Below are 53685 nucleotides of genomic sequence, written 5' to 3' on the forward strand. Positions count from 1 at the left end.
TCCCCATCGATTCAATAATATTACTTGGAATAAGCCCCAAGAAGATTTGATTTAAACTTTTAATTTCTCTAATACTTCTTTCTCCCTCGCTCATACCCATTCCACTTCCAAGATCAAAATACACCCCCAAGCTTACGGCAAAAATACATGCAATTGCAGTAGTGAAAAGTAACCAAAAAGAAGAACGCATAAACATAGAGGAAAATCGCACATCAGTTTTAAGACTTAAAATCACATATAAAATTCCCACAAAAACAATTGGAACGACCAATAACTTAAGAAAACTCACAAAAATTGTGGCAAAGAATTCAAACCACACATAGCTTTCATAAAGCCATCTAAGATTGATATTTTCTTTAAAACTATCTACATTTCCTTGAGGAAAACCCGCACAAACCTGCATTAAAAAGCCAAAAATAACCCCCAAAAGTAAGCCCAAAAACATCCTTTGAGAAAAACTAAGCTTCTCCCTTAAGCTGTATAAAACCCCAAATACACCAAAAAGTAGCCCCAATACAAGAGGAGTTTTCCATGATGAAATCAGAAAAAAATTTTGTAAAAAAACTTCCATACCCATTCTCCTTAAAAGTCTTAAATATCACAAGGTGCGTATTCTATCTTATCTTTTTGCAATAAATCCTCGATTTAGTCCGCTTAGATCTTTATAGAATTCTATTTCTTTGAAATCCTTTAACTCTTGGGCAATACTTTCTTTTTGATCCCAACCCATTTCACAAGCAAGGTAGGGAATGCGATATCTACTTGCCAAATGTATAATTTTTTTTAAAATCTCATCTCCCCTCTCTCCTGCAAATAAGGCTTCTTTTGGTTCATAGGCAACATTTTTGGGTAAGATATAATCATTTGCAATATAGGGAGGATTTGACACCCAAAGATCAAAATGTTCTGCATCAAAAAAAGTCTTTTCTTGCAAAACATCTCCATAATACAAATTAATCCTATTTGACAAAGATGGATTAAACTTGGAAAATGAATGAATATTTTTTTGTGTTAATTTTAAAGCAAGGGGATTAATATCACTTGCCGTAATTATAACTGAAGGATTGAGCAAAGCCAAAGAAATAGAAATAATCCCACTTCCTACACCAAGCTCAAAAATATTTTTTATCCTCTCTTTTTTAATCAGTTCATCACATTTCTCTACTAAAATTTCTGTTTCGGGTCTTGGGATTAATACTCCATGAGAAATCTCAAATTCCCAATCATAAAAGCTTACTTTTTGAGTAATATATTCAATAGGTTCGTGATTATTGGCTCGTAAAATGAGCTGATGAAATCTCTCAAATTCACTAGGGGTTAAAACACGCTCTGAGTGCATGTGCAAATCAATTCTTTGAACTCCTAAAATATAACAAAGTAGAATTTCGCCCTCTAATTGTGGGCGATGTGTTTGAAGCACGCTAAAAGCATACTTCAAAGCTTCTTTAATGCTATAGCTCATAGCCGAGCGCTTTTAAACGTTGCAATAAAGGCGGATGGGTATAATAAAAAAAGATATAAGCAGGGTGAGAACTGGGAAAGGCTTTATTTTCATTTACAAGCCTAATCAATGCTTCTGCAAGAGCTTGTTTTGAAGCAAGATTTGAGCCAAACTCATCAGCTCGATACTCTGCCCTGCGTGAAAAAAATCCAATTACGGGTAAAAACCAAAACGATACCACAGGTGCAAATAAAATCAGCAAAATTAAAAGATTTCCTGCATTTTTCTTAATTTCTAATTCATTAAAAAAGCTTTGGGGTAGCTGACCAATAGCAAAAAAGATAGCAAACATAAAAAATGCACTAATAAATAAGTTCACAAGCAAATCTTTATATTTGAAATGTCCAAGTTCGTGACCCAAAATTGCAATTAATCCATCTGAACTAATCTTATCAAGCAATGTATCAAAAAGTACTACACGCTTATTTTTTCCAAATCCTCCAAAATAAGCATTGAGACGTCCATCGCGCTTACTGGCATCCATAATAAAAATTCCACTGCTTTTAAATCCAACACTTACAAGCAACCCCTCAATCCGTGCTTGCAGATTCTCATCATTAAGTGGAGTAAAGGTGTTAAACAAAGGAGCAATCCAAGTTGGATATAAAAAATTCACTAAAACAATGGCAGCAAAAGAAAGTAAAGCTGCATAAAACCACCATAAATGAAAGAAATAAATTGTATATACAAGCAAATATAAAATTCCACCTCCAAGGACAATTGTCATCACCAATCCTTTCAGCAAATCACCAAAGAAAGTTTTTTTACTCTGTTTGCTAAAACCATATTTTTTATCCAAAACCATCTCAATGTAATACTTAAAAGGAATTGAGAGAACTTGAGAAATTAAAATAAAAGCAAGCACCATCAAAACGCAATTAAGATTTTTTCCTCTGGGTAAATGATAATTCTCAATAAAATCATTAACAAAATGTAGGCCATACATAATCCAAAATATAAAAAGTGCGGTGTTGAAAAGATGCTGAATGATAGAAATTTTAATCTTTTGCAAAGCATATTTACCCGCTTGAATATAGTCTGATTTGGACAAAATTACAGGTTTGAGCCTTAAAGATAAAGCAATATGCTGATACTGTAAAAAATCAATTACAATACTGGGGATTGTAAAAATACATATATAAATTATAATTAGAGTGATCTGCATGTATTTCCCAAAAAAATTAAGATTTAAATCCTTATCCTAATCTTTGTTTGTTTCTTTTTGATAAATAAACAAGCAAATAAAGAACTGGGGTATCTAAAAGTGAAGTACAAATAAAAATCATATAGCTCGAGAGGATAATTTTTGTAATCACATTAATTTCTAAAACCCCATAAAAAGCTCCAAAACTAAAAAAAACCGTATTTAAAAGCTGAGAAAATAAGGTAGAAGCATTATTTCTTAGCCATAAAAATTTCTTTTTACTCCCCCATATTTTAGTACTTAGCCTCCACCACCAATGATATAGCCATACATCCACATAAGAAGCAATTGCAAAAACAATTAAAGAAACAATGATGATACGAGGAGTTTGAGAAAAAATGTGGGATAAATAAGTATGCATTAATGAATCTTGGAGTGTGTATAAAAGCCACATTTGTGAACTAATAAGAAAAATAATACTTCCAAAAATTGTGAGTCTAATGGATTGTTGGGCAAGTTCTTTTCCTCTTATCTCACTGAGTGCATCCGTAATAAGAAAAGTTGAAGCAAAAAGGATATTTCCTAGGGTTTGCTCTAAACCAAAGGCTTTAATAAGCAAAGTTACTTCTATATTTGCAAGCACTGTGGCTAAAAGCATAAAAAGCAAAAGTCCTCTAACTTTAAAAAATATATAAGCTATAACTATCCCACCATAAATCAATACAACACTTAAACATAATAGAAATTCATTACTCACTCCTACACTCCTACACCAAAATCTGTGTTTTCTATCAAAATATCAATCCGTGCATTGTCTTTAATTTGAGGATAAATATTTTTTAGGAAAATCTCAATAACCTCTTGATCGGCTTTCATTTTTGAGTTATCACACATAACATTAAGGCAGATTCGCTCAAAATATTTCAATCCAAGCTCAATATCTTTTTTGATCATTTCCTCATTTTGAGAGCTTACTCCTATAAGAAAGTTTGCCTCATCAAAACCTTTTGCAATCTCTTGAGGTTCTTTAACTTTTATCCCCTTTTTAAATATCTCTTCTCTCAAAACATAATCAAAACTCTCTAATCCTAATTTAATTTTAACCTCAAAGCTCTCAAAAAATTTTTTAAGTGAGGCAATTTTATGCCTATAAAGATAGTGACATTCAAAAATAAGAGTATGAATTTTTTTTTCTTTTGCAATCTGAAGAATTTTTTTCATACTTTTCAAATCAATTTCATCAAAGCTTCCTGAATTAATCACTTCAAGAACACCAAAAATTCCACTCACTTGATTCAAAACCTCGGCATTAAGTTTAAAACTATTATTTCCTACATCAAGATAGTAATCACAAAAACTGCATTGCTTATATTTGCATCCACTGCCCTGAAGTAAGACAATTTCACGCTTATTTTTTTCTTTAATTAATGCATAACGCCTCATAATATTCTCTTTAATTTTAAATTTAATTGTAAGGCATAAGGGAGGATAAAAGGGGAAGAAAAAAAGAGGGAAGGAAGGGAATTAACCCTTTCTCTTCTCAGTAATTTCTTTTGCAATATTTGAAGGAACTTCACCATAGTGATCGAATTCCATTGTATATGTTCCACGACCTTGGGTTGCAGATCTAAGATCAGTGGAGTATCCAAACATCTCAGCAAGTGGAACAAATGCATTAACAATCTTAAGACCCATACGATCATCCATTGAATTGATTTGTCCTCTTCTTCTATTAAGGTCTCCAATCACATCTCCCATATATTCTTCAGGAACTTCAACCTCAACCTTCATCATTGGCTCAAGAAGAACGGGGTTTGCTTTTCTACAAGCATCTTTAAACGCCATAGAACCAGCAATTTTAAATGCCATCTCAGAGCTATCTACATCGTGATAGCTTCCATCAAAAAGTGTTACCTTAAAGTCCACAACTGGATAACCTGCAAGCACACCATTTTGCATTGCCTCCTGAATCCCTTTATCTACTGCAGGAATATATTCTTTTGGAATTACACCCCCTGAGATATCATTCACAAATTCGTATCCACTTCCAGCCTCTTTTGGCTCAAGCTTAATAAACACATGGCCATACTGTCCTCTACCACCAGATTGTTTAGCATACTTACACTCTTGCTCAACAGCACTTCTAATTGTTTCACGGAATGCAACTTGTGGCTGACCGATCTCTGCCTCAACTTTAAATTCACGCTTGAGACGATCAACAATAATCTCAAGATGAAGTTCTCCCATACCACCAATTAAAGTTTGACCTGTTTCTTCTTGTGTGCTCACTCTAAAGCTTGGATCCTCTTCGGCAAGTTTGCCAAGAGCAACAGCCATTTTCTCTTGATCAGCCTTTGTCTTAGGCTCAACTGCAATATGAATAACAGGCTCTGGAAACTCCATTCTTTCTAAAATTACAGGATCTTTTTCAGAGCAAAGTGTATCACCTGTAAGAGTGTCTTTTAGACCCACAAATGCACAAATCTCACCAGCATAAACATCTTTAATATCTTCACGCTTATTTGAGTGCATCTTAAGAAGTCTTCCCACTCTCTCTTTTTTGCCTTTTGTAGAATTAAGAACATAGCTTCCTGATTCAAGCATTCCTCGGTATACACGAACAAAAGTAAGCTGTCCAACAAAGGGATCTGTCATAATCTTAAATGCAAGGCCTGCAAATTCACCACTATCACCTGATTTTACACTCACCTCTTCTTCAGTCTTAGGATCAATTCCTTTAATATCTGCAACCTCTGTTGGAGCAGGTAAAAAGTCAATGACTGCATCAAGCAAAGTTTGAACACCTTTATTTTTAAAAGATGATCCACAAAGCATAGGAATAAGACTCATGCTCAAACATCCTGCCTTAATTCCTTTTTTAATCTCTTCAATGCTGAGTTCCTCACCTCCAAGATATTTCTCCATCAAAGCCTCATCTTGCTCAGCAGCAGCTTCTACAAGTTTCTCTCTATACTCATTTGCTTTCTCTAACAAATCAGCAGGAATTTCTTCAATATCATATTTTGCCCCCATTGTTTCATCATTCCAAACAATTGCTTTCATTTGAATAAGGTCAATGACACCCTTAAAACTATCCTCTGCTCCAATTGGAATATTAATAGGCACTGGATTAGCTTTAAGTCTTGCCTTAATTTGCTCTTCTACATTATAGAAATTTGCACCAATTCTATCCATTTTATTAACAAAAACCATTCTTGGTACGCCATATTTATTTGCCTGTCTCCAAACTGTTTCACTTTGAGGTTGAACTCCTCCAACAGAACAAAATACCGCAACAGCACCATCAAGAACTCTCATTGAACGCTCAACTTCAATAGTAAAATCAACATGCCCTGGAGTGTCAATGAGATTGATTTGATAATCTTTCCAAAAACAAGTTGTTGCAGCAGAAGTAATTGTAATCCCTCTTTCTTTCTCTTGCTCCATCCAATCCATTGTTGCAGCACCGTCATGGACCTCACCAATCTTATGGCTTACTCCTGTGTAAAAAAGGATTCTCTCAGATGTTGTTGTTTTACCAGCATCAATATGAGCAGCAATTCCAATATTTCTGATTCGATTTAATGGGGTTTTTCTAGCCATTTTAATTCCTTAATAAGTGATTTGTAGTTTATGATGTTTGAACTTCCAAAAAAAGGAAGTTTAGAGTTTTTACCAGCGATAGTGTGCAAATGCTTTATTAGCTTCTGCCATTTTATGCACATCTTCTCTTTTCTTAAAAGCTGCTCCACGATCATTTGCAGCATCAATAAGTTCATTAGCCAACCGATCAATCATTGTTCTCTCATTTCTTTTTCTTGTAGCTTCAAGAATCCAACGAATTGAAAGTGATTGCTGTCTTGCAGGACGAACTTCTACTGGCACTTGATAAGTTGCCCCACCCACTCGTCGACTTCTTACTTCTACTAAGGGTTTAACCTTTTCTAATGCCTTCTCAAAAGTTTCGATCCCCTTTTCCCCACTTTTTTCTTCAATTTTATTAAATGCTGCATAAATAATTTTCTCTGCAACACTTTTCTTTCCATCGTACATCATCTTATTGATAAATTTTGTCACAACTTTATTGTTATATACTGGATCTCCTAAAACTTCTCTAACAGGAGCTTTTCTTCTTCTCATTATCTAACCTTCCTTCTTACTTTTTGTCGTTAGCCTTGGCTTTTTTAGCACCATACTTACTTCTTGAAACACTTCGCTTTGCAACACCTGCAGTATCAAGAGCACCACGGATGATATGATACTTAACACCAGGTAAGTCTTTCACTCTTCCCCCTCTTACAAGCACAATTGAATGCTCCTGAAGATTATGTCCCTCACCTGGAATATAACTGATAACTTCCACTTTGCTTGTTAGCTTGACTTTTGCAACTTTTCTCAAAGCTGAGTTTGGCTTCTTAGGTGTTGTTGTATAAACACGAGTACAAACTCCCCTTCTTTGAGGACACTCCATCAATGCTGGGGACTTGGTCTTCTTAATGACTTTTTTTCTCTCTTTTCTAATCAATTGATTGATTGTAGGCACTTTTTCTCCCTTGTATTTTTATTTTTAAAATGAAAAAAATGTTGTGATTTTACAACATTTTTTCTTTGTTTTATCTTATATGAGGCATTTTCCTCATATAAATTTATCCAATCTGGATTTTAAACTTCTTATCTTTATAAAGCCCTGTTCCAACAGGAATCATTCTTCCTAAAACAACATTCTCTTTGAGATCTTCTAAATGATCTGTTTTTGCAGCAATTGATGCTTCTGTAAGAACTTTTGTTGTTTCTTGGAATGATGCGGCAGAAATAATACTATCGCTTCCAACAGCTGCTCTTGTAATCCCTAATAAAATAGGCTCAGCAATAGCTGGGGCACCACCAAGTCTTTGAATTTTTTCATTTTCTTCTTTAAAATGACGCTTAGAAATCAAATCACCTTCAATAAACTTAGTATCACCGCTATCAATAATTTTAACTTGTCTGAGCATTTGAGAAACAATAATCTCAATATGCTTATCTGCAATACTTACTCCTTGTCGGCGATAAACTTGCTGGACTTCACTAATAATATATTTATGAAGTTCTTTCTCACCACTAATTCTTAAAATATCATGACTACTTACAACTCCATCTGTCATTGCTTCACCTGCATGAATAAATTCATTTTGGTGAACCAAAATTCTTTTGTTTTTATCGACCAAATACTCACACACTCTTCCATCCTCAGAAGTTACGATGAGCTTTTCTTTTCCTCTTACAGGCTTACCAAATGTCACAATACCATCAAGTTCAGAAAGAATTGCCATATCTTTTGGCTTCCTTGCTTCAAAGAGTTCAGATACTCGTGGAAGACCTCCGGTGATATCTCTTGACTTTGCAAGAGCTTTTGGAGTTTTTGCAATAATATCTGCCACATTAACATGACTTTCATCTTCAACCATAATTGAAGTCTTAGACTCAAGGTGATAAGTAATCTTACTCCCATCTTTGCACTCAATAACAAGTGCTGGTTTATAACTTCCTGAGAAATATTCATTCACAACAAGTGATGTTTGTCCTGTACTCTCATCAATTTGTTCAGCTACAGTAATTCCAGGGATAATATCTTCATAACAGATCTTACCGGCAATTTCTGCAATCACTGGTGTTGTATAAGGATCCCAATTTGCAACAATAAGCTGATCTTGTTTATTTGGCTGAGCAATCATCACATTAAGTGCAACTTCTTGATCATCTCCTACAAGAATCTTGGAATCTTTTGCAATGTAATATCTAAATGCCTCTCGATCATTCTCATCAATTACAACTGCAAAAAGCCCATCATTTTTTACTACCGTTCCCTCTTTAACATCTGTTGCACGTTTCAGTGCATCTACCTCAAGAGTAAAATATCTAACTATTCCACTTGCTTGAGAAACAATATTTTGGGGCAATGGCATCTTGTCTTCAATCACAAGCTCACTTCCATAAGGGATTCGGTTTGGTACACTCCAACCATCTTTGATAATATCAACAATACTCTCACCTGCCCTTACATTGACTCCACCCTCATAAGGCAGATAAATTTTACCCTCAATTTTTCCACTGATTCCAGCAAGCTCATTGGCTTTAACTACATCATCTTTTCTTAAGCTAAATTTTACTTCTTCTTTCTTAGAAGCAACGCTTACAAGGATTTCATTATGAGCACTCTCAATGCTAACTTTACCATCAAAAGGTGCCCTAATCTTTGGTTCAACCACCAAAATTGAAGCATTTCTTCTGTTGGAGATAATGCTCTTTCCTTCTTTGTTTTTAAAAGTTTTAATATTGTAATAACGGATAAATCCTTCTTTATTTGCAACAATTTGTCTCTCTTCCGCACTTCTTGAAGCTGTTCCTCCTACGTGGAATGTTCTAAGTGTAAGCTGTGTTCCAGGCTCACCAATAGATTGAGCTGCAAGAACACCCACGGCCTCACCTGGTTTAACCATTTTTCCTTCACCAAGATTAAGACCATAACATTTTGCACAAATACCTTTTTGAGCCTTACAGGTTACAGGAGTTCTAATCACAACTGATTTCAATCCTGCTTCTTTAATTTTTTGAGCCATTTCCTCATCGATCATTGTCCCTTCACTCACAAGCACCTCATTTGTAATTGGGTCAATCACATCTCTTGCAAGCACACGCCCAAAGATTCTCTCCTCAAGTGGCTCAATCATTTCACTTCCCACATTAATATCTGTAATTTCAACACCTTCGTGAGTTCCGCAATCCTCCATGACAACTTTAACATTCTGAGAAACATCAATGAGTTTTCTTGTCAAATATCCTGCATTTGCAGTCTTAAGTGCTGTATCCGCTAGACCCTTTCTTGCACCGTGAGTTGATGTAAAGTATTCAAGAACATTTAGACCTTCTTTGAAGTTTGAAACAATTGGTGTTTCAATAATTGTTCCATCTGGCTTTGCCATCAAGCCTCGCATTGCTGAAAGCTGACGAATTTGAGCAGCACTTCCCCTAGCTCCAGAGTCTGCCATCATATAAATGGAGTTAAATCCATCTTTATCATTTTCTACAAGCTTCATCATCTCTTTGCTCATAGAATTATTTGTTTCTGTCCAGATATCAATAATCTTGTTATATCGCTCCTGTTCAGTTAAAAGACCTGATTCAAATTGTGCTTGAATTTCTTTTACTTTTGCTTTTGCAACCTCAATGACTTTTTGCTTATTGGCTGGAACAATAATATCTGCAGCAGAAATCGATACACCTGCCTTCGTTGCATATTTAAATCCTAAATCTTTAAGATTGTCTAAGAAACTCGCAGAAATTCCAATTCCACCTTCTTTATATACATAATCAATCAATATTCCAATATCTTTTTTCTTCATCACCTTATTCCATAAATATGTTGGAACAAAATCAGGTAACACAGAGCGTAAAATCATTCTACCTGCTGTGGTTTGAATAATTTTTTGCTCATAAGAGACACGAATTTTTGCATTAATATCAAGCTCACCCATTTCAATTGCAGTAACGATCTCATCAATCCCACCAAAGAGTTTATACTCGCCCTTTACGCCATCTCTTCCCAATGAAAGATAATAAAGACCTAAAACCATGTCTTGACTAGGCACTGCAACAGCTTTACCGCTTGCAGGAAGCAAGATATTCATTGAGCTAAGCATCAAGATCTTGCACTCAGTAATTGCTTCTTGAGAAAGTGGCACATGAACAGCCATCTGATCTCCATCAAAGTCAGCATTAAATGCAGAACATACAAGAGGATGAAGCTGAATTGCCTTTCCATCAATAAGTTTTGGATGAAAGGCTTGAATAGACTGTTTATGAAGTGTTGGAGCACGGTTGAGTAACACTGGATAACCCTCAACAACTTCTTGCAAGCACTCCCAAACTTCATTGCTTTTTTGCTCAATAATTTTCTTGGCTTGTTTAAGCGTTGTTGCATAACCTTTCTCTTCTAACTTTGAGAGCAAATGTGGCTTAAAGAGCTCAAGTGCCATATTTTTTGGTAATCCACACTGATCCATTCTGAGGTTTGGCCCCACAACAATGACACTTCTTCCTGAGAAATCCACACGTTTTCCAAGAAGATTTTGTCTAAATCGCCCTTGTTTTCCTTTAATAATTTCTGAGAGTGATTTGAGCGGTCGTTTATTGGCACCCTTAACTGCATTAGCATTTCTACCATTATCAAAAAGAGCATCAACAGCTTCTTGAAGCATTCTCTTTTCATTTCTGATAATAATCTCTGGTGCATCAAGCTCTAATAATCTCTTAAGTCTTTGATTTCTATTGATCACTTTTCTATAAAGATCATTCACATCGCTCACTGCAAATTTTCCACCATCAAGTGCAACAAGAGGTCTAAGATCTGGCGGAAGCACAGGAAGAATAGTAAGCATCATCCACTCAGGACGATTTCCTGAAGCTACGAAACTCTCAACCACCTTAAGTCTTTTAATAATTGTTTTCTTCTTGGCTTCAGAATTTGTGCTTTTCACCTCTTCTTTAAGAGAAGTTAGAAGTGCTACAAGATCTAGGCCTTCAAGTAGATCTTTTACAGCTTCACCACCCATTTGAGCAACAAACCCTGTCATCTCAAAACGTTGGTTAATGCTTTGGAACTGCTCTTCATTCAGAACATCATATTTCATTACAGGCTTAGTTTTTTCATTATCATAATATGCTTCACCAGCTTCTTTAACAATATATGCCTCATAATAAAGCACACGCTCAAGATCTTTAACCTTAACACCTAATAATGTCCCTATTCGGCTTGGCAATGAGCTTACATACCAAATGTGTGCGACTGGTGCAACAAGCTCAATATGCCCCATTCTAGAGCGTCTTACCTTTGCACTTGTCACCTCAACACCACATTTTTCACATACAATACCCTTATATCTCATTTTTTTATACTTTCCACACAAGCACTCATAATCTCTTACAGGTCCAAAGATCTTGGTACAAAAAAGTCCATCTCTCTCGGGCTTAAGTGTTCTGTAATTAATAGTTTCTGGCTTTTTAACCTCACCATGACTCCAAGAAAGAATCTTCTCTGGACTGGCTAGATTAAGTTGGAATGCATTAAAATCTTTAGGGCGATCCTCTTCTTTAATCACCAATGGCTTTGGATTACCCTCCTCATCTTGCTCATCGCCATAAACACTCACATCAAGACCCAAAGATTGAAGTTCTTTTGAGAGAACATAGAAAGTTTCTGGAATCTCAGACTCTCCAACAGCCTCACCTCTTGTAATTGCCTTATAAGCCTTAACTCTTCCCTCTGTATCATCAGACTTAATTGTAAGCATTTCTTTAAGAGTATGAGCTGCACCATAAGCCTCAAGTGCCCATACTTCCATCTCTCCAAATCTTTGACCTCCAAAGAGTGCCTTTCCACCCACAGGTTGCTGAGTTACAAGTGAATAAGGCCCTGTACTTCTTGCATGAACCTTCTCATCAACAAGATGATGAAGTTTGAGCATATACATATAACCTACATTAACACGCTCTTTAATCTTCTCCCCTGTTTTTCCATCATAAAGCTCACATTTTCCATCAAGATTAATCTTTGCCATATCAAAAAGTTGATTGAATTTCTCTTGCTCAATTCCTTCAAAGACTGGAATCGCAAACTTTACCCCCTTGCTCCAATCTTTTGCATAAGCAAGCAATTGCTCATCACTGAGTGAAAGGGCCCATTTTTTACCTTCTGCATTCTTAGGAGTAACTAGGTCAATAATTTCAATCATCTTCTCTCTGATTTCTGCAAGCCAATTCTGAGTGTGATTTTGCATCATTTCATTAATTTGAAGACCAAGATTTTTTCCAACTAATCCTAGATGCACTTCAAGAATTTGTCCAATATTCATACGACTAGGAACCCCCAAAGGATTAAGAACAATATCAACAGCTTCACCATCAATCGTATAAGGCATATCTACACTTGGGACAATATTTGAAACAATACCCTTATTTCCATGGCGTCCAGCCATCTTGTCTCCGACCTTAAGCTTTCGTTTTGTTGCAATATAGATTTTTACAAGCTTAACTACACCACTTGGCAAAATATCATCTTTTTCAAGAATTGCAAGTTTCTCTTCATGTTCCTCTCCTAATGTTTTCTTTTGCTCAAGGAAGTTATTTTTAATCTGCTCATACTGTGCTTGAATATTTGCAGAGTAGCTCTTAATTAAAGTATTGAGCGCAAAACGATTGATATTTGCAATTTCCTCTTTTGCAATTACATCACCCTTTTTGTACTCTTTACCATTGATGGAAGCAGCACTAGAGAGTTTTTCTTTTGAAAGAATTGTTGTAATGCGAAGCATCTCCTCTTTATTGAGCATTGTTAATCTATCATGATGATCAATATCAAGAACAGATTTTTCTTGCTCATAAGCACTGATAGCTCTTGCGTCTTTCTCATAGCCTTTTTTAGTAAAAATCTTTACATCAACAACTGTTCCCTCAAGTGAAGGTGGGCAATAAAGAGACTTATTCACAACATGCCCAGCTTTCTCACCAAAAATTGCCCTAAGCAATCTCTCCTCAGGTGTTGGTTTAACTTCCCCTTTTGGAGAAACTTTTCCAACCAAAATCATCCCCGAGCTTACATAAGTTCCAATCTTTACCACACCACTGCTATCAAGATGAGCAATCTCTTCTTCTCTTACTCCAGGAATATCTGCAGTAATCTCCTCTGCACCATGTTTAAGTTCTCTAGCCTCAATTTCTTTCTCATAAATATGAATTGAAGTGAAAGCATCATCTTTAATGAGTTTCTCATTAACAACAATCGCATCTTCAAAATTATATCCATTCCAAGGCATAAAGGCTACACGAACATTTTGCCCAAGAGCAAGCTCTCCTTTATCCATACTTGGACCATCAGCAATCACTTGGCCCACTTCTACTTTATCCCCAACATTTACAATAGGGCGTTGAGAGAAACAAGTATTTTGATTGGTTCTAAGATTCTTCAGCAATGCATAGTGATCAATAAAGGCACCATTTTCATCTTCACCCAAAACATAAATATTTCTTGCATCAATTTTCTCAACTATACCTGCACGAGTAGCCTTAATTGCTTCCCAAGAATCCCTAGCAATAACTTTCTCAATCCCTGTTCCTACCATTGGAGCATCAGGTTTAAGAAGTGGTACAGCCTGTCGTTGCATATTTGAACCCATCAAGGCCCTATTTGCATCATCATGTTCTAAGAAAGGAATGAGTGATGCGGCAACACCTACAAGCATTCTTGGGCTAAGATCGATAAGATCAACCTTACCCTTTTCACAAAGAATAATCTCTCCATCCTGTCTTACTTCAATCAAGTCCTCAACAATATTGCCTTTCTCATCAACTTTTGTACTTGCAGGGGCAATGATTAATCCTTCTTCTTGAGTGGCTGTTAAGTATACAATTTCATCACTGACTACTCCATTATTGACTTTCTTATAAGGTGCTTCAATAAAGCCAAGCTTATTGACACGAGTAAATGTTGAAAGAGTATTAATCAAACCAATATTTTGACCCTCTGGAGTTTCAATTGGACAAATTCTTCCATAATGGGTTGGGTGAACATCTCTTGCTTCAAATCCAACACGCTCTTTCACAAGTCCCCCCTCTCCAAGAGCAGAAAGTCTCCTTTTATGTGTAACCTCTGAAAGCGGATTAGTTTGATCCATAAACTGTGAGAGTTGCCCCCCTGTAAAGAACTCCATAATTGTACTTGTGATCATTTTGGAGTTAATCAGATCATGAGGCATAATGGTGTCAAATTGGCCACTCATTGTTGTCAGCTTATCACGAATAGCTTTTTGCATTTTTACAAGCCCTACATGAAGCTCATTTGCCAAAAGTTCTCCAATGGCTCTAATTCTTCTATTGCCTAAGTGATCCCTATCATCAATGCGTCCTTGACCATTTCTAACTTTAATCAAATATTTTACACTCTCAAAAATATCTTCATGTGTAAGAACAGTTACATAATCTGGGACATTAAGTCCTAATTTATGATTCATCTTCATTCTCCCCACACGTGTAAGATCATATCTCTCGGGATCAAAGAAGAGCTGACGAACAAAAGCTTTTGCAACCTCTTTTGTTACAGGTTCACCAGGTCGCATAACTTTATAGATCCTAATTGCTGCAAGATCATTTTCATCTTCAATTTTCTCTGTTTGTTTAAGAAGCTTGAGAGATTCTGCATCTGCAAAGAAAGAATTAATAATTGATCGATCAGAACCATTTGCTAAATCATTTGCAATTTGGAATTCTTTGATATTGAGTTCTTGTATTTTTTTAAGTTTGACTTCATCAAGAGTAGTCAGTACATCAAATACAACTTCTCCACTTTGAGTATCAATAATAGGTTCTGCCAAACAACGATTAAGCAAAATCTCTGTTGGATATTCAATCCACTCCAATCCCTCATCTTGAAGCTGTTTTGCTTTTTTTGCACTCAAGCGCTTATTGGCTTGTAAAAGAACTTTGCCATTTTCATCTTTAAGATCGAATTCTAAACGTCCATCAAAATTCTCAGGCTTAAATCTTGTAAGGTATTTATCACCCTTTTGTTTAATTGTTAAATAGGAATAGAACATTTTGAGAATATCTTGTTTACTGTATCCCATCGCACGAAAAACAATAGTAACGGGAACTTTTCTTCGCTTATTAATTCGAGCAAAAAGAATGTCTTTTGCATCATGCTCAAAATAAAGCCAAGAACCACGATCAGGAATAATTTGCCCTGTATAAATAAGTTTATTTGAAGCAGTATTAGACTCTTCTTCTTTAAAGATCACACCAGGACTTCTGTACAATTGATTGACTACAACCCTCTCAACACCATTAATGATAAAAGATGTTCGATCGGTCATTAAAGGAATCTCACGAATATGGATACTTTGCTCCTTAATATCCTTTACTCCAATTTTCTCTCCTGTTTTTTCATCTTTATCCCAAAGTACAAGGCGTACTTTAATCTTGAGTGGAATAGAGTAGGTAATTCCTCTTACCATCGCTTCTGTTGCGGTGTATTTGGGTTTACCAAATTCACAACCTATATACTCTAAAGTTACACGATTTTGTGCATCTTGGATAGGAAAAATAGAACGAAAGACTTTTTCAATTCCACTATCACTTGAACCATCAGTTGAAAGAAAGGAATCGTAGCTGTCTCGTTGGAGAAGAAGCAAATTAGGAACATCTAAATTTTGTGGATTTTTAGTGAAATCGACGCGAAGTCTGCTTTTTAAATCGTTTTTCATTGGCATTATTTGTCCTCAAATGTTGATTTCAAAGAGTAAAGCACTCTAAATAAAGTCCCTCTAAGAACCTTACTTAGAGACTTATTTTTATAAATACAAAATGCCCCTAGAGTTTTCTAGGAGCATTTTTTAGATTATTTTAAACAAGAATTACTTGATTTCTACTTTAGCACCAGCTTCTTCAAGTTTTTTCTTCATTGCCTCAGCATCATCTTTGCTAGCACCTTCTTTAATTGTATAAGGTGTTTGCTCTACTGCTTCTTTTGCTTCCTTAAGTCCAAGACCTGTAAGTTCTCTTACAGCCTTAATTGCATTAATCTTATTAGCGCCACCATCAACAAGCACAACATTAAACTCAGTTTTCTCTTCAGCTCCACCAGCAGCTCCACCAGCCACAGCACCAGCACCAGCTACGACTGTAGGTGCAGCAGATACACCAAATTTCTCTTCAAATTCTTTTACAAGCTCAGAAAGCTCTAGAACTGAAAGATTACTGATATACTCTAATACATCTTCTTTTGTAATTGCCATTTTAAACTCCTTATTTTATTGTTCTTCTTTTTGTTTTCTAAGATTATCAAGCCCAGTAACAAAGTATCGAGCAGGTGCAGTCCATACAGACAACAACATACCAATAAGCTCTTCTTTACTTGGAAGCTTAGAAATTGCTTCAATGTGTTTTACATCGACAAGTTCTTTATCAAAGTATCCAAATTTGGGTGCGAATTGATCTTTATGATCTGATGCGAATTTGCAAACAACCTTTGATAATGCAATTTGATCATCACCCCAAATAAAGATATTTGTATCTTTAAGCTGATTTTCTGGAAGTTGTGCATCATCTAAAGCAATCTTTGCAAGTTTATTTTTAATGACTTGAACTTTAATTCCCAAAGCTCTTGAATTATTTCTAAGATTTTCAAGCTGCTTTGTCTTAATGCCCTTGTAATCACAAACAATAATTGCACAAGATTGAGTAAATTCTGACTTCAAAAACTCAACAATTTCAACTTTCTCTTGTTTGGTCATCTTCTTCTCCTTTCAGACTTAAACATATATTGGAAAAATTAAGCCAAAAAAGCTCCAATAGTCTTAGTCTAAGATAAATGGAAGAAAGGATTACTTTACTTCCAATAACTCTTGTGAATCAATTTTTACTGCAGGACTCATTGTCAGAGACAATGTACTATTTTTTATATACTTTCCTTTTGCACTTGCAGGTTTTAATCGATTAACTGCACGAACAAATTCTAACATATTCTCTTTAATCTTATCTGTTTCAAAGCTTGCCTTACCAATAGGGGCATGAATATTTCCTTTTTTATCAACACGGAAATTAACTTGCCCGCTCTTTGCATTTAAAACAGCTTTTTGAATATCCATTGTAACAGTGCCTGTTTTTGGATTTGGCATCAAACCTTTTGGGCCAAGAATTCTTCCCACTTTTCCGACCAAAGCCATCATATCAGGTGTTGCAATGACCATATCAAAATTTGTATTTCCATTCTTAATCTCTTCGGCCAAATCTTCATCGCCTACAATATCTGCTCCAGCACTTCTAGCCTCATCAGCTTTAATTCCTTTTGCAAATACAGCAACTCTTACAGTTCTTCCTGTTCCATGAGGCAAGACAACAGCACCACGTATCATTTGATCAGCATGTCGTGGATCAACACCAAGTCTTAATGCAATTTCAACTGTCTCGTCAAATTTTGTTGATGCAAGAGTTTTAAGAGTTGCTACACCACTTTCTACATCATAAACTTTAGTTGCATCTACCTTTGTACAAAGGTTTTGCAATCTTTTTGATACTTTTTTTGCCATAGCTATCTACTCCTTAATCCACGATCTCAACGCCCATACTTCGAGCACTTCCAGCAACAATTTTCTTTGCTGCTTCAATGTCCTTTGTATTGAGGTCTTCCATTTTTGTCTTAGCAATTTCTTCAAGTTGAGCATGACTTAATTTACCCACTTTATTTTTCAAAGGATTATCTGATCCCTTCTGAAGCTTGATTGCTTTTTTAATCAAATCAGTCACTGGTGGCTTCTTTGTAATAAAACTAAAACTCTTGTCTTGATAAACTGTAATAATTACGGGAATATTAAAATCTCCCATATCCTTAGTTTTCTCATTAAAAGCTTTACAAAATTCCATAATATTCACACCTCTTTGACCCAAAGCTGGACCAACAGGTGGAGATGGATTTGCCTTTCCTGCAGGAATTTGAAGTTTTAATTCACCGACAACTTTTTTTGCCATATCTTTCTCCTCTGTAAAATTTAAATAATTTTCTCAACTTGGGAATACAAAATTTCTACAGGCGTATTTCTCCCAAAAATTGACACATTGAGTTTGAGTTTTTCATGCTCCATATCATATTCCTCAACAATCCCTGTGAAGTTTGCAAATGGTCCTTCAACAATGCGTACAACTTCACCTGTATCAAAGAATATTTTTGGCTTAGGTGCTGCCCTATTTTCAACCTTCTCTAGAATATTCTTAATATCAGATTCTGTTAGAGGCGTAGGTTTTTTACTCTCACCAATAAAGCGTCCGACTCGAGGCAAAGACTGAATCATGTGCCACAATTTCGTGTCAAGGTCCACCTTGATAAAAACATATCCAGGATAAAGACTTCGCTCAACTACTCTTTTTTTACTATTCTTCATTTCAATAATATCTTCCGTTGGAACAACAATCTCTTGCAATCTTGATTGCATATTGCTTTCACGGAAAAGATTCTGAATTGCTCTCTTTACAGATTGCTCACTTCCCGAGTAAGTTTGTATAGCATACCAATCCAAACTACACCTCTCTTAAGTAAAATTCTACAAAATGCTCGCCACAGAGTTTGATAAAACAAAATCTACTAAAGCCAAAAATAGTGTTACAACGCTAACAACAATAACTACAGCAATAAAAGCCATTTTAAGCTGTTGCTTTGTAGGAAAAATAACTTTCCATAACTCTTCTTTAACACTATGATAGTAATTAATAATTTTCTTTATCATCTTTTAGCATCTCATTTTAAAATTGGCAGGCCAGGAGGGACTCGAACCCCCAACATTCGGTTTTGGAGACCGACGCTCTACCATTGGAGCTACTGACCTATATATTTTGGGCAAAAGCCCAAGAGATTTAGCTTTTAAGCTTTACCTCTTTGTGAAGCGTATGTTTGTTTAGCCTTGGGCAAAACTTCATGAGCTCCAGCTTTTCAGTGTTAGTTTTAGCATTCTTTGTAGTGCTATAGTTAATATCACCACACTCTGAGCATTTTAGACCTATTTTTACTTTCATAATAAATCCATTTATTCAATGATTTTTGTTACAACACCTGCACCCACTGTTCTACCACCTTCACGGATTGCAAAACGTGTTCCCTCTTCAAGAGCGATTGGGCTAATGAGTTCAACAGTAATTTTTACATTATCTCCAGGCATAACCATCTCTGTTCCTTCTGGCAATGTAATTGCACCTGTCACATCTGTTGTTCTAACATAAAATTGTGGTCTATAATTATTAAAGAATGGTGTATGTCTTCCACCCTCATCCTTTGAAAGAACATAGATTTCACCTTCAAATTTCTTATGAGGTGTAATTGAGCCAGGCTTACAAAGAACCATACCTCTTTCAACTTCTTCTTTTTTAGTTCCTCTAAGCAATACTCCTACATTATCGCCAGCCTCACCCTTATCAAGTTCTTTTCGGAACATTTCAACACCTGTAACAGTTGTTTTTTGAGTGTCTCTAATTCCAACGATCTCAACCTCATCACCAACTTTTACAACACCTCTTTCAATTCTTCCTGTAACAACAGTTCCTCTTCCAGCAATTGAGAACACATCTTCAACTGGCATCAAGAAAGTTTTTTCTGTATCTCTCTCAGGAGTAGGAATATAAGCATCAACTTCAGCCATTAATTTAAGGATTTTCTCTCCCCACTCGCCAACATTTCCAGCTTTAGCTTCTTCAAGAGCCTTAAGAGCAGAACCTGCAACAATAGGAGTATCATCTCCTGGGAAATCATAACTGCTAAGCAATTCTCTTACTTCCATTTCAACAAGCTCAAGCAATTCAGCATCATCAACCATATCTTGCTTATTAAGGAATACAACAATATAAGGAACGCCTACTTGTCTTGAAAGAAGGATGTGCTCTCTAGTTTGTGGCATAGGACCATCTGCAGCAGAAACAACAAGAATTGCTCCATCCATTTGAGCAGCACCAGTAATCATATTTTTAACATAGTCAGCATGCCCTGGACAGTCAACGTGAGCATAGTGTCTATTTTCTGTTTCATACTCAATGTGAGAAGTTGCAATTGTAATTCCTCTCTCTTTTTCTTCTGGTGCATTATCGATATTGTCATAATCCTTCATTTCTGCCAAACCTTTTGTTGCCAAAACAGCAGAAATTGCTGCACTCAAAGTTGTTTTACCATGGTCAACGTGACCGATTGTCCCCACATTTACATGTGGTTTAGTCTTTACAAATTTTTCTTTAGCCATAATCACTCCTAAGCTTATTAAGATTTAATGCCTTGAGATTATAACAAAAAATCACTTTCTTGCTAATTCAAAAGCATCTAACACTCACTGGAGCCCATAAGCGGATTTGAACCGCCGACCTCTTCCTTACCAAGGAAGTGCTCTGCCCCTGAGCTATATGGGCAAACTCCAAAGACAATGATAAATATAATGGGATAATTTTCCAAATAAAGAAGATTGGCTCCCAGATATGGAGCGGGAAACGGGGCTCGAACCCGCGACCCTCAGCTTGGAAGGCTGATGCTCTAGCCAACTGAGCTATTCCCGCATCTCTCAAACACTAGCTAATCGACTACCACCTTGGCTAGAAAGTGGTGGTGAGACGTGGATTCGAACCACGGAAGACAAAGTCAGCAGATTTACAGTCTGCCCTCGTTGGCCACTTGAGTATCTCACCAAATATAGCTTATTACCGGTCAAACACCAAAAACTGGAGCTGGTTAAGGGACTTGAACCCCCGACCTGCTGCTTACAAGGCAGCTGCTCTACCAACTGAGCTAAACCAGCACATCAAAAAAATCGTATTGTATAGACTTTCTAACTAGAAGTCAAGAGTAAGAGATTATTTTTTCTTCAAATTTTTACAATTTATCTCTTTTTTACTAAAAATTCGACTATTTCGCATATGTTCTTGATCAAGTTCATAGATATAAAATCCTGCTTTTTTTGCATTATCTCTTACTGTACTACTTTGAGAGTATGTAGTCACCACCCCATATTCATTAAGCTTTGCATAAAGCAAGGTAAAAAACTCTTCACTCCATAATTCTGGATTTTTTGAAAATGAAAAAGCATCTTGATAAACAATATCAAAAAATTGATCCTCAAAATTTTTAAGATATTGCCGTGCATCTCCTATAAAACACTCTAAACTCCAACGATCTTTTTGATATCTCCTTTTTTCATTGATTGCTTTTAAAATCTCTACAAGCCCAATTCCATCTAAAGTGTGAATTTCTTTTGGATAGGAAAAATGCAACAAGTCTTTAAGCAATAGGGCATCTTTTTCAGGGGAATAAATTTCCAATGTTTGAGAATACTTTCTAAAAATAAAATGTCTAAGAGTAAAAAAACTATTATAGCCTAGTCCAAAACATATATCTAAAACTCGAATTTTTTCTGTAAAGTTGGCATATTCAAAAGCAGGAAAAATATGCTTAAATAATGTTTCCTTGATTGCACCATCTCTAAGACTATGATAGGTTTCTTGATAGTTTGTATTAAAAAGTGTATAACTTCCATCAGAACTTAACTCAATACTCAATACCCCTCTCCCTAAGCTTATCTCTAATGTAGCGCATTTGAATATTCTTATCAAAACACCACTTAGGTGCTAATAGTGTGTCATGATGTGCTCCTGAACTAATACGCTGCAATACCACATCATCTGGAATGAGTTCAATAGAATTTAAAATTAAATCTGCATAAGCCTCTAGAGTAATGGGCGTGTATTCTCCCTTTTTATACATTTTTGCAAGCTGAGTGCCCTCGACCACATAAAGAGGGTGAAGCTTTAGTCCGTCCACCCCCCATTGTAATACTTTGCACAAACTCTCTAAGATCATTTTTTTACTCTCATTTGGAAGTCCATAGATGAGATGTGCACAAACTTTAATCCCTCTTTTTCTTGTTTCCTCAAAAATTCTAGAGGCATTGCTCATATCCTCCCCACGATTAATTAACTTAAGAGTTTGAGGAAAAACTGATTGCACTCCATACTCAAGCCATATCTCAAAACCTTTTTTAACATAACCTTCAAGTAAATCCAAAATTTCACTATTGACACTATCTACTCTTGTGCCAATACTCATTCCTACAACATTGGGTAAGGAAAAGGCTTCATCATAGAGGGCTTGGAGAGTGGAAAGTGGTGCATAAGTATTGGTATAAGATTGAAAATAGATCATATATTTTCCTATAGAAAATTTTTCTTTATGAAAATCTGTATGCCAAAAAAACTGCTCCTTAAGTTGCAAAATCTGTCTTTGCAAAATAGGATTTTGCTCAAGTGAGAAGTTCATTTTCACACTCTTTGTCTGGGGCGTGAGTTTTATTATGCTTGGAGAAAAGCTTTCATTACAACAATAAATACACCCTCCTCTTGCAACTTTTCCATCAATATTAGGGCAAGTAAAGCCCTCAAGCGTAATAGGTATCTTTCTTACACGCTCTCCAAATGTCTTTTTAAAATATCTCCCCAGTGTTAAAAGCTCCCTCACTCAAACCCCTCATTATCTCCAAAACAATTTTGTATATACTTTCCATCAAAACAGGCTTGACAATAATTCCCTCCACCCAAACTTCGCGCTAATCCTTCTAGACTTAAAAAATGCAAAGAATCAGATTGAATATATTTTCGTACTTCCTCTAAAGAATGTGTTGCACAAATGAGCTCCTGCTTACTTGGTGTATCCACGCCATAAAAACAAGGGGAAATCGTAGGTGGAGAAGAGATCAGTAAATGCACTTCTTTAGCACCTGCATTTTTTAAGATCTTTACAATCTGACGACTTGTAGTTCCTCTTACTATAGAGTCGTCAAGCACAATCACTCTCTTTCCTTCAATAATTTCTCTAATGGGGTTAAGCTTAAGTTTAACTTTAAGTTCACGAATACTTTGCTCAGATTCAATAAAAGTTCTTCCTACATAATGATTTCTAATAATTCCTAGCTCAAAAGCAATTCCACTCTCTAGGGCGTATCCTAAAGCTGATGGAACTCCACTATCAGGAACTGGCACAACAATGTCTGCATCAATTTTGCACTCTCTTGCAAGTTCTCTACCCATTGCTTTGCGAATAGAATAAACATTTTTTCCAAAAACCTGACTGTCAGGACGTGCAAAATAGACATATTCAAAAATGCATTTAAAATCTTTGGGTGCAAAAAGCTGAGTAGAGGTCATTTTACCATTCTCAAAAACAATCATCTCTCCTGCTTGAATATCTCTTACATACTCTGCCCCAAGCAAATCAAATGCACAAGTTTCACTTGCAACAATATACCCCTCCCCCTTTTCTCCTTGAATCTTCCCAAGACTCAAAGGTCTTAGACCGTAGCGATCTCTTAATACAATCATCTTGTTTGATAAAACAAAAATCAAACAATATGCACCTTTAATCTGTTCTGCACTGTATTTAATACATTCCTCAAAACTCTCTTTCTTACTCTTTGCAATCAAATGTAAAATCACTTCTGTATCCAAAAAGCTTTGAAAAATTGATCCTTCTTTGGTGAGTTCTTCTCTAAGACGAGCGGCATTGGTAAGATTACCATTATGCACAACTGCAACCTCTCCTAATGCACAACGTGCATACAAAGGTTGGGCATCAGAACTAGATTGTCTGCCTGCAGTGGCATAACGATTATGTCCAATGGCAATCTGTCCTTTAAGATTGCCTAAAATATTTTCATCAAACACCTCGGAGACTAAACCTTGAGATTTATGCGTAAGGATTGTCTCTCCATCAAATACACTCATTCCACTAGCTTCTTGCCCTCGATGCTGCATTGCAAATAAAGCATAATATGCAAGCCAACCTGCATTTTCTACACCATAAACTCCAACAACTGCACATTCTTCATTCCAATGCTTCAAATAACTTCCTTCTAAAATTTCAAAACATCTTGCATGCTATAAAGTCCATTGTTTTGAGCAATAACCCATTTTATTGCTCTAATAGCTCCTTTAGCAAAGGTATCACGACTTGTGGCATTATGAGTAAGCTCTAGATATTCTCCATTGCAGTAAAACCCTACAGTATGCTTCCCTACAATATCTCCACCTCTAAAACTCATTACACCAATCTCTTCTTTCTTACGCTCACCAATATTACCATCTCTTCCACTCACTCTTACATGATCTAAATTCAAATCCCTAGCCTTTGCACAGAATTCTGCCAAGGTCATTGCAGTTCCACTTGGAGAATCTTTTTTTCGATGATGATGAAATTCGCTAATTTCAATATCTGCATCTGGAAGTTTTTGTGCTACTAAAAAAGCAAGTTCATTAAGAAGAGCAATTCCTTGACTTGTATTTGTTGCATAAACAACTGCAGCAAGCTTACTTACTTCAAGAAGAAGTTTTTTTTCTTGTTGCAATCCTGTTGTTCCAATGACTGCAGGCTTAGGAAAATGTAAAAGTGCTTGAAGCAAATGGAGCGTTCCTGTAGGATTACTAAAATCAATTACGCAATCACAAGAAGATAAAAATTCCTTCCAATCATTTGTGGATAAAATTTCTTCAGATACGCTAACAGGAGTTTGATGGGTAAAGATACAAGAGAGGCAAAGATCGTTCTCTTGTAAAAGATGTTTGGCAATGAGTTGGCCCATCCTGCCAGTGTAGCCAACTAGCCCAACCTTCAACATCAATGGCCCTCTAAATATGAAAGCACACTTAAGGCTGCTGTTGCTCCATCACCTGCAGCACAAACAACTTGGCGAGCAGCTTGAATTCTTAAATCTCCAGCAACAAAAAGCCCCTTAATATTTGTTTTCATCGACAAGTCTACTTTAACACTTCCCCATTCATCACACTCACAAAGCATACTCCCATCTTCTTGCTTCAACACTGAATTATTAACCTCATAGCCTACGAAGATGAAAATCCCCATAACATTAAGCCGTCTAATCTCTCCATTTTGTTTAATATCCACAAAACTTACACCCATTGCATCACCACCAATTTCCTCAACAATCGCAGAAGTAATAAATTCAATTTTTTCATTCTCTCTAGCATGTGCAATTGTACTTGGTGCTGCTCTAAACTCTTCACGACGATGCACTAAATAAACTTTTGAACAAATCCTTGAAAGATAGATTGCTTCTTCAAGTGCTGTATCTCCACCACCCAAAACAACAACCTCTTTATTTTTATAAAAAAATCCATCACAAGTTGCACAAGTGCTTACACCTTTTCCCCAAAACTCATTTTCTCCTTTTACACCACTGCGCTTTGGTTTTCCACCTGTACAAACAATAACACTTTTTGCCTCTTCTATCTTTCCATCAGCTTGGATAATCTCAAAAATATCACCTTTTTTACTTACACGCTTAACCTCACTCATTGCATGCTTAAGTCCAAAACGAAAACATTGCTCTTGCCAAGGTTGCATAAAGTCCATTCCACTTACAATTTGAGCAACACCTGGATAATTCTCTATCTCACTGCTTCCTGTAATTTGCCCCCCAGGCATTCCCATTTCAAATAAAGTAACATTTTTTAAACCACCTCTTGTTGCATACAATCCTGCACTTAGACCTGCTGGACCTCCACCAATAATTGCTAAATCTAACATTTTATCTCCTTTAATAAAAATTATTATTTATCCTATACAAATAAGATAAACTGAGTGTATCATTTGAGGCTAAAAGCCTCATAATTTTTATAGAAGAGCATTAAGTTTATCTTTGAGAGCTTGTTCAGAAGTCGCACCCACCATTTGATCTACAACCTGACCATCTTTAAAAAAAAGCATTGTAGGAATACTTCGGATTCCAAACTGACTTGAAAGTTCTTCTTGTTCATCAGTGTTAACCTTACAAATCTTTGCCTTACCCTCATACTCTTCTGCAAGTTTATCAATAACAGGTGAAAGCATTCGACAAGGACCACACCAAGGTGCCCAAAAATCTACTAATGCTACACCACTTTGAGTGTGTTCTGTAAAATTTTCTTTTGTTAGTTCAATGTAATGACCCATAATTTACTCCTTATAGTAATTTTAAAATCAAGAGGATTATACAATAGAAAAATATTATAGGGGGTAATCAAACAAAAGAAAAATTTTATTATTTAAGGTATCTTTTCTTAATTATCATAAGTGTTATAAAAAGTGAAAGAAAAATCCCTCCTATATATGTATAAAGAAAAAATAGATCAAAGTGAATAAGAAATAAAAGTAAAATTAAAACTATAATATAAGAGAAGACTCTCTTTGCAGAACAGCTAATTCCCATTCCTGCTGTAATCTTTTCAGAAAACTTATCCTCGATTTCTTTACCCTTAAGATAATTTTGCATTGTCAAAAAAAGAAAAAAGAAAATTAATGAAAAAGAAAAGAAACCTACCAAAAAACTTAATAGACCCTTAAATTTAAAAAATAAAAAAGAAAGCAAAAAACAAAAAAAAGATATGAAAAAAATCAACCAAGGAAAATTAATCTTGCTCAATCTCTTTATACTCCCGATATTTTGGATCATTTTGTAGTTCATCCATCTCTTTTTGCTGTTTTCTGTAGGCTAAATACAGATTGTAACAAGCCCCTCCTATCCCCCAAAATACTCCAAGCCATAGAATCCAGTTCCAACCTGTAAGACGTTTTAGCCACATCCCAATACCCACCCCAAGTAAAATTGCAATAATAATGGAAAATCCTAAAGATAGTCCACTTACAGCACTCACAACTCTGCCATATTTTGGTTCTCGTGTAACTCCTTTGAGATATATTTTCTCATCCTTAGATTCCATTGACAATCTCCTCTAAACTCTGCGCACATGCTTTAATAGCACTATCAATTTGTTCTTCATTCATACTTGCACAAATAAATCCACTCTCATAAGCTGAGGGTGCTAAATATATTCCTTTTTCAAGCATTTTTGTATGGAATTTTACAAAAAGTTCTCCATTACTTTTTTTGGCATCATCAAAATTTTTTACTTCATTTTCATTAAAGAAAAAGCCAAACATACTCCCCCTAACTTGTGTTTGCATTGCTATTCCTCTTTGAGAAGCTTCTTTTTTAAATCCATTCATCAAACGTTCTGCCAACATTTGCAATCTCTCATAAAGCTTTGCATTACTTTTAAGTTTACACACCGCCATCAATCCTGCACTCACTGCAATAGGATTTCCACTTAAAGTCCCTGCTTGATAAACCTTTCCTACAGGAGAAAGAAGTTTCATAATCTCATCCTTCCCTCCAAAACAGGCCAAAGGCATACCCCCACCAATAACTTTTCCAAAAGTAACCATATCAGGAATAACGTCATAGAAGCTTTGGGCGCCTTTAAGTGAAGCTCTAAATCCGCTCATCACTTCATCAAAAATAAGCACCGCTCCAAACTCATCACAAAGAGTCCTTAGGGTTGAAATAAACTCTCTACTTGCAGGAACTAATCCCATATTTCCAGCAATTGGCTCAATAATCACACAACCAATATCACCCTTTTGAAAATACTCTCTTAGTCCCCTGATTTCATTATAAGTAGCAACTAAAGTATGTTTGCTTAAGGCTTGAGGTACGCCAGGAGAACTAGGAGAACCAAAGGTTGCACAACCGCTTCCCGCACTCACAAGTAAACTATCGCTATGTCCATGATAACATCCATCAAATTTAAGAATATTGTCCTTTTGACTATAGGCACGAGCTAAGCGGATTGCACTCATTGTTGCCTCTGTACCACTGCTGACCATCCGAACTTTTTCAACCCCATCATAAAGAGAAATAATCTCTTTAGCCAAAGTTGTCTCAAGCTCTGTAGGAGCTCCAAAACTCATTCCATTTTTTACACTCTCAATCACAGCCTCTACGATATCCCTATCACAATGTCCCCAAATCAGTGGCCCCCAGCTTTGAACAAAATCTAAATATGCATTACCATCTACATCATAAATATAACTTCCTTCACCTCTTGCAATAAACCTTGGAATCCCTCCTACACTTCCAAAAGCTCTTACGGGAGAATTAACCCCTCCAACAATAACCTGCTTTGCTTCATTAAAATCATTGATACTGTGCAAAATTTCCATTTTTACTCCTTATTTAATCTGTCTAAACACTTTATTTTCTAAAAGATAAATTTTAGTGCAACTCTTAGCCACTTCTTCATCATGTGTAGCCAAAACCATCCCTGATCCATTATGTTGCAAAAACTCCAAAATCATTTTCATTATATTCATTGCTGTATGTTTATCTAAATTCCCCGTAGGTTCATCTGCAAAAATCATTTTGGGCTTCTTGCACAAAATTCTTGCAATAGACACTCTTTGCTGCTGTCCTCCGCTAAGCTCTCCAACCTGTTGCTTGAGTATATGAGAAATTCCCATTCTTTCTAACAGCTCATAGTCTATTGGTTCTGAAGCAAGAAAGGAAGCAATTTGCAAATTCTCCCTGGCACTAAAACCACGAAAAAGATAATGGGCTTGAAAAATAATTCCCACTCCATAGCGTCGTAAAGCTAGAAGTTCATTAGAATTTAAAGAGTAAATATCTTGTTTATCTAAAAGATTAATTTTTCCTAAATTTGGAGGAAGAAGAGTGGAGAGGTGATTAAGGATTGTAGATTTTCCACTCCCACTTACACCCAAAATTGCAATAGATTCACCCTTATTGCAAATTAAATCCACTCCCTCATAAAGCAAGGTTTCAAAGCTATGAGATAGACCTATGGCTTTTAGAAGTTGCATTTTATTTAAAGTTGTGCCGCAACTTCTTTTGCAAAATCTACGACTTCTTTCTCAATCCCCTCACCTAATTCAAATCTCACATATTCTGTGATCTCAATTTCATCATTGAGCTCTTTGCTCTTAGCTTGAAGTACTTGAGCAATGGTCTTTTTGTCATCCATAACATAGAATTGACCTAAAAGTGTCATTCTTTGATCAATAAGTGTATTATCAGCAATAAATCTTTCCATTTGACCTGGAATAATCTTATCCCAAATTGCCTCAGGCTTTCCTTGTGCCTTAAGTTCAGCTCTTAGATTTTCTTCAGCCTGTTTAAGCACCGCCTCTGTAAGTTCAATTTCAGAAACATAGCTTGGAATCTTATGCAATGGCTTTCCAAGTCTTTTGAGCTCCTCATTTTCTTTTTCAAGTTCAGCTATAAGGGCAATTTTTTCTTTTGCAATAAATTCACTACTGATTTGCTTATAGCTAAGATATTGGGGTTTCATTGCAGCTGCATGCATACAAAGATTTCTTGCAAACTCAGCTAGAGCAGATGCGTTTTTAGCCTCTTTATAAGCAATTTTAATGATTACACCCACACGTCCATTAGAATGAACGTAACCATTAACTACACTTTGAGCATCAGCATTTACATTGGCAATCCTTCTTACAACAATGTTCTCGCCAATCTTTGCAATCTGTCCCTTGAGATAATCATCAAAACTACAACCTTCTATGCTCACTTTTGTTAAATCTTGCACATTTGTAATTTTGTTTTGCTCAACAAGATTTGTTGATTTTTCAACCAAGGCTACAAACCCATCATTTTTTGCAACAAAATCAGTTTCACTATTGATTTCAAGCATAACTGCATTTTTAAAATCTGGTGTAACTTTTACAGAAATTACACCCTCAGCTGCAACACGATCTGCTTTTTTAGCAGCTTTGCTCAGACCTTTTTCTCTTAAATATTCAACAGCCTTTTGAATATCTCCTGCCACTTCGACAAGAGCTTTTTTACAGTCCATCATCCCTGCATCAGTCATCTCACGAAGTTTTTTTACAAGTTGAGCATTAATTTCCATTACTCATCTCCCTTCATTTCTTTCTCAAGCTCAGCACTCAACTCATCAAGCACTTCTTTTTTCTCTTCTTCACTTGCTGGAGCTGCTTCATTTAAAGCCTGCTCACCCTCACCTCCTGCCATTGCACGACCCTCAGTAATTGCCTCGGCCATTTCTTTGCAGAAAAGTTGAATTGAGCGAATTGCATCATCATTTCCTGGAATAGGATAATCAACCATATCAGGATCACAATTTGTATCAATAGGAGCCACAACAGGAATTCCTAGTCTTCTTGCTTCAGCTACTGCAATTTTTTCTTTTGCAGAATCAATCACAAAAATCATATCAGGCACTTTTTTCATATGGCGCACACCGCCAAGATACTTATCAAGCTTTTCTTTTTTTCTCATAAGCATTAATTTTTCTTTTTTTGTAAGCAAGTCAATTTGTCCACTTGTTTCCATTTCTTCAATCACTTCTAACTTTCTGACTGATCTCTTGATTGTGCTAAAATTTGTAAGCATTCCTCCCAACCAACGATAATTCACATAAGGAACATTTACACTTTCTGCATATTGTTTAAGAGTTGCACTTGCTTGCTTTTTTGTCCCAACAAACATAATAGTTTTTCCCTCTGCAGCAGCATCTCTGACAATATTGTATGTATATCTGAAGTATCGAATTGTTTTTTGCAAATCGATGATATGAATATTCTTTCTTACACCAAAGATAAATCTTTTCATCTTTGGATTCCATCTTCTTGTTTGATGTCCAAAATGAACACCGCATTCTAGTAGGTCCTTCATTGTAACCATAGGGGCTTCTCCTAAAAATAAATTGAGTTTATTCCTCCACGCTCCTTAGCCATATTGGCAACTCATCGAAGAATTAGCGTGTGCGTATTGCTTTGGCAAACCAAAAAGGAAGCTATGATTTTAGCGAAATTTCCAAATGTTTTATCTACGTTTTTTTATTCCTTAAATACTTTAATTTCTTAGAAAAAATGCAAAAAAGTACTAGTTTTATTGACCTAAAAATCCTAGAATTCAAAAATTTATTTCTTTATGCAAACAAGGAAAGTCATGAAAATTTTAATCGCTGGTGGAGGATACGGCGGATTAAAAACTGCCATAACACTCCAAAAACGTAATCCAAATGCACAAATCACTCTTATTTCCAAACATGATTATCACTATCAAACAACATTACTCCATAAAATTGCCGTAGGGACACTGAGTGAAAGAAAAGCAAAAATTTATTATCGCCAACTTCTTACAAAAGTTTGTTTTATTAAAGATAAAGTGATGGAGTTATGCCCAGAGCAAAATAAGGTAGTTGGAAAACTTGGGGAATACTCTTATGATATTTTAGTTATCGCGCTTGGTTTTAAGCCCGATGATTTTGGAATTAAAGGTGTTAAAGAACACGCTTACAAACTCTCTTCACTTAATGCTTCATTACGATTGTGTAAGCATATTGAGAGAAAATTTAAAGATTATCATATTACAAAAGATAAGAATGATCTCTCTTTTATCGTATGTGGAAGCGGATTAACAGGAGTTGAATTTAGTGCTGAGCTTGCAAGTGACATCCCGCGATTATGTCAAATTTATGGAATTAGTCCTGCTGATATCAAAATCTCTTGTATCGGACGCTCTGAGAATGTTTTACCTGTTTTTCCTCAAAGTCTAAAAGAAAAAACAGAGCAGAAGCTTCATGCACTGGGCGTAACACTCTATAATCAAACGAGTGTTTTAGAATGCTATGCTGATGGGGTTTTGGTCTCTCATAATGAGAAAGAAGAGAAACTCTATGGAAATACAATCCTTTGGAGTGCTGGAGTAAAGGGGAACGATAGTATTGAATTCTACTCTAAGGTTCAAAGCCAAAAAGGGAGATTAAAAGTTGATGCTCAGCTTAGAAGCGAGGATTATGAGAATATTTATGTAGTTGGAGATTGTGCAATTTATGCACAAAAAGAAGTCATTTATGTTCCCACCGCTCAACTTGCTACACAAATGGGAGAATATGTAGGAAATCTTTTAGCAGATATGCTAGAAGGAAAAAAAGAACATAAGGACTTCAGATTTATTAATCGTGGTTCAGTGTGTTCCATCGGTCATCTTGATGGTGTGGGTGTTGTATTTGGTAGAAAAATTAGTGGAGAATTGAGTGCTTTTGTTAAAAATAGCATTGAAAATCGTTGGCTTTTTGGAATTGGTGGATTAAAAATGGTCCTTAAAAAAGGACAATTTCGCTATCGTAGTAGTGATTAAAAACAAAGGAGCAAAAATGAAAGTTGCCTTATTGATGAGCGGAGGAGTAGATAGCTCATATTGTGCTTATTTACTTAAGTCAATGGGATATGAAGTTGTAGGAATTTATCTTAAGCTCCATGATAAAGAAGAAAAACATCAAGCTTTTATTCAAAACTGCCACAAAGTTTCTTCAAATCTCGGCTTTGAGTTTCATATCATTGAAGCAAAAGAAGAATTTAGAGCACTTGTATATAATGAATTTATCGCTGCATATCAAAGAGGGGAAACTCCCAATCCCTGTGCCTTATGTAATCCTCTTATGAAATTTGGTCTAGCCTTGCAAAAAGCTATGGATATGGGTTGTGAAAAAATTGCAACAGGGCATTATGCAAGAATAGGCAATATCAATGGTGTTAAGAGAATTAGAGAGGCACTTGATCCCAGTAAAGATCAAAGCTACTTTCTTTATGCTATCTCTCAAGAAGCTATAGATCGTCTAATTTTTCCACTTGGAGACTATCTTAAGGTTAACGTTAAGAAAGAAGCATTTGAGGCAATGCCTTGGCTTGGATCTTTAGAAACTTACAAAGAATCTCAAGAGATTTGTTTTGTAGAAACTGATTATATCGATATTCTCAAAAAAACACTTGAGGTTGATCGTGTAGGAATTGTAAGAAACTCTGCAGGTGAGGCCGTAGGAGAGCATAAAGGTTATATGCAGTATACTATTGGAAAAAGAAAAGGTTTTAGTGTTAAAGGGGCATTAGAGCCTCATTACGTCCTCTCTATTCATCCTGAGAAAAATGAAATTATTGTAGGAAAAAAAGAAGAACTTTCAACATCTCAGGTTTTTGCAATCAATAAAAGCTTGCCCAGTAATTTTATTAATGGAGAGTATGAGGTTAAGATTCGATACAGAAGCTCTAAAAGTCGTGCTTTTGTTTCACTCGACAAGGAAGGCAATCTTATAGCAAAATTACTTGATCCTGTATATGGGGTGGCCAAGGGACAAGCCCTTGTGCTTTATCAAGATGATTGTGTGCTAGGTGGTGGAGTGATTGTAGGTGCAGAAAAATAATCTAATACAATTTTTTTCTCTCCTAAAGGAATAAATTCCCCAATAATTGCACTTTTTGTATATCCCAAAAATCTTAATGATTCTACAAGGCGTGGAGCCTGATCTTTGGGAAGTGCAAAGAGCAGACCACCAGAGGTTTGCGCATCAAAAAGAGTGATACTTTCTTTTTCTTGGAGTTTATTATCTACAAACTGCGAGAGATAGTGATAGTTTTTTTTGCTTCCATTAGGAATCTGTCCTGCATGAATAAGTGCATTTAATCCATCAAATAAAGGAACATCATCAAAAAAGATTTGCGCACTTTTATTGTCTGCACACATTTCTAACAAATGGCCCACAAGTCCAAAACCTGTAATATCAGTGCAAGCATGAATATCAAATTCCCTTGCACAAAGCGAGGCCTTGAGATTGAGCTGTGTCATACTCTCAATAGCCTCAAGATTTGGGGAATAAGCTATATGTTTGTTTTTAAGAGCTGTAGAAACAATTCCTGTCCCCAAAGCTTTACAAAGCACTAAAACATCTCCAATCTGTGCGCGATGATTTCTCCAAATCTTTTGAGGATGTACAACACCACTCACACTTAGTCCATATTTTTGTTCTAAATCCCCTACGCTATGCCCACCCAAAAGTACTGCTCTTGCCTCTTTTAGTTTTTGTGCTCCACCTCTTAAAATATCGCTGATCATCTCTTTGCTGATATGATCCTGATCCCACATTAGGAGATTCATTGCTGTTTTTGCCACTGCACCCATTGCAAAAATATCGCTCAATGCATTACTTGCTGCAATTTGTCCATAAATAAAAGGATCATCAACAATGGGAGTAATAAAATCAACGCTCTGTACAAGAGCAACCTCATCATTAATGCGATATACTCCTGCATCATCACTATGCTCATAGCCCACTAAAAGATTATTATCTTCATAGGTTTGTACGCCACTCATAATTTGTGTTAGATCTTCCAGACCTACTTTTGTAGCTCAACCTACACAACGAACAAAAGAAGTCATCATTGTTTCTCCTTAAAGTGAGATAATGGGCAATTCACTCATCAATACTCCTGCAATCTCTTGAGAATGGCTGATTTTTCCTGCAACAATCTTTGATTCAATCCCAAAATGATCAATGCAAGTTTTGCATAATAAAATCTCCACTCCCTTTCTCTCCAAAATCTGCAAATACTTTGCAATATCATTTTGAGAGAGCAAAACTCCACGATTAAGCAGAAGAATATATTTGGGCACCTGATAAGAAAGGGAAAGCTTAGCAAACAAATTATCAAGCAGCTTTCTACCAAGCTCCCCATCTCCAAGCCTATCATCTTTGATATAAAAAGCCTTATCTACAATCTCTATGGGCTTTTCTTCAAGTTCTTCAATTTTTTTCTCTTCCTTGCTTTTAACAACAATACTGAACTCACTCTCATTGCCACTCGTTTCAAAAATATATCCTTGATTGATCAAAAAATTCTCCACCTCAGCAAGAGCATTCTCACAATCTCCAATAATTTCAATTTTTGCAACTTGAATATTCTGCTCTCTCAGTTGCTCCAAAACAGATTTAACCTTATTGGCAGGATCTTGACAAATTTCTTTTTTTACATCAATTCTTGCCTCTCTCATTCATCCTCCTTACAAAAAGATTCAATTAACATTTTAAATATTTTTGCAAGATTATCTAAATCTTGAAGTTTTACACACTCATTTTTTGCATGGATTCTATCATTGCATACTCCAAGTTCTGCAACTCCAATTCCATAAGAAGCAAAATATCGTGCATCACTTGTCCCTCCACTGCAACTGAGTTTGGGTGTTATTCCCGTAATCTTTGTAATGCAGAGAGTAAGTTTAGAGATGAGTGTATTTTCTCTTGGAGTGAGAAAGGGGAGTGAACTTGTTTTGACCTCTAGATCATACTCTAAACCTTGCAAGACTTTGTGCAAGTAGATCTGCACATCCTCTTGATGTGTAAGGGGAGAATTACGCACATTAAACATCATCACCAAATCGCTTGGGGTTACATTGCACACTTGCATTCCTCCACGAATATCTGTAACAACAATTTTGCTTGGTTGAAAATTCTCATCCCCATCATCAAGATTTTTGCCTGCAATTTCTCCCAATCTTGACCCCAAAAGCTCAATAGGATTAAGACATTGATCCGGATAGGCGACATGTCCCTGAACCCCTTTGATTGTAATTTTTCCATTCATTGATCCTCTTCGACCAATTTTAATCATATCTCCTACAACCTCTTGACTAGTAGGCTCTGCAACAATTGCAAAATGGGGAAGGCGATTTTCTTTGTGCAAACACTCTAAAATATAGCGTGTACCATTAATCCCATCCCCCTCTTCATCGCTGGTTAAAAGTATGGAAATTGCAAGATTCTCATAAATTCCCTCTTTTTGGGCCTTGATAATCGCATCCAGAAATGCACCTATCCCCCCCTTCATATCTTGTGCCCCCCTACCATAAAGGCACTCCTCTTTAATGACTGCCTCAAAAGGATCACTCTCCCATCCCTCACCTGCTGGCACAACATCAACATGTCCCGCAAAACACAAATGGAGTTTTCCCTCTTGCTGTGTTGGAGAAAAATCTTTATAAAAAAAAGCATTTTTCACTTCAGAATAATCCATTCGCTCATAAGAGAAACCCTCTAAAAGCGTAGCGATATACTCAAAAATCCCACACTCTAAGGGAGTAATCGTAGGATAAGAGATAAGTTTTTTAACAATTTCTTTTGTCATTTTTATACTTTTTTTGCAATAAAGAGAGCAAAATTAACCCATTTAAACAGAACTTCCACACAACAAAAACCTGAGTTTTTAAGCATATCCCTATTCTCATCAAGTGTATAGGGGATAAGAACATTCTCTAATGCTTCACGTTTTTGGTTAATTTCAAATTGGGTATATCCTTGAGACATCTTATAGTGATGATAGTGCTCAATCATTAAATGACCCATTTGTTTATCTTCGCTTAAAACCTTCTCACTCATCAAGAAAACTCCTCCATCTTCAAGTGAATTAAAGATTTTTTGAATCATTTTTTCTCTCATTAATGGACGAACAAATTGCATTGTCCAGCTTGCAATCACAACATTGCATTGCTTAAGGGGATAATGCAAAAAATCCTCACACACAAATTCTGCATCTACCCCATATGCCCTTGCTTTTAACAAGGCTCTCTCACACATTGCCCTAGAATTATCAATTCCTATAAGTTTAGCTTGTGGACAAAGTTTATAAAGTGCAAAAAGTGCATTTCCTGTGCTTGAACCCAGGTCATAAACAATTTTGTCTTTCTCAAGATTTAATGAGGCAAAGTGAGCAATCAGATCAATTTGCTCTTTATAAAATGGGATGGAGCGCTCAAGCATATCATCAAAAACACTTGCAACACTCTCATCAAACTCAAATTGCTTTTTAATCTGGGATTGAAATAATATATCTTTCACAGTCTTTTTACTGCCTCAATCAAGTCTTTGGGAGTCATTCCATAACTAGAAGCAATCTTCCTAGAAGCCAAAGAATGAGCCAAAACTGCATAAATTGCAGCATCTCTGCTTTGCACACCTTGTGCAAGCAAAGCCCCAATCATTCCAGCCAATACATCCCCACTTCCCCCCTTGGCAAGATTATTTTTCCCAAGATTGCAAATATAAAGTTTTGCATCCTGAGCAATTAAGGTATTTGCCCCCTTAAGAACAACGACGACTTCTGGGTACATTGAACAAAACTCCAAAAGCAGTAAATCTCGTTTAATCTTAACCTCTTCAACACTTAAATCTGCAATTTCACAAATCTTGAGTAAAGATGCAAATTCTTTGATATGCGGAGTAAGCACAACATTTTTAGCTTTGTAAAGAAAGTTTTTGAGTTTGGGTGAGCTAAAAACCCCTGCATCAAGAACACAGGACCTTTGAGCAATCAAATCAAAATCCTTCTCCTCCACATTCACCATTCCCATTCCCATAGCAATAGCATTTGCTTCTTGGGGGATTTCTTTGGAGTGCATCATTTCATAAGGAGGGTAGGCCATTTCTCCGCTAAGTGTGCATCGCCCCACACCAAAAGCCATTGCCCCCATTGCACACAAAACTCCAGCACCATTTTGACTCCCTTCTTTGTTTTGCACCACTACAGCCAAATGACCATAGCTCCCCTTATGTGTATCTTCTAAGATACGATGAGGAAGCTGAAGATCTTGTTGTTCTAAAAGCTTGATATTAGAACGGACTTCATAGTTTTGAGAAGAGATTCCCAGAGGTGCAACAAGAATTTCCCCCACATAATCCTTAGCCCACTCTGCAAATAAATCAAGCTTAAGTGCACCCATACTCACAGTATAATCTGCCTTAAAAGCACCCCCCTTAAAAAAAGCTCCAACACCACTTGGAATATCACAAGCAATTCTAACTCTTGCCATTTTATTCATCACATTAAGCAATTCTTTAAACTCTAAATCAATTTCCCCACAAAATCCACTTCCAAAAAGACAGTCCACAACAACATCACAGGGATAAATTTTTTTTACAAAATCTACACCTAGACTTTTAGAGCGTAAAAACTCCTTTTGACACAGTGGGCTTTTTGCATCTTTTGCCATAAAAACCTTGACACGATACTCTCCTTGGAGTTTTCTAGCAAGGGCTAGGCCATCTGCACCATTTCCACCCCCGCCACAGACAATATAAATTAAACTTTGTTGATGTGTAACCTTATCAATTAAAGCTTTGAGTGCATTTGAGGCGTTCTCACATAAAATTTCTTCACTTAAAAAATAACGCTCAATTGCTCGTTTATCCAAAACCCGAGTATCTTTAAAAATATTTTTCATTCTTCCCTCTTTTTTAAAGCCATAAGAGCCGAGGCAATAACAACAGCTTCCCTATCATCTTTTTGCTCCTTGGGGATGAGAGCAGAAAGATTGCGCGAAATGTAAGAAGTATCAAAAAACCCTTTTTTAAACTCACTATTTTCACAGATCTTTTGTAAAAAAGGAATGGTCGTTTTAACCCCTTTAATTGTAAATTCACTCAAGGCTCTAGAAAGTTTTTTTACAGCCAAATCATAGCTTGTTGCCCTCACAATGAGCTTGGCAATCATTGAATCATAAAATGGAGGAATTTCATAATCTTTATAAACACAGCTATCTACTCTTACAAAGGGGCCAAGTGCAGGATAATAGGCTGTAATTTTTCCTGGATTGGGTGCAAAATGATCATAAACATTCTCAGCATTAATTCTTGCTTCAATAGCATACCCTTGAAAAACCACATCATTTTGATTAACTTCTAAAATCTCACCTCCAGCAATTCTGATTTGCCTCACAACCAAATCAAATCCTGTAATTTCCTCTGTAATTCCATGCTCAACTTGAATACGCGTATTCATCTCCATAAAATAAAACTGATTAAATTCATCAAGCAAAAACTCGACTGTCCCTGCATTAGTATAATTTGCTGCTTTGGCTGCTGCGATAGCCACAGCTCCCATTCTTTTTCTAAGTCCATCATCAATACTAGGGCTTGGTGCAATTTCTACAAGTTTTTGATGACGCCTCTGAATTGAGCAATCTCGCTCTCCTAAATGAATAACATTGCCATAATGATCTGCTAAAATCTGAAACTCTATATGCCTAGGAGAAGAAATATATTTTTCTATAAATACATCATCATTCCCAAAAAATACTCTAGCCTCTCTTTTACAAGCCTCAAAACTCTCAAGCAGGTATTCTTCTTTTTCAACTACCCTAATCCCCTTTCCCCCTCCCCCAGCACTTGCTTTTAAAATCACAGGGTATCCAATTCTTAAAGCTATTTCTAAAATCTCTTGAGAATTCTTACAATTAATCGGATCTGTCCCCTCAACAATAGGGATTCCATTTTCTTTCATTAGAGCTCTTGCAACATTTTTATCTCCCATATTTGCAATCACTTCTGAGCTTGGACCTATCCATACCAATCCACTTTCACTCACTCTTTTTGCAAATAAAGCATTCTCAGATAAAAATCCATAGCCCGGATGAATAGCTTGGGATGCACTCTCCTTGGCAATTTTTAAGATCAATTCAATATCTAAATATCCCTTAATTGGGTCGTCACTTAGCTTATAGGCATAATCTGCCATTTTAACATGGAGAGATTGATGATCTGCTTGAGAATAAATTGCAACACTTTCGATCCCCAAATCTTTACATGCACGAATAATCCGCACAGCAATTTCACCACGATTAGCAATTAATATTCGCTTAAACACTGCAGTCCTTTAAGAAAATTTGCCATTATTTTATCTTTAAATACAAAAACTTCAAAATCTCCAAATCAATACTTAAAATTTTCCCTATGCTCTTGATAAGTTTTTGAAAAAGTATGCACTCCATTTTTGTTGCGAACAAAATATAAATAATCCACTTTTTGGGGATGAACTGCACTCTTTATAGCTTCCAAGCCAACACTTCCACAAGGACAAGGTGGAATCCCTTTATGCAAATATGTATTAAAAGTGCTTTTATCGTTTCTGATTCTCTCAGGAGTAACCTTGGTATGAGAAAACTCACCATAATTAAGTGAGCCATCCATTTGTAGAGGCATACCTTTTGCAATTCGATTGTCAATCACTGCTGAGATAATGGGCATTTCAGAGGCATTGGCTGCTTCTTTTTGGATAATAGAAGCCTTGCTTATTATCCTTTTCCACTGGTGAGTGTTAAGATTATAACCCAAAGCATTTGCAATCCTTGAATACTCCTTATTAGAGTATTCAAGCAAATAAATAAACAGTCTAGAGGCATCAATTCCATAAGGAATCTTATAGGTCTGAGGCAAAATATTTCCCTCTTCGCATTGCACCTGTGCTCTATATGCCTTCCATAACTCTTGGATAGAAATATTTAAAACTTCTGAGAGCTGAATGATAAAAAAATGCATACTCTCCCCTGGAATAAGCTTTACCTCTTTAAGAGGGGCTTTTGCCACAGTAAGTTTATAAAGAAAATCTCCTCTAGACATCTGTTTTTCTCCCAAATCAATCCATCCACTTTGAGGGTTGCCTAAAATTCTAAGAATTAACCCATCAAATGCATTGAGATCAATCTTTTGGGTTTGTAAGTATGTTACAATTGCACGAATAGAGCCCTTAGGGAGATTGAGCATATCCAAAGTAGAAATAGCGGAGTTAAGATAAAGAAGAATGCAAACATTAAGCAAAAAAAAGACACCTAGCAAAAAATCAATTATTTTACTTTTCACTTTTTTTCTCTTAATAGGTGGATTATTTGTTGCGCTCTATCGTGGAATCTCTATACAAGAATTCCAAATTGCTAATTTCAACTTTAAAGGATTGTATCTAAAACTTGATAATAAATTTATCCTCACACTCAACCAGCTTAAAATCACTCAACCTTCCTCAACAAACACAGAAAATTTTTCCATTCAAGATGCAATCAAATGGTTTCATCGCTCTCTTGTAGGAATGTCTTATTTTAAACTTCTTGAAATTCGTAATATTATTCTTCCCGACAATCAACAAGCCTCTATTCTCTATGATGGAAAACGTTATGAATTGCTCTTTCCCTCCGTTGTAGCAAGCTTTGAGCTTGAACAAACATATACAAAGATTAAACTCTCTATTCAAAAACTTCTTTTTAGCAAACTCCAAATTAATGCAATGGGAAAACTTGAATTTCTCTTAGATAAAAATCAAATCAACTTCGCCCTCATTGCCAATTCTATTCGTCCACAAATGAGTCCTGAAGAAAAGCTTGTCATTAAAGGAAGTTCAGATCTTAGCATTTTACATCTCAGTGCCTTTAGCACCCTCATTCACAGTCTTACTCCCTTTGAGGAAGAAATTAAAAAAATTCCAGCACTCCATACATGGCTTATGCAAAAAGCCAGTTTTAAAAATATTAGAATTAAAAATCTTTTTTTTAGTGCTCCCTTAAATGAAAATTTTCTACCTAGACTTCTAAAAAGTCTTTACGCGGAACTTATCTTGGAAGAAGTGTCTTTAAAATTGCAACCTAATATTCCCTCAATTACAACTCCAACACTCAAAGTGCAGTTCAAAGATAAAAATCTTGGCTTTTACTTAACTCACCCACTTTATGACGATATCAGTCTTGAGGGCAGCTATGTTGAACTCAAACATTTTGATAAAAACCTCACAACAGAGGTGCATATTAAATCACAAGATGCAATTTTAGATCATAGACTTCATACTTTGCTTAGGGCTTATAATATTGATTTTGATATCACACAAACAAGCTCAAAAATGCAAACAGATCTTACTCTGAGCTTTCAAAGTACTCCTGAAGAACTCAATGTTAGCGCAAAGGGGAAATTTCAGGCCAAAGATGCAGACTTTAATTTCTTTGGCTTTCCCCTTGCCACACCCACACTTAATGTTATGCTTGATATCAATCCTAGTGAAAGTCATATTTTTGTTAATGACAGCAAAATTGCCACCAATCAACCTGATTTTACAGGACTGATCAACTGTGACATTGACTTAAATGAAAAAAAAGCGAAAGGAAAAATTAATCTTGATTTCTTAAAAATCCATACCCAAAATTCAACTTCTCCCCTAGGGCAAATTCTTGCCCTTGAAAGAAGCCTCACCCCCCAAATTGACTTTTCTGTGGATTTCTTCTCTACTCCAAAAGTTAGTCTACCTGACTTTGACACACAAATCACATTGGGGGAATCTACTGGTATTTTAATCACAGATCTTGCAAAAATTACCCCATACTCTAATTTGCTTCAGTATTTTGGAATCTCAAAGGGCGAAGTTGCCTTGCAAACAAAAGATTTTCAAACATTCTTTATTCAAGCCCAGCTCTCTAATCTCAAATATCCCATTTTTGATAAAAAATGGCAACCCATCAATGAAGTGAATATGACCTCTAAAATCACTCCTACAAAAATTTATATCTCTTCCTTAGACGAAAGTATGGTCTTTAATTTTCAAGATGATTTACTTCAAATTACATTTAAAAATAAAAACTTTAATCTTGATAGTATAGCTTCAAGTCAAATTCCCCTTCTCTCTCAAATTTCTCAAAATGGTTCCCCCGATCAAACCCCTCTCCAAGAATCTGCGCAAAAAAAACTAGAAAACAATTTTCATCTCTATATGGTGGCAAAGGATTCAGAAGTAGAATTTAAGAATTTAAAAATTCCAACAGATGAAATTATTATTAATATGAAAAATGGGGGAATAAAAGTGGACTTCACACATAAAAATGGAGTGGCAAATATCGATTTTTATGATGGACTCATTAAATTTAATGCAGATAATTTCGGGGGTAAATTCATTAATACCATTGCACAAAAAACAATTATGGAAGGAGGATTGTTTAGTGCAAAAGGAATTTATAAAAATAAAACTGTAAGAGGAGAGGTACAAATGCAAAATACAATCTTTAAAAACTTTGCCACTTTGCAAAATGTCTTAGCCCTCATTGATACAATCCCCTCTTTAATCGTCTTTAAAAAACCCGGACTTGGAGCAAATGGGTATGAGGTCAGTCATGGGCGAATTATCTTTGACTTAAATGATGAATTTCTGGGATTAAAAAAAATTAATTTAGTGGGAAGCTCCATTGATGTAGAGGGAAGTGGAATCATCAATCTTAAAACCAAAGAACTTAATATTGCACTCTCAATTTCAACTATTAAAGCACTCTCCGAGGTTTTAAGTAAGATTCCTATCGTTGGTTATCTTTTGTTGGGTAAAGAGGGTAAAATATCTACCGGTGTAGTCATTAAGGGAACACTTGACCATCCAAAATCAGAAGTCTCTGTAGCAGAGGATATTTTGAGTGCACCCTTTAAGATTATTCAAAGAATTTTCACAGGAGAATAAAATGACACTTTTTGAAGCATCAGAAAACCAATATTACAAGATTGTTGCAATTCAAACAATTGATGAAACACTTAAAGATCGTCTCCTTTCACTTGGAGTGACAAAAGATACTCAAGTATTTTTAGAGCGCTTCTCTCATAATAAAGATACTCTAGCAATTAAAATTAGTCATTCAAAGGTTGCTTTACGATCAAGTGAAGCACAACATATTATTGTTGAGGCAATATGACAAAACAGGAAAAAAGTCAAAAAATAAAAAAACACTTTTTGCTTGCCTACCCCAACCCAAAGACAGAGCTCAAATATAATAATCTCTATGAACTCCTTGTCTGCGTAATGCTCTCAGCACAATGCACGGATAAAAGAGTGAATCTTATCACCCCCGCTCTTTTTGCCTCTTTTCCTACACCAATGCACTTAGCAGTTGCCCCAGTTGAAGATATTAAAGAATTGATTAAATCTTGCTCTTTTTTTAATAATAAGGCTAAAAATCTCTCAAAAATGGCTCAGCAGGTTGTTAAAGATTTTAATGGCAAGATTCCCCAAACTCAAGAGGAGCTTAAATTGCTCGCGGGTGTTGGGCAAAAAACAGCAAATGTAGTTCTTATCGAGTATTTTGAACAAAATTTTATGGCTGTAGATACACATGTTTTTAGAGTTTCGCATCGACTTGGCTTAACAAAAGCAAAAACAGCACTTAAAACCGAACAAGAATTAGTAAAATTATTTAAAAATGATTTGAGTGTATTGCATCAAGCTTTTGTACTTTTTGGTCGTTATATTTGCAAGGCTTCTAAACCACAGTGTGAACAATGTTTTGTAAAACCATATTGTATAAGTACTCAAAACTTTAAACCCCAATAACAAAAGGATCTAGTATGGATATTTTTGCTGAAAGTTTCATTGAAATAATTAAAGGAACCACTTCCTTAACTCCAATACTCACTCAGGATGGAATCTACTCAGGATATTGCAGCAAAATTTCCACGCAAGAAGAACATTTTTATTTCTGTTTTAATTATGAATTTTTACTCTCACTCTCCACTGTAATGCTTTTTGATGATCATCCCTCGGAAGAAGATTTGGTTGATTTAAGCAAAGAGATTGCAAATCTTGTTATTGGACATGCCAAAGTTCTCCTTGCCCAAAAAGGAGTGCATATCCAAATCACAACCCCAACTTCTCTTGGACAAACAATACCCTCTCATTCACTAAAGGGAATACATTTTGCAATACAGGAGGGAAAATGCAGTATGTATAAGGAGCATGTATGCTAGATTCAATCCTTAATCAGGATTATGAACACACAGAACGTGAAGTTGAGCTTGCAAAAAACTTTGAAAAAATGATGGAAAACTATGCGGGACTATTGGATATGGATGTCGTCTTTGATGCGCAACTTGCTTCTACAAAACTTACTCTCAGAGATATTTTAAAGCTTGAAAAAGGTTCTATTATTGATTTGCAAAAACCTGCTGGAGAAAGTATTGAAGCCTTTGTAAATGGAAGGGTTATTGGCAAAGGTGAGGTGATGGTCTATGAAAAAAATCTTGCAATTCGTATTAATGAAATTTTAGATTCTGATGCCATTGTGTATTACATCACACGAGAGAGAATTTAGTGAGAGGGATTGTATTTTTTCTTCTTGCTTTCTATCTTTCCCTAGCTCAAGAAATACAAATTTCTCAGAAACTTAAGACTCTCAATCTTCTGCTTCCCACTCAGAAAGGTTTCACAACCCATTCTACAAAAGATTCACTTCAAATCATTGTTGATGATCAACTGGTTCAAAAAGACAAAACACAATCCCTCTCTCCTCCTTTTGAAAAAATCCAAATCCTTCCACTCCCCTCCAATCAAACACAAATTACAATTTTTGGAAAAAATCTTACACTCGTACAAAATAAAATTGCTGATAAAATTCATTTAGAAATTCATTCTGAGACTTTAAGGATTTCATGGTTAAATTATTTTTATGGCTATATATTTATAGCAGTCTTAATCCTTATTCTACTTTGGTTGAAACGTCGTTTAAAACACTCTAAAAAACCCATCAACTATCAAGAAATTTTCCTATCACCAAAAAGCAAAATCATTTCTTTTGAATATGAGGGGGTAGAATATAGAATTTTTTGCAATGAAAAAGGCAATGTGCTACTCAATCATTATCCAAAAACAGATCATAATAAGGACTTTACCCATCTTATTAGCGAGGATTAATGAAACCCTATCGTTTAGGAATTACCCTATCTGTCTCCCTACTTCTTCACTTACTTTTATTCATTTTTTTATTTCAAGAAAACAATTTAGGATTTAAAAAGGGAGTAGGAGAATATCGCATCAAAGCTTCTTTCCAAGAAATTTCCTCTTTTGATTCGCAAAACTCTCTCCCTGCACCTCAAAAGAAAAAAGCCCCTAAGAGTAAAAGCAAAATAAACAGAGACAAAAAACAAGAAATCTCTCAAAAAGAGTCTAGAGATAAAAAAGAATCTAAAGAAGAAGTTAAAGAAGAAAAAAAAGAAATTAAACCACCAGAAAAAGAAGAGCAAAAAGAAAAACCACAGGATGATTATTCAAAAGATATGAATTCTTTACAACCCTTGCAAGAAAAAGAAACACAAAAGATAACAATCCCTGATTTCAAACAAAGTCTTGCTTATCAATTCGCCGATGCAAGCACGAAGAAAAATATCTCAGAATTTTATGGTCCAGAATTTGGATATCTGGGAAAAGAAGAACAAGAATATATCCTTAATAATCTTGCCTATATTGGGAAAATTACGCAAAAATACCTACGCTACCCCTCCAATGCTGCAATGCTACAACAAGGTGGGGGGAATGTTGTAGAATTTTATCTCCACCCTAATGGAGATATTAGCGATTTAAAGATTATTAAAAAAAGTGGATTTATCTTGCTCGATCGCAATAGCGTTAAAACAATTGAAATCGCCTACAAAGACTATCCTCATCCTAAAACAAAAACTCTAATCCGTTTCTATATTAATTATTTTATTCGCTATCGCTAAAGTTTATACATTTGGTTATATACACTTCCACTATAAGAAATTTCATCAATCCCTACCTCATCACTCAAATTCTTAGACACCTCTCTAGAAATATTTTCTTTTGCACTCTCTAACTCTTCTTCAGCATAGCTATAATGCATATTGGCCTCAATGACTCCATCAATAGCACTAATTGACTTTAAAATCTCCATTTCTGCATTCACATTTTCTGCTTCAATGACTGCAATCATTACTTGCTTTTGCTCATCACTGAGTGCAATTTCACATCCCTTAATTTTTTCTACTTCTTGCATAACTTTTTGAGGATTATTTGTGTAAATAATAATGCTTGAAATATTCATTGCTTCTCCTTATAGTTCTTGAAGTCTCTGTAAAACTTTTTTTGCATGATCCTTTGCCTTTACATTATAAAAACACTCAAGAATTATTCCACTTTTATCAATAATAAAAGTGGAACGAATGATTCCTTGCACTTCTTTCCCGTACAGTTTCTTTGTTCCAAAAGCCCCATAACTTGCACTCACACTTCTATTAGAATCACTAAGAAGCATGATTTTTAAGCCCTTATTTTGGATAAACTTCTTATGGCTTTGAACGCTATCAGGACTTATTCCTATGATATTTGCCCCAAAATTTTCAAATTCTTCAAGCAAAGAAGTAAAGTCTTGAGCCTCAAGCGAACATCCACTTGTATTATCTTTTGGATAAAAATATAATACAAGCTTTTTTCCAAGCAAGTCTTTTAAATTAACATCAATTCCATCTTGATTTTGTAATATAAATTCTGGTGCCTTATCTCCAGCTTTTAACATTGTTCCTCCTGAATATAATTTTTAATACGCTCTATAATTTCTTCTCTCACCTCAAGTTTAAGAGAAAGAATACTTAAGGGCAGATTCGTATTCTCAAGCTTCACCCAATCTTTTGTTGTCACCAACAGACTTGTTGCCCCATACTCTCGCATTGTATCTTTTATTTCTTCAATCTTAAAATTCGAATGATCAGGATAATAAATTTTTCCTACAACTTGAGGCAAAAATTCATCTAATCGCATAGGATTGGCAATGGCTGTAAGCAAAAGCATTTTAGGTGTTGCATCAAGCACCTCTACAATTCTTGCATATTCCACCCCCTCTTTTATAATTAAATCTGCCTCATCATAACTCTTACTCCATTCACGATACATTCCACTTGGCAGACAAAAAGAATAATAAGGCTCAAGTTTAGGACGCAAGAGAATATTAAGTTTTTTAAATTTAAATCTAAATCCATCATCAAGTAAAACTGCATCACAGCCCATTTCTTTGGCTTTATAAATTGCTTCTTTTCTCTTTTTACATACAATTACACTTGCATTTTTTAAGCTTCTAGCAATCAAATAAGCCTCATCTCCAGCTTCTTCTTGAGAGCAAAGAATTTTTCCAAATTCAGAAACAACAACAAGTCCCTTGCTTTTGCGCTTATATCCTCGTGAAACCACACCAATTTTTAGATTACTCAGCTCTTTGCCTATATGAATAATAAAGGGGGTTTTACCGCTTCCTCCTACAATGAGATTCCCAACAGAAATAATAGGAATCCCAAAATTATGCATAGGGGAGATTTTTCTTTTTAGGAATGAAACAATACAATAAAAAGTAGAAAGGGGAAGCAGAAGGAAAATAATAATTTTCTGCCACCAAAAAGGTTTATAAAAATAGTGATCAATAATTCTCAAGGCTTATGCTAACTCTTGAGCTAAAATTTCTTTGAGGGTAACAATCACATATTGTACATCTTCATCGCTCATTCCTGCATATAGTGGAAGTGAAAGAACCTCTTGGTATGCCTGGAAAGCATTGGGGAATTGCATCACTTTGAGTTGGAATTTATTTTTATAGTAGCTTAAAAGATTAATGGGGATGAAATGCAGTGAAGTTTCCACACCTGCTTCATACAACAAAGAGGAGATTTTATCTCTACTCTTCTTAAGTCTAATAATAAAAAGAGTATGAATATCATCTTTATTCTTTTCTGGAAGGCTTAATCCATTAATTCCTTTTAATCCCTCTCTATACATTTCTGCAATCTTAGCTCTTCGCTCTTTATGAGCTTCAAGCTTATCTGTAAGTAAAAGTGCCAATTTTGCAGAAAGCATAGACATTGTATGATCTAAGCTCATATCTACAATATCATAGAATAATCCATAATTATTGTTACCCCTTACCTGAGAGTGATATCTTAAAGAAATACACTTTTTGGCTTTTTCTTCATTGTTTGTCAAAAGCATTCCAGCATTAAAAAGTTTTGTTTTGCCACCAAGGAAATGAGAGACAATTGTAAAGTCAGAGCGAGAATTACTTCCCACATAATCTCCATTCTTATATTTTACCCCTACAGCAAAACTTGCCTCTTCAATCAAGCCAACTTTATACTTTTCTTTTAACTCATAAAAAGGTTCCATCTCTGTTGGTGTTCCACCAATATGAGAAACAATGATTGCCTTAATTCTTTCTTGATCTTTTTTTAAAAGCAACTCTTCGCACTTATCAGGAAGCATTGTTAATGTTACGGGGTCAACATCTACAAATACAGGTTCTGCATCAAAATATCGAATACACTCTGGCACAAATGGATGACAATATACAGAACAAATTACACGATGATTTCTTTTAATTTCTAAAGCTTGTAACGCAAGCAAGGTTGCAGAAATCTGTGAATTTACAGCAATTGCATACTGTGCTTTTGTAATTTCTATGGCTTGTTTTTCTAACATTTCAACATAATTTGGAATTCGATCAAAAGCAATTTTTCTGTCTTTGCCAAAGCTTGAATGCCCTGCTATCACATCTGCAATCCCCCCAAGATCGCTTTCCTGAAAACCATAGAGGAAAAAAGGTACCTTTTTCATGTTATTCTCCTTTCGTTTATGGATTAAAGACCTTGGATACACCAAGCTTAAACCGATTTTTTTGAATTCTTTCTAAAATGCTTTGAATAAACTCTTGAGAATATTCGTCATCAATAATAGCAGAATCTAAGACTAAATTATAAATATCTTTATTATTTTTTAAAATTTTCTTCAAAAATCCATCAATTTTTTCATAAGAATATCCAAGTTCTTCTTCATCACTTTGGCCTTTATATAAATCTGCGCTTGGTTTTTTCTGAATAATTTCATTTGGAATACCCAAATGTTTCGCAAAAACATATAAATCACTCTTGTAAATCTCTCCGATAGGGTTAATTGCACAAGCTAAATCCCCATAAATTGTTCCATAGCCTAAAATCCTCTCACTCTTATTACTTGTCCCTATTACAAGGGCATTATCTCTTGATGCAATATCATAAAGAATCATCATTCTGGTGCGTGCACATAAATTTCCAAAACGCAAAGAATTCATATCTTTATATGATAAAAAAATATTTTCAAATTTTTCTAAGTTAATAACTTCATAACTCAATAAAAGTTTTCTAATAATTTTCAAAGCATCTTGATAATGTTGTTTTGAGCTTTGAGAAGTTGGCATCAAAATTGCTTTTGCATTCGCCCCAAATGCCTCATGACACAAATAAGCGACAACTGCGCTATCTAGGCCACCACTTAAACCAAAAACAACCCTCTCAAAACCCCTTTGACTTACTTCAGTGCGCAAAAAATCAATCATTTTATTCTTAAGTTTTTCCATTTTCACCTCTCCTTCCATTCTTAAATCTATCTACTTTCAATATAAATTAAGTTAATAAAGTATTATCTGCAATACTAAGTCAATGCCAACGAAACAACCTCTTTATCAACAATATCAAAGTTTTTCTCAAAAATATCTCCTTTTCAAGAATTTTAAAACAAAACATAATAAAGTTTTTGATAAGATTCTAGGTTTTGTTTTGTATCTTGTGACAAGCAAAAATTGAGCAAACACAATAAGGAGTAACGATGTCAAATAATCAAAGACGTGACTTTATCGGAATGGCTCTTGGTGGTGGCGCTGCTATTGGTGCTGTTGCCTCGCTTATTGCGATGAAAAAAACTTGGGATCCACTTCCAAGTGTTGTTTCAGCAGGTTTTACGACTGTTGATATCTCTTCTCTTAAAGATGGTGAATTGATGACCGTTGAGTGGAGAAAAAAGCCTGTGTATATTATAAAAATGGCAAAAGATGATACTGATGCACAAAAATATCTTGGGAAAAGAAATTTCAAAATTGGGGATACGATTTATACAATCGGTGTTCAAGTTTGTACCCATCTTGGATGCATTCCTGGATACGATGCTGAAAAAAGAGAATTTGTGTGTGCTTGTCATGGAGGAAAATTCAACTCTTCTGGTATTAATCAGCCTGGTACACCCCCGCCAATTCCTATGAAAATTCCCCCTTTTAAGATTATCGATGGTGGCAAAAAACTCCTGCTTGGTGAAGCTGGTGAAGAATACAATCAATTGAGTGATAAGGAGTAAAAAATGGCCGAAATTAGAAAAGCAAATGGTTTTATCGATTGGTTGGATCAAAGAATTGCAATTAAAACATTAACAAAGGTTTTAATGACTGAATATTGGATTCCAAAAAATATTAATTTTCTTTGGGCAATGGGTGTTGTTTGCCTAGTACTCTTTGGTATGCTTTTTGTCTCTGGACTTTTTCTTTTAATGTATTACAAGCCTGATGCCAATCTCGCTTTTGATAGTGTAAATTACACAATTATGACTGAGGTGGCATATGGTTGGCTTTGGAGAAATATCCATGCAGTCAGTGCAAGTATGGTTTTTGTTGTGATCTATATTCATATGTTTGTAGGAATTTATTATGGGTCTTATAAACGTGGAAGAGAAGTGATTTGGATTAGCGGTATGCTTCTTTTTGTTCTTTTCTCTGCTGAAGCATTTAGTGGTTATATGCTTCCTTGGGGACAAATGAGTTATTGGGCAGCTGTTGTTATTACAAATCTCTTTGGTGGAATTCCTTTTATTGGTCCTGATATTGTTGAGTGGGTAAGGGGAGATTATAGTGTTGCTGATGCGACATTAACAAGATTTTTTATGCTTCATGTATGTCTTATCCCAATCTTAATTATTGCTGTAATTGCAATCCACTTTTACACTCTTAGAGTTCCCCATGTCAATAATCAGGAAGGCGAACATCTTGATTTTGAAGCAGAAGCAAAGAAGTATCTTGAAGGTAAGAGAAAAGAATCTAAAGTTATTCCTTTCTGGCCTGTTTTTCTCTCAAAAGATATCTTTGTTATCTTTGTTTTCTTGACACTTTTCTTCTTTTTAGCTTGTTTTAATTTTGACTTTGCACTTGATCCAATCAACTTTGATCCAGCAAACAACCTTAAAACTCCTCTTCATATTTATCCAGAATGGTATTTCTTGTGGAGTTATGAAGTTCTCAGAGGCTTCTTCTTTAGCAGTGAATTTGGTCTTGCAATGTTTGGATTGGCAAATGTAATTTTCTTTGCACTTCCTTTCCTTGATAGAAGCCCTGTTGTTGCTCCTGCACACAAAAGACCAGTATTTCTTGTATGGTTTATTATCTTGCTTATTGACATGATTGTTCTTACAATCTTTGGAAAACTTCCACCCGATATGGGAATTAACAAATGGATTGGTCTTGGTGCATCTACAATCTTTATTGCACTATTTGTCATCCTTCCATTTATTACGAAAAATGAAAGAGTAGGAGGAAGTCACTAATGAGAGAATTCAAAATCTTAATCATTCTTATCGCTATTATTGGCGTAATTTATTGGGGAGTTGAGCCATTGGCTCACTCAGTGTTTCATCCTGCAAAAGCTCCAGCAGATTACACTTTTGCTGATATAAAAGATATACAAGTCACACTTCAAGGTAATGCAAAATCTGGCAAGACTCTAGTTGAAGAGAATTGTGCAGGGTGCCATAATATGAAAACGCCAGAAAATGAACTTAAGGCTAGAAATGCTGATGGCGTAATGGGACCAGATCTTGATACAATGGGATATCTCTATGCACCACAATTCCTGACAGCATTCCTTAAAGATCCACTCAAAGCAACTTTACTTGCCCAAAAATTAAAAGGCAAAGAAGATGTTTATCAAATGAGTTCAATTGCTGGAGCATTTGATGATCAACAAATTGCAGACATGGTTGCCTATCTTCAATCAATTGCACCCAAGCAAATGAGTGATCGTGAAGTATTTATTGATGCCTGTTCAAGATGTCATGATATTAAATATGATGGAATTAATGGCTTAAAGGGTATAAAAGTTGCAGCGCCTTCAAAGAGTCTTCTTGAATATCTTGGTGCTCCTGCTCCTGATCTCTCTACAATGTATAGAAGTCGTGGTGAACACTATCTCACACTCTTTATTAATGATCCTCAAAAAATGCTTCCTGGCGCTTCAATGCCTAGAGTAGGGCTAAACCAAAAAGCAGAATCTCAAGTATTGGCATATATGGAAAATATTGCTGATGCTAAAAAAGAAGAAAGAGAATCTCTTGGAATTAAGCTTATCATCTTCTGTGCAATTATGGCAATTCTGGCATATTTGTGGAAGTGTAAAATTTGGAGAGAGGTACACTAAACCTCTTCCTCCACCCCCTTTTTTTATCCCCTATTATTTATTTAACTCAAGATTAATATTAATTAGAATTTTATTGCTCACAACGGCATCTGGAACTTTTTCACCGATTCCAAAATCCTTACGATTAATATTTCCCTCAATTTGAATTCCTACAACATCTTTTTGTGTTTTTGGATGTTTGACCATATCACTAATTTCAACATCAAAGACAACTGGCTTACTTACTCCTTTAAGTGTTAAAACTCCATAGAGTTTATTGTCAACCTGTTTTTCCATCTTAAAATAACCTTTTGGAAAAGATGCTGAATTGAAAAATCCATCACCCTTTACATCTGTATCTCTTCCTGAATTTTTTGTATTAATAGAATCTATTGCAATTTCACCTTCAAATACATTAAGTTTTTTGTTTTGAAGATCAACATCAATCTTTCCATCAAATTTCTCAAATGCTCCATTTACATTGCTAACTAATAAGTGCTTGGTTTTAAACTCTACACTAGAATGCACCTTATCAATTTCAAATTCTACGGCATTTAATCCAATCAACCCCACTAGAGAGAATGCTAAGAATGTCTTTTTCATATTCTTTCCTTATTAAATTTTTTTTAGGCATATGCCATAAAAAACTCTATAAGACCAAAAACAATAATAATTAAATATTCCATAATCTTTCTATTAGAATCAGCTTCTCTTGTAATCTTTTTTTAATTTTTCTTTATATATTTTGTAAAAAACTTTTCTCTTTTTATATCCTTGGAAAATAAAAATTTTTTATAAAATTACAAGAAAGAGAGTGCGCTGTATAATTGAGTGAGATTTCCTTTATGCTTTCTTGCCTCAAAATTAATACATTTAACGTAAAAATCCCTTAATGGAGAGCTTTGCATTAAAGAGGCCCTCCACTTCTATGAAGATACACTATGATTTTACTCTCAACCCTCTGCTCTCCTAAAAGTAT

53 protein-coding genes and 5 tRNA genes (1 of these 58 cut by a window edge) are annotated in these 53685 nt (G+C 35.5%); 12 read left to right on the top strand and 46 right to left on the bottom strand.

What is annotated here, in order from left to right; all coding sequences use genetic code 11:
- From CQA62_RS04285 to rpsB, 33 genes are all read right to left on the bottom strand, one after another.
- On the bottom strand, positions 1-571 hold the beginning of the coding sequence (locus CQA62_RS04285) for a dicarboxylate/amino acid:cation symporter (RefSeq protein ID WP_158653693.1). Its footprint begins 815 nt before the window's first position; only the first 571 of its 1386 coding nucleotides appear in the window; it begins with the start codon at positions 569-571; its stop codon lies beyond the left edge, outside the window.
- Positions 572-619: 48 nt separating this feature from the next.
- Positions 620-1462: a peptide chain release factor N(5)-glutamine methyltransferase gene (gene prmC / locus CQA62_RS04290; protein WP_104724699.1), complete on the bottom strand. Its 843-nt coding sequence runs from the start codon at positions 1460-1462 to the stop codon at positions 620-622.
- Positions 1452-2666 carry a M48 family metallopeptidase gene (locus CQA62_RS04295; protein ID WP_104724700.1) on the bottom strand — a complete coding sequence of 405 codons (1215 nt, stop codon included), beginning with the start codon at positions 2664-2666 and terminating at the stop codon, positions 1452-1454. The genes prmC and CQA62_RS04295 overlap by 11 nt, the downstream gene beginning before the upstream one ends.
- Before the next feature lie 31 nt (positions 2667-2697).
- Positions 2698-3402, bottom strand: coding sequence for a queuosine precursor transporter (locus CQA62_RS04300; protein ID WP_104724701.1), 705 nt, complete (start codon positions 3400-3402; stop codon positions 2698-2700).
- A 2-nt stretch (positions 3403-3404) separates the two neighbouring features.
- Positions 3405-4088 carry a radical SAM protein gene (locus CQA62_RS04305; RefSeq protein WP_104724702.1) on the bottom strand — a complete coding sequence of 228 codons (684 nt, stop codon included), beginning with the start codon at positions 4086-4088 and terminating at the stop codon, positions 3405-3407.
- Between the two features lie 81 nt (positions 4089-4169).
- Positions 4170-6248 carry an elongation factor G gene (gene fusA / locus CQA62_RS04310; RefSeq protein WP_104724703.1) on the bottom strand — a complete coding sequence of 693 codons (2079 nt, stop codon included), beginning with the start codon at positions 6246-6248 and terminating at the stop codon, positions 4170-4172.
- A gap of 69 nt (positions 6249-6317) precedes the next feature.
- The gene (gene rpsG, locus CQA62_RS04315) at positions 6318-6785 is read right to left on the bottom strand and encodes a 30S ribosomal protein S7 (protein ID WP_104724704.1); all 468 of its coding nucleotides are present in this window, start codon (positions 6783-6785) and stop codon (positions 6318-6320) included.
- A 16-nt stretch (positions 6786-6801) separates the two neighbouring features.
- Positions 6802-7188 (bottom strand): 30S ribosomal protein S12, encoded by a 387-nt coding sequence (rpsL, locus tag CQA62_RS04320; protein ID WP_115585120.1) that lies wholly within the window; start codon positions 7186-7188, stop codon positions 6802-6804.
- Positions 7189-7291: 103 nt separating this feature from the next.
- Positions 7292-15943, bottom strand: a complete 8652-nt coding sequence (locus CQA62_RS04325) for a DNA-directed RNA polymerase subunit beta/beta' (RefSeq protein ID WP_428839058.1) — start codon at positions 15941-15943, stop codon at positions 7292-7294.
- A 144-nt stretch (positions 15944-16087) separates the two neighbouring features.
- Positions 16088-16468, bottom strand: a complete 381-nt coding sequence (gene rplL / locus CQA62_RS04330) for a 50S ribosomal protein L7/L12 (RefSeq protein WP_104724706.1) — start codon at positions 16466-16468, stop codon at positions 16088-16090.
- 15 nt (positions 16469-16483) lie between these two features.
- Positions 16484-16966: a 50S ribosomal protein L10 gene (gene rplJ / locus CQA62_RS04335; RefSeq protein WP_104724707.1), complete on the bottom strand. Its 483-nt coding sequence runs from the start codon at positions 16964-16966 to the stop codon at positions 16484-16486.
- A gap of 90 nt (positions 16967-17056) precedes the next feature.
- Positions 17057-17761 carry a 50S ribosomal protein L1 gene (gene rplA, locus CQA62_RS04340; RefSeq protein ID WP_104724708.1) on the bottom strand — a complete coding sequence of 235 codons (705 nt, stop codon included), beginning with the start codon at positions 17759-17761 and terminating at the stop codon, positions 17057-17059.
- Positions 17762-17774: 13 nt separating this feature from the next.
- Positions 17775-18200 (bottom strand): 50S ribosomal protein L11, encoded by a 426-nt coding sequence (rplK, locus tag CQA62_RS04345; RefSeq protein ID WP_104724709.1) that lies wholly within the window; start codon positions 18198-18200, stop codon positions 17775-17777.
- 20 nt (positions 18201-18220) lie between these two features.
- Positions 18221-18745, bottom strand: coding sequence for a transcription termination/antitermination protein NusG (nusG, locus tag CQA62_RS04350; RefSeq protein WP_104724710.1), 525 nt, complete (start codon positions 18743-18745; stop codon positions 18221-18223).
- Positions 18746-18769: 24 nt separating this feature from the next.
- The gene (gene secE, locus CQA62_RS04355) at positions 18770-18952 is read right to left on the bottom strand and encodes a preprotein translocase subunit SecE (RefSeq protein WP_104724711.1); all 183 of its coding nucleotides are present in this window, start codon (positions 18950-18952) and stop codon (positions 18770-18772) included.
- A gap of 23 nt (positions 18953-18975) precedes the next feature.
- A tRNA-Trp gene (locus CQA62_RS04360) sits at positions 18976-19051 on the bottom strand.
- 28 nt (positions 19052-19079) lie between these two features.
- The gene (gene rpmG, locus CQA62_RS04365; RefSeq protein WP_104724712.1) at positions 19080-19238 is read right to left on the bottom strand and encodes a 50S ribosomal protein L33; all 159 of its coding nucleotides are present in this window, start codon (positions 19236-19238) and stop codon (positions 19080-19082) included.
- A gap of 11 nt (positions 19239-19249) precedes the next feature.
- Positions 19250-20449: an elongation factor Tu gene (tuf, locus tag CQA62_RS04370; protein WP_104724713.1), complete on the bottom strand. Its 1200-nt coding sequence runs from the start codon at positions 20447-20449 to the stop codon at positions 19250-19252.
- 88 nt (positions 20450-20537) lie between these two features.
- Positions 20538-20612 (bottom strand) — tRNA-Thr (locus tag CQA62_RS04375).
- Positions 20613-20679: 67 nt separating this feature from the next.
- Positions 20680-20756 (bottom strand) — tRNA-Gly (locus CQA62_RS04380).
- Positions 20757-20800: 44 nt separating this feature from the next.
- Positions 20801-20885: transfer RNA gene (locus tag CQA62_RS04385), tRNA-Tyr, on the bottom strand.
- A 34-nt stretch (positions 20886-20919) separates the two neighbouring features.
- Positions 20920-20995, bottom strand: a tRNA-Thr gene (locus CQA62_RS04390).
- A gap of 55 nt (positions 20996-21050) precedes the next feature.
- Complete coding sequence (locus CQA62_RS04395) at positions 21051-21752, bottom strand: MnmC family methyltransferase (protein ID WP_158653694.1); 702 nt, start codon at positions 21750-21752, stop codon at positions 21051-21053.
- Positions 21742-22707, bottom strand: a complete 966-nt coding sequence (gene mnmL / locus CQA62_RS04400) for a tRNA modification radical SAM protein MnmL/YtqA (RefSeq protein WP_104724715.1) — start codon at positions 22705-22707, stop codon at positions 21742-21744. Before mnmL ends, CQA62_RS04395 begins: the two co-directional genes overlap by 11 nt.
- Entirely contained in the window at positions 22704-24086 is a 1383-nt protein-coding gene (gene purF, locus CQA62_RS04405; protein ID WP_104724716.1) for an amidophosphoribosyltransferase, read from the bottom strand. Before purF ends, mnmL begins: the two co-directional genes overlap by 4 nt.
- Before the next feature lie 11 nt (positions 24087-24097).
- Entirely contained in the window at positions 24098-24859 is a 762-nt protein-coding gene (dapB, locus tag CQA62_RS04410; RefSeq protein ID WP_104724717.1) for a 4-hydroxy-tetrahydrodipicolinate reductase, read from the bottom strand.
- Positions 24859-25788, bottom strand: coding sequence for a thioredoxin-disulfide reductase (gene trxB, locus CQA62_RS04415; protein WP_104724718.1), 930 nt, complete (start codon positions 25786-25788; stop codon positions 24859-24861). The genes dapB and trxB overlap by 1 nt, the downstream gene beginning before the upstream one ends.
- Positions 25789-25875: 87 nt before the next feature.
- Complete coding sequence (gene trxA, locus CQA62_RS04420) at positions 25876-26193, bottom strand: thioredoxin (RefSeq protein ID WP_104724719.1); 318 nt, start codon at positions 26191-26193, stop codon at positions 25876-25878.
- 455 nt (positions 26194-26648) lie between these two features.
- On the bottom strand, positions 26649-26960 hold the full coding sequence (locus CQA62_RS04430) for an AtpZ/AtpI family protein (RefSeq protein ID WP_104724721.1): 312 nt from the start codon (positions 26958-26960) through the stop codon (positions 26649-26651).
- Positions 26950-28242 carry a glutamate-1-semialdehyde 2,1-aminomutase gene (gene hemL, locus CQA62_RS04435; protein WP_104724722.1) on the bottom strand — a complete coding sequence of 431 codons (1293 nt, stop codon included), beginning with the start codon at positions 28240-28242 and terminating at the stop codon, positions 26950-26952. Before hemL ends, CQA62_RS04430 begins: the two co-directional genes overlap by 11 nt.
- Positions 28243-28251: 9 nt before the next feature.
- Complete coding sequence (locus CQA62_RS04440; RefSeq protein WP_104724723.1) at positions 28252-28899, bottom strand: ABC transporter ATP-binding protein; 648 nt, start codon at positions 28897-28899, stop codon at positions 28252-28254.
- Between the two features lie 5 nt (positions 28900-28904).
- The gene (gene tsf / locus CQA62_RS04445; protein ID WP_104724724.1) at positions 28905-29966 is read right to left on the bottom strand and encodes a translation elongation factor Ts; all 1062 of its coding nucleotides are present in this window, start codon (positions 29964-29966) and stop codon (positions 28905-28907) included.
- Positions 29966-30760 carry a 30S ribosomal protein S2 gene (rpsB, locus tag CQA62_RS04450; RefSeq protein WP_104724725.1) on the bottom strand — a complete coding sequence of 265 codons (795 nt, stop codon included), beginning with the start codon at positions 30758-30760 and terminating at the stop codon, positions 29966-29968. The genes tsf and rpsB overlap by 1 nt, the downstream gene beginning before the upstream one ends.
- A 267-nt stretch (positions 30761-31027) precedes the next feature.
- Between rpsB and CQA62_RS04455 the strand changes: the two genes are divergently transcribed.
- On the top strand, positions 31028-32221 hold the full coding sequence (locus CQA62_RS04455; protein ID WP_232006727.1) for an NAD(P)/FAD-dependent oxidoreductase: 1194 nt from the start codon (positions 31028-31030) through the stop codon (positions 32219-32221).
- Between the two features lie 16 nt (positions 32222-32237).
- Positions 32238-33281 (top strand): tRNA 2-thiouridine(34) synthase MnmA, encoded by a 1044-nt coding sequence (mnmA, locus tag CQA62_RS04460; protein WP_104724727.1) that lies wholly within the window; start codon positions 32238-32240, stop codon positions 33279-33281.
- Here mnmA and selD read toward each other — a convergent pair.
- The 7 genes from selD to mltG all read right to left on the bottom strand — a co-directional run bounded on the left by selD (position 33230) and on the right by mltG (position 40499).
- Positions 33230-34249, bottom strand: coding sequence for a selenide, water dikinase SelD (gene selD / locus CQA62_RS04465; RefSeq protein WP_267891713.1), 1020 nt, complete (start codon positions 34247-34249; stop codon positions 33230-33232). The genes mnmA and selD overlap by 52 nt on opposite strands.
- Positions 34250-34306: 57 nt before the next feature.
- The gene (gene yedF, locus CQA62_RS04470) at positions 34307-34906 is read right to left on the bottom strand and encodes a sulfurtransferase-like selenium metabolism protein YedF (RefSeq protein WP_104724729.1); all 600 of its coding nucleotides are present in this window, start codon (positions 34904-34906) and stop codon (positions 34307-34309) included.
- Positions 34903-36036: a succinyl-diaminopimelate desuccinylase gene (gene dapE / locus CQA62_RS04475; protein ID WP_104724730.1), complete on the bottom strand. Its 1134-nt coding sequence runs from the start codon at positions 36034-36036 to the stop codon at positions 34903-34905. Before dapE ends, yedF begins: the two co-directional genes overlap by 4 nt.
- Before the next feature lie 2 nt (positions 36037-36038).
- A complete protein-coding gene (gene cmoA / locus CQA62_RS04480; RefSeq protein WP_104724731.1) occupies positions 36039-36746 on the bottom strand; it encodes a carboxy-S-adenosyl-L-methionine synthase CmoA in 708 nt (235 codons plus the stop codon).
- The gene (locus tag CQA62_RS04485; RefSeq protein ID WP_104724732.1) at positions 36743-38128 is read right to left on the bottom strand and encodes an NAD(P)H-hydrate dehydratase; all 1386 of its coding nucleotides are present in this window, start codon (positions 38126-38128) and stop codon (positions 36743-36745) included. The genes cmoA and CQA62_RS04485 overlap by 4 nt, the downstream gene beginning before the upstream one ends.
- Complete coding sequence (locus tag CQA62_RS04490) at positions 38125-39549, bottom strand: acetyl-CoA carboxylase subunit A (protein WP_104724733.1); 1425 nt, start codon at positions 39547-39549, stop codon at positions 38125-38127. The genes CQA62_RS04485 and CQA62_RS04490 overlap by 4 nt, the downstream gene beginning before the upstream one ends.
- Positions 39550-39614: 65 nt before the next feature.
- Positions 39615-40499: an endolytic transglycosylase MltG gene (gene mltG / locus CQA62_RS04495; RefSeq protein WP_232006729.1), complete on the bottom strand. Its 885-nt coding sequence runs from the start codon at positions 40497-40499 to the stop codon at positions 39615-39617.
- Between mltG and CQA62_RS04500 the strand changes: the two genes are divergently transcribed.
- From CQA62_RS04500 to CQA62_RS06995, 7 genes are read left to right on the top strand one after another with little or no spacing between them, the layout of a single operon-like run.
- Positions 40483-43158, top strand: a complete 2676-nt coding sequence (locus tag CQA62_RS04500) for a DUF3971 domain-containing protein (protein WP_104724735.1) — start codon at positions 40483-40485, stop codon at positions 43156-43158. The genes mltG and CQA62_RS04500 overlap by 17 nt on opposite strands.
- Before the next feature lies 1 nt (position 43159).
- On the top strand, positions 43160-43387 hold the full coding sequence (locus CQA62_RS04505; protein ID WP_104724736.1) for a FeoA family protein: 228 nt from the start codon (positions 43160-43162) through the stop codon (positions 43385-43387).
- The gene (nth, locus tag CQA62_RS04510; RefSeq protein ID WP_104724737.1) at positions 43384-44022 is read left to right on the top strand and encodes an endonuclease III; all 639 of its coding nucleotides are present in this window, start codon (positions 43384-43386) and stop codon (positions 44020-44022) included. Before CQA62_RS04505 ends, nth begins: the two co-directional genes overlap by 4 nt.
- A gap of 14 nt (positions 44023-44036) precedes the next feature.
- Positions 44037-44435 (top strand): chemotaxis protein CheX, encoded by a 399-nt coding sequence (locus tag CQA62_RS04515; protein ID WP_104724738.1) that lies wholly within the window; start codon positions 44037-44039, stop codon positions 44433-44435.
- A complete protein-coding gene (gene fliN / locus CQA62_RS04520) occupies positions 44429-44779 on the top strand; it encodes a flagellar motor switch protein FliN (protein WP_104724739.1) in 351 nt (116 codons plus the stop codon). Before CQA62_RS04515 ends, fliN begins: the two co-directional genes overlap by 7 nt.
- Positions 44779-45378 (top strand): hypothetical protein, encoded by a 600-nt coding sequence (locus tag CQA62_RS04525; RefSeq protein ID WP_104724740.1) that lies wholly within the window; start codon positions 44779-44781, stop codon positions 45376-45378. Before fliN ends, CQA62_RS04525 begins: the two co-directional genes overlap by 1 nt.
- Positions 45378-46184, top strand: coding sequence for an energy transducer TonB (locus tag CQA62_RS06995; RefSeq protein ID WP_197720395.1), 807 nt, complete (start codon positions 45378-45380; stop codon positions 46182-46184). Before CQA62_RS04525 ends, CQA62_RS06995 begins: the two co-directional genes overlap by 1 nt.
- On the opposite strand, the gene CQA62_RS04540 is transcribed toward CQA62_RS06995, so the two are convergent.
- From CQA62_RS04540 to CQA62_RS04560, 5 genes are read right to left on the bottom strand one after another with little or no spacing between them, the layout of a single operon-like run.
- The gene (locus tag CQA62_RS04540) at positions 46181-46525 is read right to left on the bottom strand and encodes a chaperone NapD (protein ID WP_104724743.1); all 345 of its coding nucleotides are present in this window, start codon (positions 46523-46525) and stop codon (positions 46181-46183) included. The genes CQA62_RS06995 and CQA62_RS04540 overlap by 4 nt on opposite strands.
- 9 nt (positions 46526-46534) lie before the next feature.
- Positions 46535-46996, bottom strand: coding sequence for a thioredoxin-dependent thiol peroxidase (gene bcp / locus CQA62_RS04545; RefSeq protein WP_104724744.1), 462 nt, complete (start codon positions 46994-46996; stop codon positions 46535-46537).
- A complete protein-coding gene (locus CQA62_RS04550; protein ID WP_104724745.1) occupies positions 46990-47901 on the bottom strand; it encodes a tetraacyldisaccharide 4'-kinase in 912 nt (303 codons plus the stop codon). The genes bcp and CQA62_RS04550 overlap by 7 nt, the downstream gene beginning before the upstream one ends.
- A gap of 3 nt (positions 47902-47904) precedes the next feature.
- Positions 47905-49074 carry a DegT/DnrJ/EryC1/StrS family aminotransferase gene (locus tag CQA62_RS04555; RefSeq protein WP_104724746.1) on the bottom strand — a complete coding sequence of 390 codons (1170 nt, stop codon included), beginning with the start codon at positions 49072-49074 and terminating at the stop codon, positions 47905-47907.
- A gap of 16 nt (positions 49075-49090) precedes the next feature.
- Complete coding sequence (locus tag CQA62_RS04560) at positions 49091-49852, bottom strand: NAD+ synthase (protein WP_104724747.1); 762 nt, start codon at positions 49850-49852, stop codon at positions 49091-49093.
- A gap of 248 nt (positions 49853-50100) precedes the next feature.
- Between CQA62_RS04560 and petA the strand changes: the two genes are divergently transcribed.
- The 3 genes from petA to CQA62_RS04575 are packed head-to-tail and all read left to right on the top strand — an operon-like array spanning position 50101 to position 52727.
- Positions 50101-50622 (top strand): ubiquinol-cytochrome c reductase iron-sulfur subunit, encoded by a 522-nt coding sequence (gene petA, locus CQA62_RS04565; protein ID WP_104724748.1) that lies wholly within the window; start codon positions 50101-50103, stop codon positions 50620-50622.
- 3 nt (positions 50623-50625) lie between these two features.
- Positions 50626-51858 carry a cytochrome b gene (locus CQA62_RS04570; protein WP_104724749.1) on the top strand — a complete coding sequence of 411 codons (1233 nt, stop codon included), beginning with the start codon at positions 50626-50628 and terminating at the stop codon, positions 51856-51858.
- Complete coding sequence (locus CQA62_RS04575; RefSeq protein ID WP_104724750.1) at positions 51858-52727, top strand: c-type cytochrome; 870 nt, start codon at positions 51858-51860, stop codon at positions 52725-52727. Before CQA62_RS04570 ends, CQA62_RS04575 begins: the two co-directional genes overlap by 1 nt.
- A gap of 33 nt (positions 52728-52760) precedes the next feature.
- Here the strand turns inward: CQA62_RS04575 and CQA62_RS04580 are convergent, their stop codons facing one another.
- On the bottom strand, positions 52761-53309 hold the full coding sequence (locus tag CQA62_RS04580) for a YceI family protein (protein WP_104724751.1): 549 nt from the start codon (positions 53307-53309) through the stop codon (positions 52761-52763).
- Positions 53310-53685 lie beyond the last annotated feature (376 nt).

This window comes from Helicobacter cholecystus (genome assembly GCF_003364215.1).
GTDB lineage: Bacteria > Campylobacterota > Campylobacteria > Campylobacterales > Helicobacteraceae > Helicobacter_G > Helicobacter_G cholecystus.

Coding starts and splice junctions, on each gene's coding strand:
- prmC (WP_104724699.1), bottom strand. CDS start 1,462: ATGAGCTATAGCATTAAAGAAGCTTTGAAGTATGCTTTTAGCGTGCTT.
- CQA62_RS04295 (WP_104724700.1), bottom strand. CDS start 2,666: ATGCAGATCACTCTAATTATAATTTATATATGTATTTTTACAATCCCC.
- CQA62_RS04305 (WP_104724702.1), bottom strand. CDS start 4,088: ATGAGGCGTTATGCATTAATTAAAGAAAAAAATAAGCGTGAAATTGTC.
- fusA (WP_104724703.1), bottom strand. CDS start 6,248: ATGGCTAGAAAAACCCCATTAAATCGAATCAGAAATATTGGAATTGCT.
- rpsG (WP_104724704.1), bottom strand. CDS start 6,785: ATGAGAAGAAGAAAAGCTCCTGTTAGAGAAGTTTTAGGAGATCCAGTA.
- CQA62_RS04325 (WP_428839058.1), bottom strand. CDS start 15,943: ATGCCAATGAAAAACGATTTAAAAAGCAGACTTCGCGTCGATTTCACT.
- rplL (WP_104724706.1), bottom strand. CDS start 16,468: ATGGCAATTACAAAAGAAGATGTATTAGAGTATATCAGTAATCTTTCA.
- rplJ (WP_104724707.1), bottom strand. CDS start 16,966: ATGACCAAACAAGAGAAAGTTGAAATTGTTGAGTTTTTGAAGTCAGAA.
- rplA (WP_104724708.1), bottom strand. CDS start 17,761: ATGGCAAAAAAAGTATCAAAAAGATTGCAAAACCTTTGTACAAAGGTA.
- rplK (WP_104724709.1), bottom strand. CDS start 18,200: ATGGCAAAAAAAGTTGTCGGTGAATTAAAACTTCAAATTCCTGCAGGA.
- secE (WP_104724711.1), bottom strand. CDS start 18,952: ATGATAAAGAAAATTATTAATTACTATCATAGTGTTAAAGAAGAGTTA.
- rpmG (WP_104724712.1), bottom strand. CDS start 19,238: ATGAAAGTAAAAATAGGTCTAAAATGCTCAGAGTGTGGTGATATTAAC.
- tuf (WP_104724713.1), bottom strand. CDS start 20,449: ATGGCTAAAGAAAAATTTGTAAAGACTAAACCACATGTAAATGTGGGG.
- dapB (WP_104724717.1), bottom strand. CDS start 24,859: ATGTTGAAGGTTGGGCTAGTTGGCTACACTGGCAGGATGGGCCAACTC.
- trxB (WP_104724718.1), bottom strand. CDS start 25,788: ATGTTAGATTTAGCAATTATTGGTGGAGGTCCAGCAGGTCTAAGTGCA.
- trxA (WP_104724719.1), bottom strand. CDS start 26,193: ATGGGTCATTACATTGAACTAACAAAAGAAAATTTTACAGAACACACT.
- CQA62_RS04430 (WP_104724721.1), bottom strand. CDS start 26,960: ATGGAATCTAAGGATGAGAAAATATATCTCAAAGGAGTTACACGAGAA.
- hemL (WP_104724722.1), bottom strand. CDS start 28,242: ATGGAAATTTTGCACAGTATCAATGATTTTAATGAAGCAAAGCAGGTT.
- CQA62_RS04440 (WP_104724723.1), bottom strand. CDS start 28,899: ATGCAACTTCTAAAAGCCATAGGTCTATCTCATAGCTTTGAAACCTTG.
- tsf (WP_104724724.1), bottom strand. CDS start 29,966: ATGGAAATTAATGCTCAACTTGTAAAAAAACTTCGTGAGATGACTGAT.
- rpsB (WP_104724725.1), bottom strand. CDS start 30,760: ATGGTTACAATGAAGGACCTACTAGAATGCGGTGTTCATTTTGGACAT.
- CQA62_RS04455 (WP_232006727.1), top strand. CDS start 31,028: ATGAAAATTTTAATCGCTGGTGGAGGATACGGCGGATTAAAAACTGCC.
- mnmA (WP_104724727.1), top strand. CDS start 32,238: ATGAAAGTTGCCTTATTGATGAGCGGAGGAGTAGATAGCTCATATTGT.
- yedF (WP_104724729.1), bottom strand. CDS start 34,906: ATGAGAGAGGCAAGAATTGATGTAAAAAAAGAAATTTGTCAAGATCCT.
- dapE (WP_104724730.1), bottom strand. CDS start 36,036: ATGACAAAAGAAATTGTTAAAAAACTTATCTCTTATCCTACGATTACT.
- CQA62_RS04485 (WP_104724732.1), bottom strand. CDS start 38,128: ATGAAAAATATTTTTAAAGATACTCGGGTTTTGGATAAACGAGCAATT.
- CQA62_RS04500 (WP_104724735.1), top strand. CDS start 40,483: ATGCAAACATTAAGCAAAAAAAAGACACCTAGCAAAAAATCAATTATT.
- CQA62_RS04505 (WP_104724736.1), top strand. CDS start 43,160: ATGACACTTTTTGAAGCATCAGAAAACCAATATTACAAGATTGTTGCA.
- nth (WP_104724737.1), top strand. CDS start 43,384: ATGACAAAACAGGAAAAAAGTCAAAAAATAAAAAAACACTTTTTGCTT.
- CQA62_RS04515 (WP_104724738.1), top strand. CDS start 44,037: ATGGATATTTTTGCTGAAAGTTTCATTGAAATAATTAAAGGAACCACT.
- fliN (WP_104724739.1), top strand. CDS start 44,429: ATGCTAGATTCAATCCTTAATCAGGATTATGAACACACAGAACGTGAA.
- CQA62_RS06995 (WP_197720395.1), top strand. CDS start 45,378: ATGAAACCCTATCGTTTAGGAATTACCCTATCTGTCTCCCTACTTCTT.
- CQA62_RS04540 (WP_104724743.1), bottom strand. CDS start 46,525: ATGAATATTTCAAGCATTATTATTTACACAAATAATCCTCAAAAAGTT.
- bcp (WP_104724744.1), bottom strand. CDS start 46,996: ATGTTAAAAGCTGGAGATAAGGCACCAGAATTTATATTACAAAATCAA.
- CQA62_RS04555 (WP_104724746.1), bottom strand. CDS start 49,074: ATGAAAAAGGTACCTTTTTTCCTCTATGGTTTTCAGGAAAGCGATCTT.
- CQA62_RS04560 (WP_104724747.1), bottom strand. CDS start 49,852: ATGGAAAAACTTAAGAATAAAATGATTGATTTTTTGCGCACTGAAGTA.
- petA (WP_104724748.1), top strand. CDS start 50,101: ATGTCAAATAATCAAAGACGTGACTTTATCGGAATGGCTCTTGGTGGT.
- CQA62_RS04570 (WP_104724749.1), top strand. CDS start 50,626: ATGGCCGAAATTAGAAAAGCAAATGGTTTTATCGATTGGTTGGATCAA.
- CQA62_RS04575 (WP_104724750.1), top strand. CDS start 51,858: ATGAGAGAATTCAAAATCTTAATCATTCTTATCGCTATTATTGGCGTA.
- CQA62_RS04580 (WP_104724751.1), bottom strand. CDS start 53,309: ATGAAAAAGACATTCTTAGCATTCTCTCTAGTGGGGTTGATTGGATTA.